This window comes from Streptomyces sp. NPDC054796, from assembly GCF_053611545.1.
Genome location: NZ_JBSHAO010000019.1, coordinates 68425 through 122796 on the forward strand (window position 1 = coordinate 68425; position 54372 = coordinate 122796).

General features: G+C 72.4%; 54 protein-coding genes and 1 pseudogene (1 of these 55 only partly in view). 31 read left to right on the top strand and 24 right to left on the bottom strand.

Annotated elements, in window-relative coordinates; genetic code table 11:
• Positions 1–267: 267 nt before the first annotated feature.
• The 3 genes from ACWGJ2_RS18020 (at position 268) to ACWGJ2_RS18030 (ending at position 3162) form a co-directional block, all read left to right on the top strand.
• Complete coding sequence (locus tag ACWGJ2_RS18020; protein ID WP_453347078.1) at positions 268–438, top strand: hypothetical protein; 171 nt, start codon at positions 268–270, stop codon at positions 436–438.
• 101 nt (positions 439–539) lie between these two features.
• A complete protein-coding gene (locus tag ACWGJ2_RS18025) occupies positions 540–1958 on the top strand; it encodes an aldehyde dehydrogenase family protein (RefSeq protein ID WP_453347079.1) in 1419 nt (472 codons plus the stop codon).
• A gap of 121 nt (positions 1959–2079) precedes the next feature.
• The gene (locus ACWGJ2_RS18030) at positions 2080–3162 is read left to right on the top strand and encodes a Zn-dependent alcohol dehydrogenase (RefSeq protein ID WP_453347080.1); all 1083 of its coding nucleotides are present in this window, start codon (positions 2080–2082) and stop codon (positions 3160–3162) included.
• Positions 3163–3206: 44 nt separating this feature from the next.
• On the opposite strand, the gene ACWGJ2_RS18035 is transcribed toward ACWGJ2_RS18030, so the two are convergent.
• From ACWGJ2_RS18035 to ACWGJ2_RS18045, 3 genes are all read right to left on the bottom strand, one after another.
• The gene (locus tag ACWGJ2_RS18035) at positions 3207–3830 is read right to left on the bottom strand and encodes a TetR/AcrR family transcriptional regulator (protein WP_453347081.1); all 624 of its coding nucleotides are present in this window, start codon (positions 3828–3830) and stop codon (positions 3207–3209) included.
• An 86-nt stretch (positions 3831–3916) separates the two neighbouring features.
• Positions 3917–4666: an alpha/beta fold hydrolase gene (locus ACWGJ2_RS18040; RefSeq protein ID WP_453347082.1), complete on the bottom strand. Its 750-nt coding sequence runs from the start codon at positions 4664–4666 to the stop codon at positions 3917–3919.
• A gap of 65 nt (positions 4667–4731) precedes the next feature.
• Positions 4732–5655, bottom strand: coding sequence for a helix-turn-helix domain-containing protein (locus ACWGJ2_RS18045; RefSeq protein WP_453347083.1), 924 nt, complete (start codon positions 5653–5655; stop codon positions 4732–4734).
• A 165-nt stretch (positions 5656–5820) separates the two neighbouring features.
• Here ACWGJ2_RS18045 and ACWGJ2_RS18050 point away from each other — a divergent pair, with 165 nt between their 5' ends.
• Complete coding sequence (locus ACWGJ2_RS18050) at positions 5821–6543, top strand: TetR family transcriptional regulator (protein ID WP_453347084.1); 723 nt, start codon at positions 5821–5823, stop codon at positions 6541–6543.
• 99 nt (positions 6544–6642) lie between these two features.
• Here ACWGJ2_RS18050 and ACWGJ2_RS18055 read toward each other — a convergent pair whose 3' ends face one another.
• From ACWGJ2_RS18055 to ACWGJ2_RS18070, 4 genes and pseudogenes are all read right to left on the bottom strand, one after another.
• On the bottom strand, positions 6643–7107 hold the full coding sequence (locus tag ACWGJ2_RS18055) for a MaoC family dehydratase (RefSeq protein ID WP_453347085.1): 465 nt from the start codon (positions 7105–7107) through the stop codon (positions 6643–6645).
• A gap of 153 nt (positions 7108–7260) precedes the next feature.
• Entirely contained in the window at positions 7261–8718 is a 1458-nt protein-coding gene (locus ACWGJ2_RS18060; RefSeq protein WP_453347086.1) for an amidase, read from the bottom strand.
• Between the two features lie 136 nt (positions 8719–8854).
• A pseudogene (locus ACWGJ2_RS18065) lies at positions 8855–9271 on the bottom strand (hypothetical protein); the annotation flags it as partial.
• Positions 9272–9782: 511 nt separating this feature from the next.
• Positions 9783–10796 carry a hypothetical protein gene (locus ACWGJ2_RS18070; protein WP_453347143.1) on the bottom strand — a complete coding sequence of 338 codons (1014 nt, stop codon included), beginning with the start codon at positions 10794–10796 and terminating at the stop codon, positions 9783–9785.
• Positions 10797–10915: 119 nt separating this feature from the next.
• Here ACWGJ2_RS18070 and ACWGJ2_RS18075 point away from each other — a divergent pair, with 119 nt between their 5' ends.
• The gene (locus tag ACWGJ2_RS18075) at positions 10916–11626 is read left to right on the top strand and encodes a TetR/AcrR family transcriptional regulator (RefSeq protein WP_453347087.1); all 711 of its coding nucleotides are present in this window, start codon (positions 10916–10918) and stop codon (positions 11624–11626) included.
• Between the two features lie 24 nt (positions 11627–11650).
• Here the strand turns inward: ACWGJ2_RS18075 and ACWGJ2_RS18080 are convergent, their stop codons facing one another.
• The gene (locus ACWGJ2_RS18080; RefSeq protein ID WP_453347144.1) at positions 11651–12904 is read right to left on the bottom strand and encodes an MFS transporter; all 1254 of its coding nucleotides are present in this window, start codon (positions 12902–12904) and stop codon (positions 11651–11653) included.
• A gap of 377 nt (positions 12905–13281) precedes the next feature.
• On the opposite strand from ACWGJ2_RS18080, the gene ACWGJ2_RS18085 reads away from it, so the two are divergent.
• The 11 genes from ACWGJ2_RS18085 (at position 13282) to ACWGJ2_RS18135 (ending at position 24048) form a co-directional block, all read left to right on the top strand.
• Positions 13282–14136, top strand: a complete 855-nt coding sequence (locus tag ACWGJ2_RS18085; protein ID WP_453347088.1) for an SDR family oxidoreductase — start codon at positions 13282–13284, stop codon at positions 14134–14136.
• The gene (locus ACWGJ2_RS18090; RefSeq protein ID WP_453347089.1) at positions 14133–15806 is read left to right on the top strand and encodes a class I adenylate-forming enzyme family protein; all 1674 of its coding nucleotides are present in this window, start codon (positions 14133–14135) and stop codon (positions 15804–15806) included. The genes ACWGJ2_RS18085 and ACWGJ2_RS18090 overlap by 4 nt, the downstream gene beginning before the upstream one ends.
• A 140-nt stretch (positions 15807–15946) precedes the next feature.
• Complete coding sequence (locus ACWGJ2_RS18095; RefSeq protein ID WP_453347090.1) at positions 15947–16561, top strand: TetR/AcrR family transcriptional regulator; 615 nt, start codon at positions 15947–15949, stop codon at positions 16559–16561.
• Positions 16562–16640: 79 nt separating this feature from the next.
• Positions 16641–17639: an NADPH:quinone oxidoreductase family protein gene (locus ACWGJ2_RS18100; protein ID WP_453347091.1), complete on the top strand. Its 999-nt coding sequence runs from the start codon at positions 16641–16643 to the stop codon at positions 17637–17639.
• A 427-nt stretch (positions 17640–18066) separates the two neighbouring features.
• Entirely contained in the window at positions 18067–19080 is a 1014-nt protein-coding gene (locus ACWGJ2_RS18105) for a DUF1996 domain-containing protein (RefSeq protein WP_453347145.1), read from the top strand.
• 167 nt (positions 19081–19247) lie between these two features.
• Positions 19248–20945: a discoidin domain-containing protein gene (locus ACWGJ2_RS18110; protein WP_453347146.1), complete on the top strand. Its 1698-nt coding sequence runs from the start codon at positions 19248–19250 to the stop codon at positions 20943–20945.
• Positions 20946–21087: 142 nt separating this feature from the next.
• Entirely contained in the window at positions 21088–22329 is a 1242-nt protein-coding gene (locus ACWGJ2_RS18115) for a helix-turn-helix domain-containing protein (protein ID WP_453347092.1), read from the top strand.
• 99 nt (positions 22330–22428) lie between these two features.
• On the top strand, positions 22429–22665 hold the full coding sequence (locus ACWGJ2_RS18120; protein WP_453347093.1) for a hypothetical protein: 237 nt from the start codon (positions 22429–22431) through the stop codon (positions 22663–22665).
• A gap of 187 nt (positions 22666–22852) precedes the next feature.
• Positions 22853–23221, top strand: a complete 369-nt coding sequence (locus ACWGJ2_RS18125; RefSeq protein ID WP_453347094.1) for a hypothetical protein — start codon at positions 22853–22855, stop codon at positions 23219–23221.
• A complete protein-coding gene (locus tag ACWGJ2_RS18130; protein WP_453347095.1) occupies positions 23218–23505 on the top strand; it encodes a hypothetical protein in 288 nt (95 codons plus the stop codon). Before ACWGJ2_RS18125 ends, ACWGJ2_RS18130 begins: the two co-directional genes overlap by 4 nt.
• 30 nt (positions 23506–23535) lie before the next feature.
• On the top strand, positions 23536–24048 hold the full coding sequence (locus ACWGJ2_RS18135) for a hypothetical protein (RefSeq protein WP_453347096.1): 513 nt from the start codon (positions 23536–23538) through the stop codon (positions 24046–24048).
• Positions 24049–24111: 63 nt separating this feature from the next.
• Here ACWGJ2_RS18135 and ACWGJ2_RS18140 read toward each other — a convergent pair whose 3' ends face one another.
• Together ACWGJ2_RS18140 and ACWGJ2_RS18145 are read right to left on the bottom strand one after the other, a co-directional pair.
• Entirely contained in the window at positions 24112–25173 is a 1062-nt protein-coding gene (locus tag ACWGJ2_RS18140) for a LacI family DNA-binding transcriptional regulator (RefSeq protein WP_453347097.1), read from the bottom strand.
• A 53-nt stretch (positions 25174–25226) separates the two neighbouring features.
• On the bottom strand, positions 25227–25682 hold the full coding sequence (locus ACWGJ2_RS18145) for a DUF6010 family protein (RefSeq protein WP_453347098.1): 456 nt from the start codon (positions 25680–25682) through the stop codon (positions 25227–25229).
• Between the two features lie 314 nt (positions 25683–25996).
• On the opposite strand from ACWGJ2_RS18145, the gene ACWGJ2_RS18150 reads away from it, so the two are divergent.
• A complete protein-coding gene (locus ACWGJ2_RS18150) occupies positions 25997–26752 on the top strand; it encodes an FG-GAP repeat domain-containing protein (protein ID WP_453347099.1) in 756 nt (251 codons plus the stop codon).
• A gap of 126 nt (positions 26753–26878) precedes the next feature.
• On the opposite strand, the gene ACWGJ2_RS18155 is transcribed toward ACWGJ2_RS18150, so the two are convergent.
• The 3 genes from ACWGJ2_RS18155 to ACWGJ2_RS18165 form a co-directional block, all read right to left on the bottom strand.
• Positions 26879–28093 carry an acyl-CoA dehydrogenase family protein gene (locus ACWGJ2_RS18155; RefSeq protein WP_453347100.1) on the bottom strand — a complete coding sequence of 405 codons (1215 nt, stop codon included), beginning with the start codon at positions 28091–28093 and terminating at the stop codon, positions 26879–26881.
• Between the two features lie 6 nt (positions 28094–28099).
• Positions 28100–29122 (bottom strand): phosphotransferase family protein, encoded by a 1023-nt coding sequence (locus ACWGJ2_RS18160; protein WP_453347101.1) that lies wholly within the window; start codon positions 29120–29122, stop codon positions 28100–28102.
• 244 nt (positions 29123–29366) lie between these two features.
• Positions 29367–30602: a Shedu anti-phage system protein SduA domain-containing protein gene (locus ACWGJ2_RS18165; RefSeq protein WP_453347102.1), complete on the bottom strand. Its 1236-nt coding sequence runs from the start codon at positions 30600–30602 to the stop codon at positions 29367–29369.
• 152 nt (positions 30603–30754) lie between these two features.
• Here ACWGJ2_RS18165 and ACWGJ2_RS18170 point away from each other — a divergent pair, with 152 nt between their 5' ends.
• Positions 30755–31648, top strand: coding sequence for a hypothetical protein (locus ACWGJ2_RS18170; protein ID WP_453347103.1), 894 nt, complete (start codon positions 30755–30757; stop codon positions 31646–31648).
• A 123-nt stretch (positions 31649–31771) separates the two neighbouring features.
• Here the strand turns inward: ACWGJ2_RS18170 and ACWGJ2_RS18175 are convergent, their stop codons facing one another.
• The 4 genes from ACWGJ2_RS18175 to ACWGJ2_RS18190 all read right to left on the bottom strand — a co-directional run bounded on the left by ACWGJ2_RS18175 (position 31772) and on the right by ACWGJ2_RS18190 (position 33724).
• Positions 31772–32248 (bottom strand): gluconokinase, encoded by a 477-nt coding sequence (locus tag ACWGJ2_RS18175; protein WP_453347147.1) that lies wholly within the window; start codon positions 32246–32248, stop codon positions 31772–31774.
• Between the two features lie 83 nt (positions 32249–32331).
• The gene (locus ACWGJ2_RS18180) at positions 32332–32691 is read right to left on the bottom strand and encodes a DUF202 domain-containing protein (protein WP_453347104.1); all 360 of its coding nucleotides are present in this window, start codon (positions 32689–32691) and stop codon (positions 32332–32334) included.
• Positions 32688–33086: a YidH family protein gene (locus ACWGJ2_RS18185; protein ID WP_453347105.1), complete on the bottom strand. Its 399-nt coding sequence runs from the start codon at positions 33084–33086 to the stop codon at positions 32688–32690. The genes ACWGJ2_RS18180 and ACWGJ2_RS18185 overlap by 4 nt, the downstream gene beginning before the upstream one ends.
• Before the next feature lie 92 nt (positions 33087–33178).
• Positions 33179–33724, bottom strand: coding sequence for an NUDIX domain-containing protein (locus tag ACWGJ2_RS18190; protein WP_453347148.1), 546 nt, complete (start codon positions 33722–33724; stop codon positions 33179–33181).
• Between the two features lie 116 nt (positions 33725–33840).
• On the opposite strand from ACWGJ2_RS18190, the gene ACWGJ2_RS18195 reads away from it, so the two are divergent.
• Positions 33841–35496 (top strand): FAD-binding dehydrogenase, encoded by a 1656-nt coding sequence (locus tag ACWGJ2_RS18195; RefSeq protein WP_453347106.1) that lies wholly within the window; start codon positions 33841–33843, stop codon positions 35494–35496.
• Positions 35497–35508: 12 nt separating this feature from the next.
• Here the strand turns inward: ACWGJ2_RS18195 and ACWGJ2_RS18200 are convergent, their stop codons facing one another.
• Positions 35509–36498: a GlxA family transcriptional regulator gene (locus ACWGJ2_RS18200; RefSeq protein ID WP_453347107.1), complete on the bottom strand. Its 990-nt coding sequence runs from the start codon at positions 36496–36498 to the stop codon at positions 35509–35511.
• 131 nt (positions 36499–36629) lie between these two features.
• Between ACWGJ2_RS18200 and ACWGJ2_RS18205 the strand changes: the two genes are divergently transcribed.
• From ACWGJ2_RS18205 to ACWGJ2_RS18245, 9 genes are all read left to right on the top strand, one after another.
• Entirely contained in the window at positions 36630–37568 is a 939-nt protein-coding gene (locus ACWGJ2_RS18205; RefSeq protein ID WP_453347108.1) for an alpha/beta hydrolase, read from the top strand.
• Positions 37569–38002: 434 nt separating this feature from the next.
• A complete protein-coding gene (locus ACWGJ2_RS18210; protein WP_453347109.1) occupies positions 38003–38332 on the top strand; it encodes a hypothetical protein in 330 nt (109 codons plus the stop codon).
• Positions 38329–39438, top strand: a complete 1110-nt coding sequence (locus tag ACWGJ2_RS18215) for a DUF2330 domain-containing protein (protein ID WP_453347110.1) — start codon at positions 38329–38331, stop codon at positions 39436–39438. Before ACWGJ2_RS18210 ends, ACWGJ2_RS18215 begins: the two co-directional genes overlap by 4 nt.
• Before the next feature lie 198 nt (positions 39439–39636).
• A complete protein-coding gene (gene urtA / locus ACWGJ2_RS18220; RefSeq protein ID WP_453347111.1) occupies positions 39637–40947 on the top strand; it encodes an urea ABC transporter substrate-binding protein in 1311 nt (436 codons plus the stop codon).
• 92 nt (positions 40948–41039) lie between these two features.
• Positions 41040–41927, top strand: a complete 888-nt coding sequence (gene urtB / locus ACWGJ2_RS18225) for an urea ABC transporter permease subunit UrtB (protein WP_453347112.1) — start codon at positions 41040–41042, stop codon at positions 41925–41927.
• Complete coding sequence (gene urtC, locus ACWGJ2_RS18230; RefSeq protein ID WP_453347113.1) at positions 41924–43102, top strand: urea ABC transporter permease subunit UrtC; 1179 nt, start codon at positions 41924–41926, stop codon at positions 43100–43102. The genes urtB and urtC overlap by 4 nt, the downstream gene beginning before the upstream one ends.
• Before the next feature lie 2 nt (positions 43103–43104).
• Entirely contained in the window at positions 43105–43935 is an 831-nt protein-coding gene (gene urtD, locus ACWGJ2_RS18235; protein ID WP_453347149.1) for an urea ABC transporter ATP-binding protein UrtD, read from the top strand.
• Positions 43936–43938: 3 nt separating this feature from the next.
• Complete coding sequence (gene urtE, locus ACWGJ2_RS18240) at positions 43939–44634, top strand: urea ABC transporter ATP-binding subunit UrtE (protein WP_453347114.1); 696 nt, start codon at positions 43939–43941, stop codon at positions 44632–44634.
• Positions 44635–45039: 405 nt separating this feature from the next.
• Positions 45040–45315, top strand: coding sequence for a DUF2087 domain-containing protein (locus tag ACWGJ2_RS18245; RefSeq protein ID WP_453347115.1), 276 nt, complete (start codon positions 45040–45042; stop codon positions 45313–45315).
• An 87-nt stretch (positions 45316–45402) separates the two neighbouring features.
• On the opposite strand, the gene ACWGJ2_RS18250 is transcribed toward ACWGJ2_RS18245, so the two are convergent.
• From ACWGJ2_RS18250 to ACWGJ2_RS18260, 3 genes are all read right to left on the bottom strand, one after another.
• Entirely contained in the window at positions 45403–46476 is a 1074-nt protein-coding gene (locus ACWGJ2_RS18250; RefSeq protein WP_453347116.1) for a sulfotransferase, read from the bottom strand.
• Positions 46477–46548: 72 nt separating this feature from the next.
• Positions 46549–47238 carry a mycothiol-dependent nitroreductase Rv2466c family protein gene (locus ACWGJ2_RS18255; protein ID WP_453347117.1) on the bottom strand — a complete coding sequence of 230 codons (690 nt, stop codon included), beginning with the start codon at positions 47236–47238 and terminating at the stop codon, positions 46549–46551.
• A gap of 38 nt (positions 47239–47276) precedes the next feature.
• On the bottom strand, positions 47277–47795 hold the full coding sequence (locus ACWGJ2_RS18260) for a DUF1203 domain-containing protein (RefSeq protein WP_453347118.1): 519 nt from the start codon (positions 47793–47795) through the stop codon (positions 47277–47279).
• A gap of 344 nt (positions 47796–48139) precedes the next feature.
• Between ACWGJ2_RS18260 and ACWGJ2_RS18265 the strand changes: the two genes are divergently transcribed.
• Positions 48140–49000, top strand: coding sequence for a putative RNA methyltransferase (locus ACWGJ2_RS18265; RefSeq protein ID WP_453347119.1), 861 nt, complete (start codon positions 48140–48142; stop codon positions 48998–49000).
• Between the two features lie 64 nt (positions 49001–49064).
• Here ACWGJ2_RS18265 and ACWGJ2_RS18270 read toward each other — a convergent pair whose 3' ends face one another.
• Positions 49065–49889 carry an SDR family NAD(P)-dependent oxidoreductase gene (locus ACWGJ2_RS18270; protein ID WP_453347120.1) on the bottom strand — a complete coding sequence of 275 codons (825 nt, stop codon included), beginning with the start codon at positions 49887–49889 and terminating at the stop codon, positions 49065–49067.
• A 116-nt stretch (positions 49890–50005) separates the two neighbouring features.
• Here ACWGJ2_RS18270 and ACWGJ2_RS18275 point away from each other — a divergent pair, with 116 nt between their 5' ends.
• On the top strand, positions 50006–50443 hold the full coding sequence (locus ACWGJ2_RS18275) for a MarR family winged helix-turn-helix transcriptional regulator (protein WP_453347121.1): 438 nt from the start codon (positions 50006–50008) through the stop codon (positions 50441–50443).
• Positions 50444–50467: 24 nt separating this feature from the next.
• On the opposite strand, the gene ACWGJ2_RS18280 is transcribed toward ACWGJ2_RS18275, so the two are convergent.
• Complete coding sequence (locus ACWGJ2_RS18280; RefSeq protein ID WP_453347122.1) at positions 50468–51466, bottom strand: MerR family transcriptional regulator; 999 nt, start codon at positions 51464–51466, stop codon at positions 50468–50470.
• A gap of 33 nt (positions 51467–51499) precedes the next feature.
• Complete coding sequence (locus tag ACWGJ2_RS18285) at positions 51500–53446, bottom strand: GAF domain-containing protein (RefSeq protein ID WP_453347150.1); 1947 nt, start codon at positions 53444–53446, stop codon at positions 51500–51502.
• A gap of 317 nt (positions 53447–53763) precedes the next feature.
• Here ACWGJ2_RS18285 and ACWGJ2_RS18290 point away from each other — a divergent pair, with 317 nt between their 5' ends.
• Positions 53764–54372: the 5' portion of a response regulator gene (locus ACWGJ2_RS18290; RefSeq protein ID WP_453347123.1), read on the top strand. It continues 246 nt past the right edge of the window; the window shows 609 of its 855 coding nt (coding positions 1–609); the start codon lies at positions 53764–53766; its stop codon lies beyond the right edge, outside the window.

Sequence of the window (54372 nt, forward strand, 5' to 3'; positions counted from 1 at the left end):
CCCGGCGCCTCCCGAGGGGCGGGCGGGCACGCGCGGGAGCTTCGCGAGCCTGCCCCCACCTGCTACGGCGCGCCGGCGAGCCTGCCCATCACTTCGTACACCTGCTGCGGGGCCAACGGGGCGACGGAAAGCGGCTCTTGCGCTGTTTCCGTGCGCACTCCCTGAAGCAGGAAGGCAACCTGGCGGCGCCAGGCGTCGGGCGCGGTGTCAGCGGCCGCGCGAGCGAGCGAAGCGTTGGTGCCGAGGAAGAGCGGGAGGTCCTCGCCGGTGAAGTCCGGGCGGACCTTCAAGTCGGCCGACGGTCCGCGATCCCCGGTCGCCGACCCGGACGACCTCGCGGAGCACTACTGGGGCATGTACACCAAGCGCGACCGCGTCGAGCGGTTCCACCCCGAATCGATGACGCCGCAGACCACCGCACAGCACCTGCGGCACTGAGCGCGACGCCAGGCGCCCAGGGTCACGCGCCCGCCCCGTACGTGATCCAGCGCACGTGGTGGTGGGCTGACACTTCAAACTAGCGGCGCTAGTTTGGGTTCATGCAGGCACACGACGGGATGTACATCGACGGCGCGTGGCGACCCGCCGCCGGACCGGAGACCATCGAGGTCATCAACCCCGCGAACGGGACGGTCATCGCCACCGTTCCCGCGGGCGGCAGTGCGGACGTGGACGCGGCCGTACGTGCCGCGCGCGGGGCGTTCCCCGGGTGGGCGGCCACGGCGCCCGCCGAGCGGGCCGCGCTCATCGGCGCGCTGCACGACCAACTGGAGGCGCGCCGCGAGGAGATCGCCGCCACCGTCACGGCCGAACTCGGCTCGCCCCTCTCCTTCTCGCAGGCCGTGCACGCGAGCGTGCCCGTCGCGGTGAGCGGCAGTTACGCCAAGCTCGCGGCCGAGTACCCCTTCGAGGAGAAGGTCGGCAACTCCCGTGTCCTCCACGAACCCGTGGGCGTCGTCGGCGCGATCACGCCGTGGAACTATCCGCTGCACCAGATCGTCGCCAAGGCGGCCCCGGCCCTGGCCGCGGGCTGCACCATGGTGCTCAAGCCCGCAGAGGACACCCCGCTGGTCGCCCAGCTCTTCGCGGAGGCGGTGCACGAAGCGGGCTTCCCCGCAGGGGTGTTCAACCTCGTCACGGGGCTCGGCCCGGTCGCGGGGCAGGCGCTCGCCGAGCACGAGGACGTGGACCTGGTCTCCTTCACCGGGTCGACGGCGGTGGGGAAGCGGATCGGGGCCGTCGCGGGCGGTGCCGTCAAGCGGGTGGCCCTGGAGCTGGGCGGCAAGTCGGCCAACGTCATCCTGCCCGGCGCCGATCTCACCAAGGCCGTGAAGGTCGGCGTCGCCAACGTCATGGCCAACTCGGGCCAGACGTGCAGCGCGTGGACCCGGATGCTGGTGGACGCCGAGCGCTACGACGAGGCCGTACGGATCGCCGCCGCGGCCGTCGCCAAGTACGTGCCGGGCGACCCGCTCGACGAGACCACCCGCCTCGGCCCCGTCGTCAACGCCAAGCAGCGCGAGCGCGTCACCGGTTACATCGCGCAGGGCGAGAAGGAGGGCGCCAGGCTCGTCGCGGGCGGCGCGAGCGCGCCCGAGGGGTACGAGGACGGCTGCTATGTGCGGCCCACCGTCTTCGCCGACGTCACCCCCGACATGGTGATCGCGCAGGAGGAGATCTTCGGCCCCGTCCTCTCCATCCTCAAGTACGAGGACACGGAGGAGGCCGTCCGCATCGCCAACGACACCGTCTACGGGCTCGCGGGCGCCGTCTGGGACGAGGACGAGGAGCGGGCCGTGGCCTTCGCGCGCCGTCTCGACACCGGTCAGGTGGACATCAACGGCGGCAGGTTCAACCCCGTCGCGCCGTTCGGCGGCTACAAGCAGTCGGGCGTAGGGCGCGAGCTGGGGAGGCACGGTCTGGGGGAGTACCTCCAGACCAAGTCGCTCCAGTTCTGAGCCCGGAGTTCTGAGCCTGGAGTTCCGGACCCGGAAGCTCCGGGTCCGGAGTGCCCCGCACGCCCACCACCGCAACCGCCACCCTCACCCGCCACCTGCCACCGCCACCGAGGAGCCCGTCATGGTCCGCGCCGCCGTACTGTCCGCCGTCGGAGCGCCGCTCGACATCACCGAGATCGACCTGCCCGAACCGGGCCCGGGCCAGGTGCGGGTCAAGCTCGCCGCGGCGGGCGTCTGCCACTCCGACCTCTCGCTCTCCAACGGCACCCTGCGCCAGCCCGTCCCCGCCGTGCTCGGGCACGAGGGCGCGGGGACCGTCGTCTCCGTCGGCGAGGGCGTCACGGGCCACGCGCCCGGCGACCGCGTCGTCCTCAACTGGGCGCCCTCGTGCGGCGAGTGCCACTTCTGCGCCACGCTGGCCGAGCCCTGGCTGTGTGTGAACGCGCAGGCGGCGACGACCGTGCCCTATGCCCGTACGCCCGCCGGCGACCCCCTCTACCCCGGCCTGAGCACGGCCGCCTTCGCCGAGGAGACGGTCGTCCCGGCGCACGCGCTGCTGCCGCTGCCCGAGGGGGTGCCGCTGACGGACGCGGCGCTGCTGGGCTGCGCCGTGCTGACGGGGTACGGGGCCGTGCACCACAGCGCCCGGGTGCGCGCGGGCGAGTCCGTGGCCGTCTTCGGGGTCGGTGGGGTCGGGCTCGCGACGCTCCAGGCGGCGCGGCTGGCGGGCGCGGGGACCGTCGTCGCCGTGGACGTCTCGCCGGAGAAGGAGGAGCTGGCCCGCTCGGCCGGGGCCACCGAGTACGTCGTCGCGTCCGAGACCACGGCCAAGGAGATCCGCAAGCTCACCGGCGGCCTCGGCGCCGACGTGGCCGTCGAGTGCGTGGGCCGCGCCGAGACCATCCGTACCGCGTGGAACTCCACGCGTCGCGGCGGCCGTACGACCGTCGTCGGCATCGGGCGCAAGGACGACACGATGACGCTGTCCGCGCTGGAGATCTTCCACTTCGCGCGCACCCTCACCGGCTGCGTCTACGGCGACTCCGACCCGGCGCGCGACCTGCCCGTACTGGCCCGCCACGTGCGCGAGGGCGGGCTCGACCTCGGCGCCCTGGTGACGGACAGGATCGGTCTGGCGGACATCCCCGCCGCCTTCGACGCGATGCGCGCCGGACGCGGCGGCCGCGCCCTGGTGGTCTTCTGACCGGGGGCGCTCCTGCGACGTCTCCTCGCTGAGCCGTGAGCCGTTCATCTGCTGAAGCGCTGCGCCAGCCCGTCCACCAGGGCCCGGAGCCCCGTCTCGAACGCGCCGTCGTCGATGCGCTGCTGGTGCTCGGCGAGGAGGTGGGCCTCGTCGAGGTGGGGGTAGTCGCGCGCGTAGACGTCGGCGTCGTCGACGAAGCCGCGCGCGAAGGAGCCGAGGGCCGAGCCCGCCACGAAGTAGCGCATCGTGGCGCCGATGTGGGTGGCCTGCACCTTGGGCCAGCCCGCCGCCGTCATCGCGCCGAAGACCGCGTCCGCCATCCGCAACTGGCTCGGCCTGCGCCCCGGGCCCTGCGCGAGGAACGGGACGATGTTGGGGTGCGCGGTGAGTGCCGCGCGGTACGAGCGGGCCCAGCCCAGCAGCGCGGCCCGCCACTCCGTGCCGTCCTCGAACATCGACAGATCGACCTGTGAGCACACCTCGTCGGCCACCGCGTCCAGGATCTCGTCCTTGGTACGGAAGTGGTTGTAGAGGGAGGGGCCGCTGACGCCGAGTTCGGCGGCGAGGCGCCGCGTGGAGACCGCCCCGAGCCCCTCCGCGTCGACGAGCGCGAGCGCGCACGCGACGATCCGTTCGCGGCTGAGCAGGGGTTTACGTGGGCGGGCCATGCGCCTCATCGTAGAGCCGCGACGCGAAAAACTAGCACCGCTCACCATCCGCCCGTCGCGCCGCCTGCCCGTGTCCGGCGGACTTCCTAGGCCGACGCCTGCGCTCCGCCTGTGGTCCGGACTGCTGCGGACGCGATCTCTGTCAGCAGACCGGAGACGGCGCCAGGCTCGCTGATCATGAGATCGTGTCCGCTGTCGATCTCCCAGAACCGGCCTTCGGCGCGTGCCTTGGCCATCAGCTCCTCGTCGTGGATGCCGAGACCCAGACTTGTGGCGGAGACGATCCGGTACTGCGGTATCGTCTCCACCGCCGGCCCGTTGTTCAGGACGAGGGGCTGCTCAAGGGTTTTCCACGGCTGAGGGGTGAGGCGTGGCAGCATCCACGCGATGTCCTCGGGGTCCGTGACCCCGAAGAACCTCACCAGGTCCTCGCTGGGAAAGAGCACGAGCTCGACACCCTCGACCACCCGGCTGTTCTCCCTCTCCTTGAGGAGGTGGGGGAACGCCTCGGTCTGCGAGCGGCCGTCGGGGGCGTCGAGGAACACGAGCTTCCCGACCCGGTCGCTGACGCGGTCGGCGGCCCCCCGTATCACCGTGCCGCCGTAGCTGTGACCGACGAGAACCACGTCTCTCAGGTCCTCGTAGAAGAGGAGGTTGGCCACTTCGGTGATGTGCGTGTCCAGATCGACACCGGGACTCACGAGGTGTGACCGTTCGCCCAGTCCGGTCAGGGTCGGGGAGTACACGGTGTGGCCCGCGGCCTCCAGCAGACGGGCGACCTTCTGATAGGACCAGCCGCCATGTCCGGCGCCGTGGACGAGTACGTAAGTGGCCATGATCTCTTCTCCTGTGCCGTGGCGCATGCGTGTGGTGGGGGTGGGGGTGGGGGTGAGGGCGGGGGCTATTTCTTGTCCGCGCGGGGCCGCTGCTGTGCCGCGCCGGAGGAGAGGCCAGGCCGCCTGGTGGCCGTGCTGGTGGTCTCGTCGGTGGCCTGGGCGAGCAGAGCGAGCGCGGCCCGCGAGGGCGAGTCCGCTTCCGTGGTGGCGACCACCACGCTGGACCCCTGCCCGCTGCTCAACGTCTGGAGGATGACGGTCAGGGACCCGACCAGAGGATGGCGCATCTCGTTCGCGCCGACGGTGCAGGGCTTGACCCGGTGTTCGGCCCACATCGCGGCGAACTCGGCGCTCTTCGCGGACAGTTCGCCCAGGAGCGCGTACAGTGCCACGTCCTCCGGATGCCGGGCCGCCACCAGACGCAGATTCGCGACCACCGCCCTGGCCCTGCCCGGCCAGTCCGCGTACAGGTCACGGACATGGGGGTCGAGGAACAGCAGTCTGGCCATGTTGGGACGCCGTGCCGGCAGGTCAGGGGCATCGGGGTCCAGATGCCCGGCGAACAGCGCATGGCCCAGGCGGTTCCACGCCAGCGCGTCGCTGCGCCGTCCCAGCACGATCGCGGGCACCTCGCCCAGCGCGTCCAGCAACTGGCGCGTCGCCTCCGTCACCCGTTCCGGCGCGGGCCGCCGTGCCCGGACGCGCTGCCTGTCCACCCGGCCCAGGTCGTGCAGGTGCTGCCGCCCGGGCTCGTCCAGCCGCAGAGCCCCGGCGATCGCGTCCAGCACCTCGGGCGAAGCGCTCAGCGACTGTCCCTGTTCGAGCCGGGTGTAGTAGGAGGTGCTCACCCCTGCCAGCATCGCCAGCTCCTCGCGCCGTAGCCCTGGCACGCGCCGCCGCTCCCCGTAGGTGGGGACCCCGGCGTCCTCCGGGCGCAACTGGGAGCGCCGGGCCCGCAGAAAGCTCCCGAGCTGCCTTTTTCCGTCCATGGCCTCGAGTATGGGCGGCCTCGCGACACCCAGCCTGACCCAGCCGTGGGTAGGCAGCGCCGGGTCAGGCCGCAGGCCCGTACGCGTCGAACGAAATGACGTCTAAGCAGGTGCTCAGCGGCCGATGTATGGTGTTCGCCCGGCAGAGGGAAGGGCGAGCGAGAGATGGCATCGGAGACGGAGTCACAGGTCGCGACGGGCGAGAACAGCGGTGGCGACGACAGCGGTGACGGCGGCGACGGCGCGAGCACGACGCCCGACGACTCCTTCGGCGGCGTCACCCCCGACGCCGCGCGACGGCTGCTGCTCGGCGCGGTGGAGGCGTTCGCCGAACGCGGTTTCCACGCCACCACGACCCGCGACATCGCGGGCCGCGCCGGAATGAGCCCGGCCGCGCTCTACATCCACTACAAGACCAAGGAAGAGCTGCTCTACCAGATCAGCCGCGTCGGCCACGAGCGGTCGGTCCGCATCCTGACGGAGGCCGCGCGGACGGACGGCGAGGGCGGGGACAGTGCCGGGGACGGCGAGGACGCGCCCGTGCGGCTGGTCCGCGCCGTGCGCTCCTTCGTGCGCTGGCACGCCGAGCACCACACGACGGCGCGCGTGGTGCAGTACGAACTGTCGGCGCTCAACGAGGAGCACTACGCCGAGATCGTCGGCCTGCGCAGGCGCAGCGAGGAACTGCTGCGCGGCATCCTGGAGGACGGCGAGGCGTCGGGCGAATTCGCGATCGCGGACATCCGGGGGACGACGCTCGCGGTGATGTCGCTGTGCATCGACGTAGCGCGCTGGTTCAGCCCCCAGGGCCGCCGCACGCCCGAGGAGATCGGCGCGCTCTACGCGGACCTCGTCCTGCGCATGGTCACCGCGCCCGCCCCGCGCTGACGGGCACGGGGCGGGACCGGAAGCGGACGTGCGGCATGCGGGTGCGCCCCACGTGGGCGTGCCGCATGTGGGCGTGCCCCACGCGGACGTGCCGCACGCTCACCAGAAGTAGCGGCTCAGCGTCTCCGCGACGCAGACCGGCTTGTCGCCGCCCTCCCGCTCGATCGTGACCTTGGCCGCGACCTGCACGGCGCCGCCGCCGACGTCGGTGATCTCCGAGAGTTCGGCGCGGGCGCGTAGCCGGGAGCCGACGGGCACGGGGGCGGGGAAGCGGACCTTGTTCACGCCGTAGTTGACGCCCATCTTCATGCCCTCGACGCGCATGATCTGCGGGACGAGCGCGGGCAGCAGGGACAGCGTCAGATAGCCGTGCGCGATGGTCGTGCCGAAGGGGCCGTCCTTGGCGCGCTCGGGGTCGACGTGGATCCACTGATGGTCACCCGTCGCGTCCGCGAACAGATCGACGCGCTTCTGGTCGATCGTAAGCCAGTCGCTGGTGCCCAACTCCTCGCCGACCGCGGCGGCCAGCTCGTCCGTCGAGGTGAAGACCCGGGGCTCCGCCATTCCTGCAACCTCCAAAGCGAGAGAGCGATAGACCTCGCGCCACCGGCCGCCCGCACGGGCGCAGCCACTAAGCGCTTGCTCAGCATGCTGCGGCGCCCCTCCCGTGTCAACGCCCGAAGGCCCTCCCGCCGTGGTCGGCGCCCGTCGCCGCCCTCACCACATCGACGGCTTGCGCTCCGCCCACGGCCGGGCCGCCTCCAACTGCGTCGAGAGGGCGAGCAGCGGCGCGTCCTCCCCGTAGCGGCCCGCCAGCATCACGCCCACGGGCAGCCCGTCGTCCGTCCAGTGCAGCGGCAGCGACACGGCGGGCTGGCCCGTCGAGTTGTAGAGCGCGGTGAAAGGCGTGTAGTGCGTCAGCCCCGCGAACTCGGCCTTCGGGTCGTCGTCCACGCGCAGCCCGCCCACGGGCGCGGGCAGCTTCGCGAGGGTGGGGGAGAGGATCACGTCGTAGCCGGTGCCCGGCACCATCAGCGCGTCGGCGATGAGCTGGCCCGTCGCACGCAGCGCGTACAGGCCCTGCGCGAACTCCGGGCCCGAGACCTGCCCGCCCAGTTCCCGCAGATGGCGGGTGAGCGGCATCAGCGACTCCTCGCTGCCCGCGGGCAGCGGGCGCATCGCGGCCATCACCGACCACACGTGGGTGAAGGCACCGGCGAGCCGTTCGTCGGCCGGGATGTCGATCTCGTCGACCTCGTGTCCCAGGGTGCGCAGCAGCGCAGCCGTCTCCCGCGCCGCGGCCTCGCACTCGGGGTGCGAGGTGACGCCCGGCACGGCGGGCCGCTTCAGATGGGCGACGCGTAGTCGTGCGGGCGCGCGGTCCGCGTCGGCCCACGCCCGGTACGTCTCGCCGGGCGGCAGCGCGGGCGCCGCGTACGGGTCGCCCGGCATGGGCCCCGCGAGGACGTCGAGCAGCGCGGCGGCGTCCGCGACGGTGCGGGCCAGCGGGCCCGCCGTGGCCAGCCCTGTCACGTCGTGCAGCACCGGCCCCGAACTCACCAGCCCACGGCTGGGCTTGATGCCGAACAGGCCGCAGACGGAGGCGGGTATCCGGATGGAGCCGCCGCCGTCGCTGGCCTGCGCGACGGGCGCGAGGCCCGCAGCGACCGCCGCCGCCGCGCCCCCGCTGGAGCCGCCCGCCGAGCGCTCCGTGTCCCACGGGGAGCGCGCGGGCGGCGCGACCAGGTTCTCGGTGTAGCAGGGCAGGCCGAACTCGGGTGTGTTGGTCTTGCCCGTCATCGGGCTGCCGCCCTCGCGCAGCCTGCGCACGATGTGGTCGTCGGTCTCGGGCACGTGGCCGGTGAAGGCCGCGGAACCGTAGGTGCAGGTCACCCCGGCCACGTGGTTGAGGTCCTTGACCGGCACCGGCACCCCGTGGAGCGGCCCGAGGGCGTGCCGCTCCTCGCCCGCCTTGCGCGCGGCCAGCGCCGCGGTCTCCGCCTCGGCCGCCTGGGCACGCGCGAGTTCGGGGGTGACGGTGATGAAAGCGCCGAGCCCGGCACCGAGCCGGTCGACGCGGTCCAGATAGTGCTCGGTCAGCTCTACGGGCGAGACCGTGCCCGTACGGACCGCTTCGGCCTGCTCGGTCGCCGTCAGATCATGCAGCTCGGTCAACGCCGTTCCCCTCCTCGCGCAAGCCACTTGGCTCGGCTGGTCGGTAGTACGGCGCATACTCGCACTAGCCTCGGGAGGTCACCATGGCGCCTCGGCCTAGTCGGGGGGTGAGCCGGCCGTCGAAGCGGGCGCGTGCGTCCATGGAGGAGATCATGCGGCGCAGCACGTCAGCGAGGCGCGGGCTCGGGGGAGCTGAGGGGTCACAGGGGAGAAGTGATCGTCCGCCCCAGGTGAGGCGGTGCCACTCGTCGAGAGAGGTGGGCTTTCTGATCCCGTCGTGCTTCTCCCGTCTGCGCCTGGCGGCGACCTCCGACTCGTAGGCCAGCCACACCGACCGCGCTTCCTCCAGCTCTTCCAGCGCGGCTATCAGCAGCGCCGGATCGGGCTCACGGTCGTCCGGGCTGAACCCGTTGCTGGCACACAGGTGGTGCCATGTCGCGCGGTGCCCGTAGGGCGCGAAGCGCTCCAGACACTTGCGGAGCGCCTGGCGGCGCTGCGAGGGATCCCTTCCTGGATCCCGGACCTGCTGTGCGAGGGCTCTGAAGCCAGCCAATCATCCCACCTCCGACGGAGAGGACCCGGACTCGTCGGGGATATGACGTACCGGCCGCCTCATCGGATCCCGGATACGAAATCTTTTTTCGTCCGACTCCCTGTGAGGCTCACCCCGGAACTCGCCCGGTCTCTCTCCACAGTGCTCTACCTGCGCGGATCGGGTGAGGTACCCCGAGTCGGCGGGGGCAATCTCGAATTCACGGGAATCCCCGGGATTCTCATCACTTACTTACCTTCGGGCCCCGGCTTTAACTCCCGTCTTAACTTCGGTCTTTACGCCGGTCTTATCTTCGGCACCTTCCCCACCGGAGTCTCACAGCAATTGCGTGGCCTTCACCCAGTGAAGAAGTGCGGTGTCCGGCGCCGCGCGGACGGCCCGGCTCCGATGGTAGGGGCGTGCCGTGCGTGGCCGCAGGACATTGGCGTGACGGACGTGACTCGCCTCTCCGGCACGTTACGGAAGTGACGCGCCCTCGGCCCTTCGCCCCGGGCACGTCATGCCCGGCCCGTCACCTCCGGTACCGCTGCGCCACCGCCGCGAAGGCGGCCTTGGGTTCCCAGTCCATGTCGGGGTAGGTCCGGCCCCGGCGCCCTTCGAGGAGTTTGACGATGCCCAGACCTGCCCGGTCCAGGTCGTCTCTGGGGTCGCCGTCCGGGCGGTGCGGGTAGCCGGGCAGGGCGAACAGGAACACGAACGCGCTGTCCACGCCCTTGGTCTCGAAGATCTCCAGCAGCTCGCTCAGATACGCGGCCTGGCCCGCCTCGTCGCGCTCGTACACGCCGTTCAGCCGCACGGGGGCCCTGGTCGCCGGGTCGTGCTCGACCACTTCCAGCACCCGCCCGCCCCGGTCGCCCGCGCCCCGGTAGGCGGCGGTGCCGAACCCCGTGACGGCGAGCCGCTTGGGACCCTGGGCGAGGGTGCGCACCGCCTCCCGGAACCGGTCGGCGACCTCGGCGGAGCGGAGCAGTTCGAACGTCACGATGTCGAAGGGGGTCCAGTCGACCTGCTCGAACTGGATGGCCGCGTACGTCAGCTCGCCCTGGAAGTGCTCGCGCACCGTGGCCGCGGCGTCGCGGAGGAACGCGTTGACGCGCGCACCCAGCTCGCGCATCGCCTCGGCCCGCCGCTCGGGTGGCCGTCCCATCAGATGCCCGACCCGCTCCTCGGGGTTCTGCCCTGGCAGGAACCCGTGGTTCATCACGCTCAGCTCGACCCCCGCGACGAACACGACCGTGGCCCCACGCCGCCGGAGCCGTTCGGCCCGCTCGGCGCAGTCGCGGAAGAGCGCGAGGATCTGCTCCGGGCGCAGCTCCAGCGGATAGGGCGAGAACCAGACCTCCAGGCCGAGCGTGGCGGCTGCGTCGGCGGCCGACTCCAGCCGGCCCGGGTCGCCGCCGATGATCTGGACCGCGTCGCAGTGCAGGTCGTCGCGGATGATGGCGAGTTCGCGCCGGACGACGGCGGGGTCGAAGTGCTCGCGGGATGTCCGGCCGTCCACGACGAATCCGGTGTCGTAGGTCATTCCTCGTGCTCGCACGGTGGCGTCCTCCCCGTCGGTCCTTCCCGGCGGGTCGAGGCTGACAGGGAAAGTGCGTGCACGCAAGTTTGCGAGCGCGCAACTTCGTGTGGGACGGTGGCACCGTGACGACAACACCACCAGGGCTGCGGGAGCGTAAGAAACGGGCCACGCGTGAGGCGCTGCGCGAGGCGGCCCTGCGCCTGGCCGTGGAGCACGGGCCCGACCAGGTGCGGGTCGAGGACATCGCCGAGGCGGCCGGGGTCTCGCCGCGCACCTACAACAACTACTTCGCCAGCCGCGAGCAGGCCATTGTCTCCGCCGTCACGGCGGACCGGGAGGCGCGGATCGCGGCGGCGGTCGCGGCACGGGCCGCCGAGGTGCGCCTGGCCGACGCCGTCACCGATGCGGTCGTCGAGCAGTACACGGACTCCGGTGGGCGTGAACGCGAGGCACTGCTGCTGATCATCACCCGGACCGCGCTGCGCGACGCGTTCCTCGACGCCACCGCCGACATCGAGCCCCCGCTCACGGCGGTGATCGCCGAGCGACTGCCCGAACGCGCGGGTGACGCCGGGGCGCACACGGCCCGCGTGCTCGCGGCGAGCGTGGCCGCGGCGGTCCGCATCGCGTTGGAGGACTGGCTCCGGCCCGCCGGAAACCCCGCCGGGAATCCTGGCGGGGGTGCGGAGGCCGCCGGGAGTTCCGGTGCCGGAGGGCTGGTCGTGCCCTCCGGCTCGCTGCCCGACCGGCTCCGCGCGGCGCTGGCCCCGCTCGCGCCCGCGCTCGACGCCGCCGAGCACGCGTGCCAGACGTCGCGGCAGGGACGGGACTGAGGCACCCCCTGGTACCGGCACCGGCTAGGTCAGATCGCGCTCCCGTGTCTCGGGCAGCAGCAGCACGCACACCAGCGAGACGACGGCCATCGCGGACACGTACCAGCCCACGGCGCCCGAGCCGAAGGAGGACTGGAGGCGCGTCGCCACCAGCGGAGCGACCGCGCCGCCCAGCACGCCGCCGAGGTTGTACGCGAGGGAGGCGCCGGAGTAGCGCACCCGGGTGCCGAACAGCTCGGGCAAATACGCGCCCATCGGCCCGTAGACCACGCCCATGCAGAAGAGCGCCCCGCCCAGCGCCAGCGCGATCAGTACCGGCTGCTCCGTGTCCAGCAGCGGGAAGAGGACGAGGCCCCACACCACGGAGAGTCCGCAGCCCGCGAGGACGAGGCGGCGTCTGCCGCCGGAGTCCGAGCGGGTCGCGGCCAGCCAGGTGCCCGCCGCCAGGAAGAGGCAGGCCACCATGGACAGGCCCAGCATGGTGCTGCGCGGGACGCCGAGGCCCTTGGTCGCGTAGTTCAGGCAGTAGGTGGTGGCAGTGTAGAAGAGCCCGTACGCGACGATCATCCCGCCCGCGCCCAGCGCGAGTTCGCGCGGATGGCGGCGGAAGACCTCCAGCGCCGGGGCCTTGCTCGCCTCCTGCGCGTCCATCACCTTCTGGAAGACGGGCGTCTCGCTGATCCGCAGCCGTACGAACAGGCCGACGGCGACCAGCGCGAACGACAGCAGGAAGGGCACCCGCCAGCCCCAGGCGCGGAACGCGTCGTCGTCCAGCCCGGCCGACAGCGCCCAGAAGATGCCCGTCGCGGCGAGGAAGCCCACCGAGGGGCCGAGCTGCGGGAAGGCGGCGAAGAGGCCGCGGCGCTTGGCGGGCGCGTGCTCGACGGCCAGCAGCGCGGCCCCGCCCCACTCGCCGCCGAGCCCGATGCCCTGGAGGAAGCGCAGCAGCACGAGGAGCAGCGGCGCCCAGATGCCGAGGGTGCTGTAGCCGGGCAGCAGTCCGACGAAGGCGGTGGACAGGCCCATCAGCAGCAGCGAGGCGACCAGCACGGACTTGCGGCCCACCCGGTCCCCGAAGTGCCCGAAGACCAGCGAGCCCAGCGGCCTGGCGACGAACGCGACCGCGTAGGTGGAGAACGCGGCGAGGGTGGCGTTGAGCGGGCTGAGGTTCGGGAAGAACGCGGAGTCGAGCACGAGCGCGGCGGCGGTGCCGTACGCGTAGAAGTCGTAGAACTCGATCGCGGTCCCGATGAAGCTCGCCACGGCCACGCGCCGCATGTTCTCCGGCTTCTCCGCGTTCTCCGGCGTCTCCCGCGCCGCGCCGTCCGCCTCCGAGGGCGCCTTCTTCGCTGGTCCAGCATGGTTTTTCACGAACGCACCCTGGTCGTGCGCGTGGTCGGCAGTCAATAGCCGGGACGGCCCGTCTCGGTCTCCGAGACGCTTCGCGGGACACCTGGCGGGACACCTCGCGGCGGGGACGGAGCTCCCGGCTCCCACCGGCCGACGGTCCCGGCTGTGCGGGGGACCGCCGCGCGGCCGGTCCCGCTGGGCGTGCGCACAGAGCCGTCCTCAGCCCCTTCCCCCATGACATACCGACTGGTTAGTCTGCCCGCGCGGGGTCAGAGTCGACGAAGCGAAGCGAAGGGGAACCGGGCATGGAGTCTTTGCGCGACAGCGGGGTGGTCGTCACCGGCGCCGGAGGGGGAATCGGCGCGGCACTCGCCCGTCGCTTCGCCGCCGAGGGCGCCAGGGTCGTCGTGAACGACCTGGACGAGGCCAAGGCCAAGGCAGTGGCCGAGGAGATCGGCGGCATCCCCGTGCCCGGCGACGCCTCCAGCGTCGTCCCCGAGGCCCGCGAGGCGCTCGGCGGCACCGTCGACACCTTCTGCGCCAACGCGGGCATCGGCGTAGGCGGCGGCCCCGAGGCGCCCGACGCGATCTGGGACGCCGCCTGGGACGTCAACGTGATGGCCCACGTCAGGGCCGCCCGCGAGCTGATCCCCGGCTGGGTGGAGCGCGGCAGCGGCCGGTTCATCTCCACCGTCTCGGCGGCCGGACTCCTCACGATGGTCGGCGCCGCGCCCTACAGCGTGACGAAGCACGCGGCGCTCTCCTTCGCCGAGTGGCTGTCGCTGACGTACCGGCACAAGGGCGTCGACGTGCACGCCGTGTGCCCCCAGGGCGTACGCACCGACATGCTGCGCGAGACGGGGCCCGCCGGGGAACTGGTCCTCGTGCCCACCGCCATCGAGCCGGACGACGTGGCCGACGCCGTGTTCGCGGCCATGGCCGAGGGCCGTTTCCTCGTGCTGCCGCACCCCGAGACCGCCGACTACTACGCCGCGCGCGCCGCACAGCCCGACCAGTGGCTCGGCGGCATGAACCGCCTCCAGCAGAAGCTGGAACGCCGCCTGGCCGAGACCGAGGCAGGGTCGGGAGCCGCAGCCGACGAGGCGACCGGCGCCGCCGCCGGAACCGGAGCGGGCGCGGGCGAGGGGAGCGCGCGATGACCACGTACGAGGACATGCCCTGGCTGAGCCAGCTCAACGAGGCACAGCGCGCACCCGTCGCGCCGCCCGAGACGATCCTGCACGCCTTCCGCTCCGCCGTCGCCGCCGCGCCCGAGCACACCTTCCTCGCCTACTTCGACGGCAGGCTCTCCTACGAGGAGGCCGACGCACTCTCCGACGGCATCGCGGCCCACCTCGCGGCGCGCGGCCTCGGGCACGGCGACCGCGTCGCCCTCGTCCTCCAGAACAGCCCGCAGTTCGCGCTGGCGCTCCTGGGCGCATGGAAGGCGGGCGGCACCGTCGTGCCCGTCAACCCGATGTACAAGGACCGCGAGGTCGCCCACGTCCTGCGCGACGCCGAGGTGACCGCGCTCGTCTGCTCCGACCGCGCCTGGGAGGCGTATCTGCGCGCGACGGCCTCCGACTCGCCCGTCCGCATCGCGCTCACCACCTGCGAACGCGACCTCCAGACCCGCGACGACCCCCGCGTCCTCGGCTTCGAGCGCGCCCCGCGCGCCGACGACGCCGACGACCTCCTCGCCGTCGCGCGCAGCGGCGCCCCGGCCCCCGGGGGACGGGAGCTGACCGGCGCCGACACCGCGCTCATCAGCTACACCTCGGGCACGAGCGGCGCCCCCAAGGGCGCCATGAACCTGCACTCCAACATCGCCTACAACGCCGAGCGCCAGCGCGTCGGCGGCGGCCTGGAGGAGGGCGCCTGCATCTTCGCGCTCGCGCCGCTCTTCCACATCACCGGCATGGTGTGCCAGCTCGCGCCCGTCATCGCCAACCGGGGCACCCTCGCGCTCGCCTACCGCTTCGACGCGGGCGTCGTCCTCGACGCGTTCCTGGAGCACCGGCCCGCCTTCACCGTCGGCCCCTCGACCGCCTTCATGGCGCTCGCCGCGCACCCCGGGGTGAGCAGGGACCACTTCGCCTCCTTCTCGTTCATCTCCTCCGGCGGTGCTCCGCTGCCCCCGGCGCTGGTCGAGAAGTTCCGCGCCGCCTTCGGCCCGTACATCCGCAACGGCTACGGCCTCACCGAGTGCACCGCGCCCTGCGCCTCCGTACCGCCGGACAAGGAGGCGCCGGTCGACCCGGCCTCCGGCACCCTGGCCGTCGGCGTCCCCGGACCCGACACGGTGGTCCGCGTGCTCGACGAGAACGGGCAGCCGGTGCCCTTCGGCGAGCTGGGCGAGATCGCCGTGCGCGGCCCGCAGGTCGTCCCCGGCTACTGGCGACGCGCCGAGGAGTCGGCCGCTGCGCTGCCCGAGGGCGAGCTGCTCACCGGGGACATCGGCTTCATGGACGCCGACGGCTGGCTCTACGTCGTGGACCGCAAGAAGGACATGATCAACGCCTCCGGCTTCAAGGTGTGGCCGCGCGAGGTCGAGGACGTGCTCTACGCGCACCCCGCCGTCCGCGAGGCCGCCGTCGTCGGCGTGGCCGACAGCTACCGTGGCGAGAGTGTGAAGGCGTACGTCAGCCTCCGCGCCGAGGCACGGGCCGAGCCGTCGGAGCTGGCAGAGGAGCTGGTCGAGCACTGCAAGGCGCAGCTCGCCGCGTACAAGTACCCGCGCGAGATCGAGATACTGCCCGAGCTGCCGAAGACCACCAGTGGGAAGATCCTGCGTCGGGAGCTGCGTTCCCGCCAGGGGAGCGACGCGTAGGAGCACGCGGTGCCGCCCCGGGTACCCGCACGGCTGGGCCGGGAGCGGCACGCGCACCGCACCCGGCGCGGACGGACACGCGCAGACGCACGCACCCGCGCACGGCGCGCGAGAGCACGGACGAGAGGCAGGTGACGGCCATGGCCACGGCGAAGGCCAAGGCGGCGGAGAAGGGCGGGCCCACAGGTGCGCCGGTCCCGCGGCGACTGATGGCGGCTGCCACCCGGCTCTTCGCCGAGCGCGGCTACGACAGGACCTCCGTGCAGGAGATCGTCGAGGCGGCGGGCGTCACCAAGGGCGCCCTCTACCACTACTTCGGTTCCAAGGACGATCTGCTGCACGAGATCTACGGCCGGCTGCTGCGTCTCCAGCAGGAGCGGCTCGACGCGTACGCGGGATCCGAGGCGCCCATCGAGGAGCGGGTACGCGGGGCGGCGGCCGATGTCGTCGTCACCACCATCGACAACCTCGACGACGCGATGATCTTCTTCCGCTCCATGCATCAGCTCAGCCCGGACAAGCAGAAGCTGGTACGCGCGGAACGCCGCCGTTACCACGAGCGCTTCCGGGCCCTGATCGAAGAGGGGCAGAAGAGCGGGGTGTTCAGCACGGCCACACCGGCCGACCTCGTGGTGGACTACCACTTCGGCTCCGTCCACCACCTCAGCAGCTGGTACCGCCCCGACGGTCGGCTCACCCCGCAGGAGGTCGCCGACCACCTCGCCGACCTGCTGATGCGGGCGCTGCGCCCGTAACGGCACCCGGCAGCCGCACAGTGCAAGCCGTACGACACGAACAAGCCCGGTCCACCGGTCCAGGGCGGAGGGAGCCCCCGTGAAGGCATGGCGCGTCCACACGAACGGCGAGCCGCGCGAGGTGATGCGGCTGGAAGAGGCCCCCGAGCCCGATCCTGGCAAGGGCGAACTGCTGGTGCGGGTGCGCGCCGCGAACGTCAACTTCCCCGACGCGCTGCTGTGCCGCGGCGAGTACCAGGTACGGCCGCCCTTCCCGTTCACGCCCGGCGTCGAACTGTGCGGCGAGGTGCTGGCCGTCGGCGAGGGCACCGAGGGCGCGCCCGCCGTCGGCGAGCGCGTCATCGCCCAGCCGGTGCTGCCCACGGGCGCCTTCGCCGAACGCACCGTGGTCAGCGCCGAGAGCGCCCGCCCGGCTCCCGAGTCGCTGGACGACGCGGAGGCGGCGGCCCTGCACATCGGCTACCAGACGGGCTGGTTCGGACTGCACCGCCGCGCGGGACTGCGCTCCGGCGAGACGCTGCTCGTGCACGCGGCGGCAGGGGGCGTGGGCAGCGCCGCAGTACAGCTCGGGAAGGCGGCGGGCGCGCGCGTCATCGGCGTCGTCGGCGGCGCGGAGAAGGCGCGCATCGCGCGGGAGCTGGGCTGCGACGTGGTCGTGGACCGGCGCGAGGACGACATCGTGGCCGCCGTCAAGGAAGCCACGGGCGGCCGGGGCGCTGACGTGATCTACGACCCGGTCGGCGGCGACGCCTACACCAAGTCCGCCAAGTGCGTGGCCTTCGAGGGGCGCATCGTGGTCGTGGGCTTCGCGAGCGGCGCGATCCCGACCCCGGGCCTGAACCACGCCCTCGTCAAGAACTACTCGATCCTCGGTCTCCACTGGGGCCTCTACAACACGAAGGACCCCGACGCGGTCCGCGCCTGCCACGAGGAGCTGACGAAGCTCGCGTCCGAGGGCGCGATCAAGCCCCTCATCAGCGAGCGCGTGCCGCTCGACGGCGCGGCCGACGCGGTCCAGCGGGTCTTCGACGGGGTCACCACGGGCCGGGTGGTGGTCGTCCCGACGACGGCCGCCTGAGCGGTCACGGAACGTAGCGCGGGACGCGTGGGCCCTCTGACGGGGGCCGACGCGTCCCGCGCGGTCGTTCCGGGGCGTTGCGCCCGCGTCCCGTCATCGTGCGGTGAACGCCGCGCGCCCGCCCGGAGCCGTCGCGTCGTCGACTCTTGACATGTTCTCGGCACCGGCGCAACACTGAGGTCGCTTTGGAGAGCGCTCTCCCGCTCTGGAACGGTTTGCCGACGTCCCCGGCCGCCGCTCGCGGGGAGCGCGCGTCGCGGCACGGCCCGTTCCCTCGCGTACGGCTCGTCCCCCGCCCCCGTACGGCCCATCCCTCCGCGCGGCCCGCGCCCCCTGTGGGCCGATGCGCCCGCACAGCGGCATGGAGGTCCACATGCTCCGAAGATCCACCGTTCTCTCCGGCTTACTGGTGGCCACGTCCCTCGCGATGGTCGCGCTCGGCGTCACCACCATCAGCGCCACGGCCTCGCCCGAGACGCGCGGGGCCGCCGCGCACAGCGGCCATCACGCCACCTCCGGCACCTCCGGCGCCCTCCGCGCGTCGGGCGACGACCCCGACGGCGACGGCTACATCCCGGCGAACCCGCCCGTCACCGGCGTCGAGCCTTCGACGAAGGTCCCGCCGCACGCGTACTTCCACGAGTTCCAGGCCAACTGCTCGGTGACGCACACCGCGCCCGACGACCCGATCGTCTACCCCGGGCAGCCCGGCAGGTCCCACGACCACACCTTCATGGGCAACACGACGACCGACGCGTACAGCACCACGGCCTCGCTCGCGGCCGGCGGCACCGAGTGCAAGGCGCCCGGCGACAGGTCCGCGTACTGGATGCCGACGCTGTACGACGGCGACACTCCTGTCCGGCCCGTCGGGCCGCAGGTCATCTACTACAAGTCCGGCGTGCTCGACTACACGAGCGTGCGCCCGTTCCCCAAAGGGCTGCGGTTCGTGGTCGGCAGCCCGTCCCAGTCGGCCGACGAGTTCCTGGACGCCTCCGTGGAGGGCTGGGAGTGCGGCGACTCGTTCAAGAACAAGGACTTCCCGGCGCACTGCCCCGAGGGCAGTCAGCTCAACGTCCGCTACCAGGCGCCCAGTTGCTGGGACGGCAAGTATCTGGACACTCCCGACCACAAGAGCCACATGGCGTACCCGGTGGTCAGGGACAACGCCGACGTCTGCCCGGCGAGCCACCCCGTGGCCGTGCCCATGGTCGAGTTCAAGATGGCGTTCCCCGTGGACGGCGACATGTCGGGGGTGCGGCTGTCGAGCGGCCGTGGCTACTCGTTCCACTACGACTTCTTCAATGCCTGGGACGAGCCGACGCTGGCGGCGCTGGTGAACCACTGCGTCGTGGGCGGCCTCCAGTGCGACGCGCGCGGCTACGACCAGGCACACCCCGAAAAGGGCGCGGCGCTGAACGCGGACTACGAGCTGCCGTAACCGTCCCGGACCGTCATCTCAGTGCCCCGCCGCCACCGCATCCGCAGGTTGCGACGGAGAGCGCTCTCCCACCCCTCTCACTCCCACCCCAGGAGATCCCCGTGTCCGCTTCCCCCCTCTCCGGCCCCGCCATCCGTGGCCCGTGGCGGCGCGGTGCCGTCGCCGCGCTGGTCGCGCTGCTCGGGGCCGCCGTCGCCGGGCTGCCCGCGCCCGAGGCGTATGCCGTCGGCAGCGTCGTGAAGGTGACCGGCTCGCAGGGCGACTGGCAGCTCCAGGTCGACGGAGCTCCGTACCAGGTCAAGGGCCTCACCTGGGGCCCACCCATGGCCGAAGCGGCGACGTACATGCCCGACGTGCGGTCCATGGGCGCCAACACGGTCAGGACATGGGGCACCGACGCCAGCAGCAAGCCGCTGCTCGACGCGGCGGCGGCCAACGGGGTCAAGGTCGTCGCCGGGTTCTGGCTCCAGCCAGGCGGCGGGCCCGGCAGCGGCGGGTGCGTCGACTACCGCACCGACACCGCGTACAAGAACGCGATGCTGGAGGAGTTCCCCAAATGGGTCTCCGCGTACAAGGACCACCCGGGCGTGCTGATGTGGAACGTCGGCAACGAGTCAGTGCTCGGCCTCCAGAACTGCTTCTCGGGCGCCGAGCTGGAGGCGCAGCGCGACGCCTACACGGGCTTCGTCAACGACGTCGCCAAGAAGATCCACTCCATCGACCCCAACCACCCCGTCACCTCCACCGACGCGTGGACGGGCGCCTGGCCCTACTACCAGAAGAACGCCCCCGACCTCGACCTCTACTCCGTCAACGCCTACCAGGCGGGCTGCGGGGTCCGCGCGGACTGGGAGGCGGGCGGCTACACCAAGCCGTACCTGCTGACCGAGGGCGGCCCCCCGGGCGAGTGGGAGGTGCCCGACGACGCCAACGGCGTGCCGCGCGAGCCCGCCGACACGGCAAAGGCGGAGGGCTACACGAAGGCGTGGGAGTGCGTCACCGGGCACAGGGGCGTCGCTCTGGGCGCCACTCTCTTCCACTACGGGACGGAGCACGACTTCGGCGGCGTCTGGTTCAACCTCCTTCCCGGCGGCCAGAAGCGGCTGTCCTACTACGCGGTGAAGAAGGCGTACGGCGGCGGCGCGGGCGCCAACACCCCGCCCGTCATGGCGAACATGATGGTGGACGGTGCCGGAGGTGTCCCGGCCGGGCGCGACTTCACCGTACGGGCCCCCGCGAAGGACCCCGACGGGGACGCCGTCTCGTACAAGGTGCTGCTCGGCGGCAAGTACGTCGACGGCTCAGGGGCGCTGACCGAGGCCAGGTTCACCCACGAGGGGAACGGCACCCTCAAGGTGACGGCGCCGGACCGGCTCGGCGTCTGGAAGGTGTACGTGAAGGCCGAGGACGGCAAGGGCAACGTGGGCATCGAGACCGCCTCGGTCAGGGTCGTCCCGCCGCCCGTCGACGGCACCAACGTGGCCAGGGGGAAGACCACGACGGCCTCCTCGTTCCAGCCCGACTACGGCGACTGCCCCTGCAACCCCGGCAAGGCGACGGACGGCGACTTCGTCACCCGCTGGGCCAGTGACTGGAGCGACCCGCAGTGGCTCCAGGTCGACCTCGGCGCCGCCACCGCGATCCGGCACGTGCAGCTCGCCTGGGAGGCGTCGTACGCGAAGGCGTACACGCTCCAGGTCTCCGACAACGGCCAGGACTGGCGCACCGTCCACACCACCACGGACGGCAACGGCGGCATCGACAGCCTCGACGTCAACGCCACGGGCCGCTACGTGCGGGTGCACGGCACCGCGCGGGGCACGGGGTGGGGGTACTCGCTCCACGAGTTCGGCGTCTACGCCTGAACGGGCGCGGGGCCCGGCGTGACGAGGGCCCCCACCTGGTGATGAGGGCCCTCACCGGGTGATGAGGGCCCTCGGCCACTGCCCCGGCAGCGGCCGGGGGCGTACCGTCACGAGTGTCTAGGTCGAGAACGGGAGGCCCGGTATGCCCCAGCACGACGACGCTCCATCAGACCTCAGCACCGGCGAACGTATCCGTCACCTCCGCGAGTCGCGCGGCATGAGCCGTGCGGTCCTCGCCGGACTGTGTGGCCGCGGCCCTGACTGGCTCAAGAAGATCGAGGCGGGCGAGCGCGACCTCGACTCCTACACTCTGCTCCTGCGCGTGGCCGCCGCGCTTCAGCTCGCCGACCTGTCCGCCCTCACCGGAGGGGACTCCGACATCGTGCAGCCCGTACCGCTCGGCAGGCTCAACCACCCGGCCATGCCGGAAATCTGGGCGGCCGTGATGAACCGCGGCATCACCCCGGAGGCAGCCGAGCCGGTCGACGTGTCCCTGCTCCAGGGCCGCGTCGACCAGACATGGCGGCTGTGGCACACCTCCAAGCAGAACAGGACCGAAGTCGGCGCCCTGCTCCCGGAGCTGATCAGGAAGACGGAGTCCGCAGCCCGCACTCTGGACGGGCCGGAGCGCCGGGCCGCGCTGGTAGCGCTGTCCGACACGTACCGGCTCACCGGGCAGGCCACCGCGTACGTGGCTCCGGCGGAGTTGGCGTGGGTCGTGGCTGACCGGGCGCTGGCCGCAGCCCAGCAGGCCGACGCCCCTGCCGCCATAGCCGCTGCGGCGTGGAACATGGGCAACATCCTGCGCGAGACCGCGTACCCGGAGGAGGCCCTGCGTACGGCGATCGATGCCACGGACCTCATCCGCCCGCACCTGGACGGGGCCCCGGACGACTGGCGCGGCATCTACGGCGCGCTCCAGTTGCACGCCGCTGTCACCTGCGCGCGCGAGGGGCGCGAGGGCGATGCCTGGCGGTACTGGGATGCCGGGCACCAGACCGCGAAGTCCCTGCCCGCCAGCTATGTGCACCCCTCGACGGTGTTCGGCCGGGCGAACGTGGACTTCCACGAGGTCAGCGTCGCCACCGACTTGAAGAAGTCCCACAAGGCCCTGGGCCTGGCCGACGACATCGACCCTGACGTCATGCCCTCCATCGAACGGCGCGCCCGGCTGTGGGTCGAGGTCGCGCGCGGGCACCTCCAGCGGGGGGACACGACGGCCGCGCTGCACGTCATGCAGCGTGCGCACACGATCGGCGCGGAGACCGTCGCGTACACGCCCTCCGCCCGCACCGCTACGGCCGAACTGTGGCGGAAGGCGCCGCGCGCCCTGCGGGAGGAGGCGGGAGACCTCGCTGTGAAGGTCGGGATCGCCGCCCCGTAGAAGGGGGACAGCGGGGGACAGGGGGACAGATTGTCCCCCTGTTCGTGCGTGGCCGCCTCTACGGTCGCAAGCTCCTGACCGCGCAGTGAAGGAGCTGGCATGGGCGGTATCCGGGGCTGGCATGCCTCACCCCAGGATGGGGCCGTAGCGACCACCGATACGGCGACCGGGGAGATCCGTATCCCCCTGTCTCTCTACAAGATCGATGGCCATCAGGGCGACGCCCCTTTGGTGCTGTCGCGTGTCGAGGCCGATCTACTGCACGCGGCGCTCTCCCGTCTCCTGGCCTCGCGCACCGACCTTCCGCAGCAGCGTGGGGTGGTGGCTCCCGGATGAGTACGACGGCTGAGACAGTCAACGGTCACCCGGGGCTGACGATGACGATCTATACGGTGGACTCGCGGACGCTGGAGCGTGGTCCGGCGACTCTCGTCGTAGCCGATCCGATCCCGGATCCGCTGCCTATGAGCAGCGTCTTCCCGCCGTGCGAGTGTTCGCGATGCACCCGGAAGGGCCCTCGACGGTGAGCCCTCGCATCCCGCCCGCGCGGATGAGCTGGGAGATCCGGCCCGCTGGGCGCGACTGGGACGCGGTGCGCATGCCCGGCCCGCTCGGCAGGGCCGTCCTCGCGCAGCTCGGAGACTCAGCAGCCGTCTTCTGTGAGGACGACGGACGCCTCGTTTTCCTGATCCCCTGCGGTGGCAGGGGCTGGTTCGAGCCGGGCACCGAGTATCTGAGCACGGGTGCATGGCTGTTCATGCCCGGCCCGCAGTGCACCCACGGGCCGGGCATGCGCTGGCTCGCCGGACACGACCGGGCCCGCACCTCGGTGGAGGCGTTGCGGGCCGCGCTGGAGGCCGTACGCCAGCAGACACCGGAGGTGAACCGGTGACCCCGGACGAGCCCGCCCACGAGTGCGACGTGGCCGAGGACCGGCACGAGGGAGACGTACGCGAACACGTCACCGCGGGGTCGAGCCCGTACTACCGGCCGTTGTGGCTGTGTGCCCGGCACCGGCGCTATGTGGGGTTCGCCCTGGACCGCGTCGTCGTGACGGGTGAGGAGTTGGCCCGCGCCATCGCCGTCCTCTCCGGCGCCGGGAAACGCCCCACCGACACCGAGTCCGAGCCGGACGCCGAACCACCACCCGCCCTGCGGGTGGTGCCCGCACCGTGACCCTCACCCGCAACTGACCGGAGCAACCCTGTGCCTCGTGACCACACCGTCCTCATCCCCGCCGACCCCGAGGATGTCTTCTACGACCCCCACGGCTGGGCCACCACCTCGGGCTTCCCTGTCGCCGTCCTCGACGGCCACGCACCCCACTTCGTGATGCGCCGCATCCAGGACCGGGCCGTGCGCCTCATGTACGAGTTGCCCCACGGCCCCGTCTTCCTCACCAGCTATCCGCGCCCCATGCCGTCCGGGCAGGTCATCGAGATCATGGAAGGCAACCTCGCCACCCTCCTGACCGCACACGCCTGCCACCCCCTCCGCCTCCGCGACAAGGGTGAGCGCATCACCGTCGACGGCGCCACCCGCGACTGCCTGAGTACCCTCCTCGCCCCTCGGCGCTGGTGGCACGCCCGGCACTCACGTATCGGCAAGGCACTGGAACACGAGGGCCGCACCGTCATCCTCACCGCACCGCTCGTCAGCGGGCGCACACTCCAGCTCACCACCGTCGCACCCAGCCCGACGCCCACCCCCACCCCATAAGACGCCCGCCCCCGGGGAAACCGTCGGCAGCGGTCCGGGGGCGGGCCCGGTGCGTCAGGTACGTCAGGCCGACTGCCGGACGACCAGTTCGGGGTCGAAGATGACGGAGGTCACCGGCAGTTCGGGGTGCTCGATGCGCTCGACCAGGAGCCGCGCCATCTCCGCGCCCATGGCCTCGACGGGCTGCCGCACCGTGGTCAGCGGCGGGCGGCAGGCGAGCGCGGCGCTGCTGTCGTCGAAGCCGAGCACGGCCACGTCCTCCGGCACCCGTCGGCCGTGGTGGCGCAGTGCCAGGCAGGCGCCCTGCGCCATCAGGTCGTTGGCGGCGAACACCCCGTCCAGCTGGGGGTGTTCGCCGAGCAGCCGCTCCATGGCGGCTTCGCCGCTCTCCTGGGTGAAGTCGCCCTCGGCCACCGGCACATACGCGTGCCCGCGTCGCGCCATCGCCTCACGGAACCCGGTGAGCCGGTCCTGCGCGGCGGGCACGTCGAGCGGGCCGCAGACCGTGGCCACCTCGTGGCAGCCGCGCGCCAGCAGGTGTTCGGCCGCGAGCCGCGCGCCGTCCTGGTGTGCGAGGTCGACGTAGCTGATGGGCACGGGCGTGGAGGGGCGCGCGAAGAGCACGGCGGGCAGCCCGGCCGAGGTGACGAGCGCGGGCAGCGGGTCCCCCGCGTGGGTGGAGACGATCAGGGCGCCGTCCGCGTTGCCCTGCCGCAGGTACGAGACGACCTGATCGCGGGTCTCTCCGGCCTCGGCGACCATCAGCAGGGGGTACATGCCGCGCGGGCGCAGATGGCTGACGACCCCGGCGACGACCCGGCCGAAGAAGGGGTCGGCGAACACGTTGCGCGCGAGGGCCGCCGCGTCCTCGTCGCCGCCCGCGCCGGAGACCACCAGCGCGATTGACTCGGAGCGCCGTGTGACCAGGGAGCGCGCGGCCTTGTTGGGCGCGTAGCCGGTGGTGGCGACGGCCTCCCTGACCACTTCCTGGATGCGGGGAGCGACGTTGCGGGTGCCGTTGATGACGCGCGAGACGGTGGCCCGGGAGACTCCTGCCACCCGGGCCACGTCTTCGAGCGTGGGCGAACCAGCCGAACCGGAGACCGTCCGTGGGGCTTCGCGCATGAGCATGTTTATAACACGCCCGTCGGAGAGCGCTCTCCGGGCTCAGTACCGGCTCAGTGCCCCTGCTCCTGGAGCGCGGGCACCTGCGCGGCCCGCGCGGAACCCCGCGGGCCGCGCCGGCCGCGCAGGCGCCGCAGCATCTCGCGGGGTGTCAGGCCCCCGCCCAGGCACCACAGCGCGATGACCGGGTCGCAGATCGCGCAGCCCAGCGAGGAGTCGTGGAAGAAGGGGAGGATGGGGCTGCCCTTGAGGTGGTGGACGATGTCCCACGCGGTGTGCAGCAGCCAGGCGATGCCGATGAACGTCCACGACTCCAGGCCGCGGTAGGCGACGTAGGCGACGACGGCCGCGAACGCCGGCTCCCAGCCTCCCATGCCGCCACCGCTCAGATAGGCGGCCCCGGCTCCGGCCACCATGATCGCGTTGAAGCGGCGCCGGTGCGGTTCGCGTACGAGGGACATCAGCAGGGCGTACAGGACACCGATGACGATCGGCATGAGGTATTGCATGCGGGTGCCTTTTCCTGGGCGTGACGGTGCGACGGCGCACCCCGGAGTGCGGAAGCGCCGGGCGTTTCGCGGGAACGTCCACACGCTAGAACCGCGTCCGACGGCTCCCCAGTGGCATTACCGACAGGCTCCAACGGGTTCCCGCCGCGCGGCCCCGGCCCCTTACGTCACCCCGTACGTCACCCCGCACGTCATCCCTCACGTCACCCCGTAGATCCCCCGTTTGTCACGGGCTCGTCACACGGCGAACCACCTGTGAACTCGCGGTGCGGGTGCCGCATCACACCTCGCACCAGCAACGAAAGGAACTCGCAATGCCTCGCATTCGCTCGCGCCTCGTCACCGTGCCGCTCACCGCCGTCGCCGCGGCGCTGACCCTGACCGCCGCCGTCCAGGCGGGCGCGGCCGAGCCGTCGGCCGAGGGTGGCACGGGCAGCACGAGCAAGGCCGGTGCCGCCGCCTCGGCCCCGTGCCTGGAGAACGCGACGACGCTGATCGGCGACATCGACGGCGACGGCCTCCCGGACAGGATCAGCAACCCCGGGAACGACGGCACCAAGATGACGGTCCAGTTCGGCATCAAGGGCGGCTCGTTCGACGAGAAGTTCACCGTCGCCGAGCTGGTGGGCGCGAACAAGGGGGAGGAGACGACCGCCGCCGTCGCCGACTTCCAGAACGACGGCATCCTGGACCTGGTCGTCAACGTCATCGAGCCGTCCGGCGGCGACGACCCCGCCACGGCGCGCATCGCGGAGTACCGTCCCGGCCCGCTGGACCGGACAGACCTGTCCTCCGACGACACGGTGAAGGCCGGTCTCGGCGAGCGCGGCGAGATCTGGGGCCTCGCGGTCGCCGACTACAACGGCGACAAGCTCCCGGACCTCGCCATCCACAACAACACAGGTGACGGCACGGCGGAGCGTGAGGTGCGCCTCGGGCAGCCCGGCACCGGCATCGAGGACATCAACTACGACGACAACGCCAAGTACGGCGAGACCAACGCCACCTGGGGCGAGCCCCCGGCCATGCCCACCGACGGCTGGAGCAAGTTCTACAAGGCGTGCGCCTGAGCCTGCTCCTGATCACCGCTGAGCGCCGCCCACGGTCCGAGGGGGACTGTGGGCGGCGCCCAGCCATGTCAGCTGTGCTCCGTCAGCCGTGCCCGTTCTCGGCCTCTGCCAGGCGAACCGCCCCCGTCAGGCGAACCGCTTCAGCTCGCGCCGCGCCAGCGAGCGCTGGTGCACCTCGTCGGGGCCGTCGGCCAGGCGCAGCGTCCGCGCCGCCGCCCACAGCTCAGCGAGCGGGAAGTCCTGGCTCACGCCGCCCGCGCCGTGGAGCTGCACCGCGCGGTCCAGGATGTCCACGACCGCGCGCGGCGTCGCGATCTTGATGGACTGGATCTCCGTGTGCGCTCCCCGGTTGCCGACGGTGTCCATCAGCCAGGCCGTCTTGAGCACCAGCAGCCGCAACTGCTCGACCTGCACCCGCGCGTCCGCGATCCACTCGTGCACCACGCCCTGCGCGGCCAGCGGCTTCCCGAAGGCCGTACGCTCCTGCGCGCGCCTGCACATCAGCTCGATGGCGCGCTCCGCCATGCCGATCAGCCGCATGCAGTGGTGGATGCGGCCCGGGCCGAGGCGGGCCTGTGCGATGGCGAAGCCGCCGCCCTCCTCACCGATCAGGTTCGAGGCGGGCACCCGCGCGCCGTCGAAGATCACCTCGGCGTGCCCGCCGTGGTAGTGGTCCTCGTAGCCGTAGACCGTCATCGCGCGCCGCACCTCGACGCCCGGGGTGTCGCGGGGGACGAGCACCATCGACTGCTGGCGGCGGATGTCCTCGCCGTCCGGGTCGGTCTTGCCCATCACGATGAAGATCTTGCAGTCCGGGTTCATGGCCCCGGAGATGTACCACTTGCGCCCGGTGATGACGTACTCGTCGCCCTCGCGACGGATGCGGGTCTCGATGTTCGTCGCGTCCGACGAGGCCACCTCGGGCTCGGTCATCGCGAAGGCCGAGCGGATCTCGCCGCTCAGCAGCGGCTCCAGCCAGGCCCGGCGCTGCTCGGGGCTGCCGAACTCCGTCAGCACCTCCATGTTCCCGGTGTCGGGCGCCGCGCAGTTGAGCGCGGTGGGGGCCAGCCGAGGGCTGCGTCCGGTGATCTCGGCGAGCGGCGCGTACTGGAGGTTGGTGAGCCCGGCGCCGTAGGTGCGGTCGGGCAGGAAGAGGTTCCACAGCCCCTTCTCGCGCGCCGCAGCCTTCAGCTCCTCCACGACGGGCGGCGTCTCCCACGGCGAGTCCACCGCGGCACGCTGCTCGTCGGCCACCGCCTCCGCCGGGTAGACGTGCTCGTCCATGAACGCGAGCAACTGCTTGCGCAGCTCCTCCGTACGGGCGTCGAATGCGAAGTCCATGTGCCGTCAGCCCTTCCGTAGAGTGGTGAGTCCGTTGTCGATGAAGACGGGGACGAGATCGCCGATCCGGTCGAAGCCGGGGCCGACGGTCTGGCCCAGCGTGAAGCGGTAGTGGATGCCTTCGAGGATCACCGCGAGCTTGAAGTAGGCGAACGCCGTGTACCAGTTGACGCGGGACACGTCGCGCCCCGACAGCGTCGCGTAGCGCTCGATCAGCTCGGCGGGCTCGGGGTGTCCCGGCGCGCCCGCCGTCGTGCTGACGGGGGAGTCGGGCATGTCCTGGCGTTCGCTGTACATCACCAGCAGCCCGAGGTCGGTGAGCGGGTCGCCGAGCGTGGACATCTCCCAGTCGAGCACGGCGGCGATGCGGTCGTCCGCGCTCGCCAGCACGTTGTCCAGCCGGAAGTCGCCGTGCACGATCGTGGGCTCGGGCGACTCGGGCCGCTCCTCGCCGAGCGCCGCGTGCAGCTCGTCGATGCCCGCCAGTTCCCTGTTGCGCGACGCTTCCAACTGCTTGCCCCAGCGCCGCAACTGGCGCTCAAGGAAGCCCTCGGGGCGCCCGAAGTCCGCGAGCCCGACGGCGGCCGGGTCCACGGAGTGCAGTGCGACGAGCGTGTCGGGCAGCGAGAGCACGAGCCGCCGGGTGCGCTCGGGCCCGAGCGGCGCGAGCTGTTCTGCGGTGCGGTACGGGGTGCCGTCCACGTGCTCCATCACGTAGAAGGGCGCGCCGACGACCTCCGCGTCCTCGCACAGCAGCAGCGTCTCCGGGACGGGCACGTCGGTGCCGTGCAGGGCGCTGATGACGCGGTACTCGCGGGCCATGTCGTGCGCCGTGGCCAGCACATGGCCGAGCGGCGGGCGCCGTACGACCCAGCGCGAGGTCCCGTCGGTGACGCGGTACGTGAGGTTCGAACGGCCGCCCTGGACGACCTCGGCCGTCAGCGGCCCGTTCACCAGCCCGGGGCGCTCCCGCTCAAGATGCTCTCCGAGCCGGCCCAGGTCGAGACCGGGCGGGTTCTCCTTGCTCATCGTGCGCGCTCCTCGGGGGTGAGGGGGTGGACGCCCGGCCATCGGGCGATGGCGGGAACTGCTGGTTCTGGTGTTGTTGCCGTACGGGCCGCGAGGACGGTTCGTGACGACGGGCCGCGAGGACCGTACCCGATCATGCCGACTAGTCGGTATGGGCGTCTAGGGGTCGGGGCACGGGGATGCGCCGAATCCCTGTGTCGTGCGACACCGCGCGCCCGCGCGCGAGAGGGCCCGCCACAGTCCGTCACGGCAGCGGCGCTCCTTCCCCGAGGGCGCGCTCCGCGCTGTCGATCAGCTCCTTGTACGTCAGCACCTCGACCCGGCTCAGATGCGCCGTGTGCGTCCGCAGCGCCTCGTTGATCACCTCCTCCGGCACCTCGGGCTGGCCCAGCGGATGCCCGATCAGCACCACCGCGCTCGCCCGGCGCGTATCGATCCCGAACTCCTCCCTGATGCGCTCCCGGTTCTCGTCAAGACCGACGAGGTAGTTGATGGCCTGGCCCACCGCGTCGTGCACCTGATGCGTGGGCACCCACGCGCCGCGCTGCCGCTTGACGAGGCGGCTGACGCCCGCCGCCTGCTTCAGCTCCACCACGTGCAGGGCGCCGTCGGCCCGCAGGAGGGGGATGTCCAGCTCGTCGCCAGGCACCAGCCTGCGGTGCTCCGACTCCGCGACGAAGCGGCCCCCGAAGATCCAGTGCTGGCCCGACAGGGCGCGCTGAAGCGCGTGCTCCGTCGCAGTGGGGTCCTCGGCGGTCCTACGGAGCGCGGCGAGCCCTTCGGCGCGCCGCTGGAGTTCCGCCGCGCGCAGCAGCGTCCGGCCGTCCTCGTCGGCCGCGAGGACGGCCAGTGCCTCGGGGGAGGAGACGATCCGGTGCGCTGCCCCGCGCGGGTCCACGATCTCGACGCGGTTGCTCAGCACCCGCTCCCCCCACTTGGCGAGTTCGGCGGCGCCACGCGGGATGTGATACCGCGCGGGGTCCTCTTCCGGGGCCCGCGTCAGCTCCGCGTCCGCGCTCAGCTTGGCGATCTCCGTCAGCAGCTCCTCGGGCGTGATGCCGGGCCGCTCGCCGAGGATCTTGCGCCCCTCCGAGCACCACAGTTCGCCGGTCCGGGTGAGCGTACGGGCGATGTACTGGAGGCCCAGCTCGTCGCGCGGCTCCTTCGGGAAGTACGAGAGCCGGTACTTCTCCTCGTAGTCCGGGCGCAGCAGACGGCCCTCCGTGTAGTGCACCGCGTCCTGGAGCGAGCGGACCGTCTCCCACTCCTCGTGCCGCGCCGCGCACCGTCGTGCCTCGGCGAGGAGTCCGGTGAGCTTCTTGCCGCCGGGGCGGTAGCCGTTCGCCCGCACGGCTATGTGGCGGAGGACAGCGCCGACCGCGGCGATGACCTCCGGGGCCGTGGTGGCCCGCTCGATGTCCTGGAGGTGGAACTCCAGGGCCTTGTCGGATCTCGGCGTCGGCGTCGGCGTCGGTGTCATGTGTGGAGTCTGCCGGGCGGGTACGACAACGGGCTCAAGGGCCTGTGGACGAGCGGAAAACCGGATGCCGCGCGGGCCCGCGCGATGGTGGACTGGACGTCATGGCCCGCGCCGTCTCCTCACCGCCACCCACGCCACCCACACCACCACCCGTGCCTCCCACACCCTTCCGCTGGTCGCAGGCAGGGGAGCGTCCGCAGCGCACCGGGGCGCTGACCTACGGGGCCCAGCCCCCTGACCTCTGGTACCTCCCCGCGCTCACCGACTGCGCCGCGAAGGTCCTCACCCGCACCTCGGCGGCCGACCTGTGCTTCGTCGGACGCTCGCTGGACAGCATGTACGACCTGCTCACGGGCGCCTTCGACGGCACCTCGCGCAAGGCCGACAACCGGCACGGCGGTCTGCGGCGGCTCCCCGTGTCCTGTAGCGGGCTCGGCCCCGACGACGCCGTGCCCGCGCACGTGCGCCGCAGGCTGCGCGAACACCTCGCCGCCGTCGGGCTGTCCCCGGCGGCGCTGGCACGCCGCGAGCGCCCCGTGGCGCTCGTGGACGTGGTCCACAGCGGCGGCACCTTCGACATCCTGCACGGCGAACTCGCCCGCTGGATCGCGGAGACCCGCGAGCCCTGGAACGTCATCCGCCGCAAGCTGCGCTACGCCGGGGTCACCGAGCGGGGCAGGACGAGCCCGCACCACTGGCGCTGGCAGCAGAGCCAGGCGTCGCGCCCGTGGGTCCGCACGCTGCCCTCGGGGCATGTGGTGAACGTGTCCGTCGACCGCTACGTCTGGAACTGGCTCGGCGTCGGGCAGCCGAAGGTGGCCCGCTCCTTCCCGCCGGCGCGCTGGTTCGACGCGGACGCCGACGCGCCGCCGCGGCACGCCGGTCTCCCGGACGCGCTGACGGAGTCCGCCGCGCTCGTCGCCGCGGGCCGTGGCCGTGCGGTGCGGGCCGCGCTGGTGCGGGCCATGGCGGAGGAGCCGGGGTTCGCGGTGCGTGAGGTGCGGGCGCTCGCGCTGGAGCTGCGCCGGGGGCGCCGCCGCGCCTGACGGGGGCGCGCTGGCGGCGGGGACCAGCAGGGGGATCAGCGCAGGTCAGCGGGGACCAGCAGGCGAGGACGGGATCAGCGGGGCCGGCAGCGCTCAGCGCGGGTCAGCGGGGCCCGGCGCCGGTCAGTGGGGTACGGCCGCCACCGCGCGGTCCGTGTTCTCCTCGGGCGTGCCCGAGATGTCGATCGCGGCGCCGTGCTCGTCGGGCTCCAGCCGTTCCAGGGCCTCGAACTGCGAGCGCAGCAGCGAACGGGGCATGAAGTGTCCCTTCCGCTTCTCCATGCGCGCCGCGATCAGCTCCTCAGAGCCGTCCAGGTGGAGGAAGAAGACGTCCGGGGACGCCTGGCGCAGCCGGTCGCGGTAGCGGCGTCGCAGGGCCGAGGAGCTGACCACGCCGCCGCCCTCCCGCTCGCGCGCGGTGAGCCAGGCGGCGATGGCGTCCAGCCAGGGGCGGCGGTCCTCGTCGTTCAGCGGGGTGCCCGCCGACATCTTGGCGACGTTCGCCGGGGGGTGGAAGTCGTCGGCGTCCGCGTACGGCACGCCCAGCCGTTCCGCGAGCTTCGTGCCGATGGTGGTCTTGCCCGAGCTGGCCACACCCATGACCACGACCAGCGGCGTCCGGACCTCGGTCCCGGCCCCGGACCCGGCTCCGTCGGCCCCCGTGCTCTTCCCGTCGTCCACGCTCACCTCAGCAGCACCAATCCGACGATCACCATCAACAGCGTACAGACCGCTGCCCCCTGCATCAGGCGGCCGTTCAGCACGGCGGGGCGGGACGCGGCCATGTTCGCTATGCGGCGGTGCGCGACCGCGAGGAAGGCGAGCCACGCCAGCACGCCCACGGCCACGACGATCACCACGGGCGCGCCGCTGCCCTTCATCATCGCGCTGCGCACGGCGAGCCCGACGGACACGGCGAACGTCAGCGTCGTACGCCGCCAGGCCAGCCGCGTCCGCTCCGGCTGCGCGCCGGGGTCGCGGTCAGGCTCCGGTTCCGGCTCCGGCGCGGGCCCGGGCTCCGGTGGGGGCGGCGCGGGGCTCACTGCCCGGCCCACCCCAGGGCGACGATGGCGATCACCAGCAGGGACGCCAGCGCCGTCGCGGTGGCCAGCACCGCGGGGAACCGGGACGCGGGCAGGTCCTCGCCGCGCCGCATCGCGCGCTCGCAGCGCACCCAGTGGTTGACGGCGCGGACCGCGCAGAGCGCTGCCCCGGCGAGGAGGGCGACCGCGATCGTCGTCCGCACGCCCCAGCGCAGCCCCGTCAGGAACTGGTCCACCGCGATGCCGCCCGCCACCAGCGCCAGGGAGGTGCGTATCCAGGCGAGGAAGGTGCGTTCGTTGGCGAGCGAGAAGCGGTAGTCGGGGGTCGAGCCCTCCGCCCTGATGCGCTGCGGCGCGAACCACAGGCGGAGGGTCGCGAAGAGCCGTTCGATCATGTGTCGAGCTTAATGCCTGTTCATCGGACCACGCGTTCGCATCCGCGACGCCCCTGCCCCAGGGGAACGCCTCTTGTCACGCCCCGCACCCGTCACCGCGCGTCCCGTGACCTCCCGCCCGCCCCGCGCAGCGCCCGCAACCGCCGATGGCACTCCAGCCCGTCCGGGATGACCTCCCACTCCGGGATGCGCCGCTCCACCTCGTCCTCCGGGAGGAAGTCCCACCAGTCGACCTCCTCGGGCTGCGGCCGTACGGGCAGTGCGCACACCACCTCGTAGACGCGCACGAACCAGGAGTGCTCCGGGGTGTCGAAGAGGAACGTCAGCCGCCGCTCCGGCATCGGCAGCCCGCTCACCCCCAGCTCCTCCTCGGCCTCCCGCAGCGCCGCCTCGTCGTAGGTCTCGCCCGCGCCGACGACGCCGCCGACCACCAGGTCGTACGTCGAGGGGAACACCAGCTTCACCGGGGTCCTGCGGTGCACGAAGATCCGCCCGCGCGGATCGCGGACCTGCACCGACGAGCAGCGGTGCCGCAGCCGTCGCGCCATCGCCTCCCCGCGCGGGGCCTGGCCGATGACCCGGTCCTGTTCGTCCACGATGTCCAGGAGTTCGTCCGCCGAGCGGCCCTGTTCCGTCATGCCGTCCATCTCAGCACCGTCGCGGGGGTGCCATGCGCACCGGGCCTGCGGTTACTCTCCGGTCACCAGGTCGGTCCTTCCGGCGCGGACAGCACGACAGGTGGCAGGTGGGCAGCATGGCGTACGACGCCGACGTGATCGTCATCGGAGCGGGGCTGGCGGGGCTCGCGGCCACGGCCGAACTCGCCGACGCGGGCCGCAAGGTGATCCTCCTCGACCAGGAGCCCGAGCAGTCCCTCGGCGGCCAGGCGCACTGGTCGTTCGGCGGCCTGTTCTTCGTCGACTCGCCCGAGCAGCGCCGCATGCGCATCCGCGACAGCCGCGAACTGGCCTGGCAGGACTGGCTGGGCACGGCGGCCTTCGACCGCGACGAGGACCACTGGCCGCGCCGCTGGGCCGAGGCGTACGTGGACTTCGCCTCCGGTGAGAAGCGGGCCTGGCTGCGGCAGCAGGGCCTGCGGCTGTTCCCCGTGGTCGGCTGGGCCGAGCGCGGCGGCTACGACGCGACGGGGCACGGCAACTCCGTGCCCCGCTTCCACATCACATGGGGCACGGGCCCCGGTGTCGTGGAGCCCTTCGAGCGGCGCGTACGGGCCGGGGCCGCCAGCGGGCGCGTCGACCTGCGCTTCCGGCACCGCGTCACGGGGCTCTCGCGCAGCGCGGGCTCCGTGGACACCGTCACAGGGGAGATCCTCGCGCCGAGCGAGGCGGAACGGGGAACGGAGTCCAGCCGCGAGGTCGCCGGGTCGTTCGAGCTGCGCGCCCAGGCGGTCATCGTGACGTCGGGCGGCATCGGCGGCAACCACGACCTCGTACGCGCCAACTGGCCCGAGCGGCTGGGCACCCCGCCCCGGCGCATGCTCTCGGGGGTGCCCGCGCACGTCGACGGGCTGATGCTCGGCATCACGGAGGACACGGGCGGACGCATCATCAACCGCGACCGCATGTGGCACTACACCGAGGGCATCGAGAACTGGAACCCGATCTGGAACCGGCACGGCATCCGCATCCTGCCGGGCCCCTCCTCCCTGTGGCTCGACGCGACGGGCAAGCGGCTGCCCGTACCGCTGTTCCCCGGCTTCGACACGCTCGGCACACTGGACCACATCATGCACTCGGGGCACGACTACACGTGGTTCGTGCTGAGCCAGAAGATCATCGAGAAGGAGTTCACGCTCTCCGGCTCCGAGCAGAACCCTGACCTCACGGGGCGCAGCGTGCGCGACCTGCTGGCGCGGGTCGGGTCGGGGGCGCCGGGGCCCGTGCAGGCGTTCATGGACCACGGCGCGGACTTCATCATCGAGCGCGACCTGAGCACGCTGGTGCGCCGCATGAACGAGCTGACGGGCGACAAGCTCATCGACGAGACCGCGCTGCGGCGGGAGATCGCGGCGCGCGACCGCGAGATCAAGAACCCCTTCACGAAGGACTCGCAGGTCACCGCGATCCACGGTGCGCGCAAGTACCTGGGCGACAAGCTGATACGGGTCGCCTCACCGCACCGCCTCCTGGACCCGAGGTGTGGCCCGCTGATCGCCGTACGGCTCAACATCCTGACCCGCAAGACCCTCGGCGGCCTGGAGACGGACCTCTCGTCCCGCGTCCTGACGGAGGGCGGCGAACCGCTGCCCGGCGTCTACGCGGCGGGCGAGGCGGCGGGCTTCGGCGGCGGCGGCGTCCACGGCTACCGCTCCCTTGAGGGCACCTTCCTGGGCGGCTGCCTCTTCTCGGGCCGCACGGCGGGCAGGGCGGCGGCGAAGGCGGTGGGGTGACGGGCACTCCGGCTACGGGGTGTGCGCGGCGGGGGAGGCGCGGAAGGCCCTGCGGTAGGCGGAGGGGGTGGTGCCCAGGGCATCGCGCATGTGCTGCCGCAGGTTCGTTCCGCTTCCCAGACCGGTCCTGGCGGCGATGTCGTCCACGGGCAGCTCGGTCGACTCCAGCAGATGGCGCGCGTACTTCAGACGCGCTGAGGTGAGCCACTCGGCGGGGGAGAGCCCGGTCTCCTGCCGGAACCGCCTGGTGAACGTCCGAACGCTCATGTGGCAGTGCGCCGCGAGGTCCTTGAGGGACAGCCGGCGGTCCAGGTGCTCCGTCATCAGTTCCCGCGCCCCGGCCGTCGAGGTCCCCGCGTCCTCCCGTACCGGGTGCTCGATGTACTGCGCCTGTCCGCCGTCCCGCATGGGCGCGACGACGTTGTACCGCGCCACGCGGTTGGCCACGGAGCTGCCGTGGTCCTCCCTGACCAGATGCAGGCACAGGTCGATGGCCGCCGCGCCGCCGGCCGAGGTCAGGATCCCGCGATCGGCGACATACAGCGGGTCGGTGTCGAGATCGACGGCGGGGAAGAGCCGCCTGAACTGCCGCGCGTATCGCCAGTGGGTCGCGGCCCGGCGGCCCTCCAGCAGACCGGCCGCCGCCAGGACGAACGAGCCGGTGCACAGGGACACCAGCCGGGCGCGCTGCCGGGCCGCACGCAACGCCGCCGCGACACGGGGGTCCACCGCGCCGTCCTCGATCACGTCCGGGCAGCGGGTCCCCGCGACGATCACCGTGTCGGCGTGCTCCAGCAGGGACAGGTCGCCCTGGGGCGTGACGCCGTACCCGCTCACCGTCGGGACGAAGGAGCCGTCAGGGGTGAGGGTGCGTACCTCGTAGGCCGCGTGGCCCGCGCGCGTCTCGACCGAGGCCAGCATCTGGGCCGGGATGCTGAGATCGAAGGCCACCACGGGCGCGAGGGCGAGAACGGCCACATGGTGAGGCGTCGCGACGGTCATGGCCCAATAGTTGCAGATAGTGGCCCTCGGGCCACTTCTGCGCCGCCCGTGATCGGCGGAGACTGAGGTCAGTTCCGCACACGAGCACCGGGAAAACCCCCGGTCAGCACCCCGGAAGGTGGCCGTCAGCCATGCCCGTCCCCGCCGTCGATCCCGAGATCCAGACCCTGCTCGACACCGCCGACACCGGCGTCTTCCCCGTCCACGGCCTGGACGAGGTCCTCGCCGACCCGCAGCGCTACGCACTCCTGCGCGCCCTCCCCGACACCCCCGTCGACGACCAGGTCAAGGTGCGGGACCTGTTCATACCCGGCCCCGGCGGGCAACTGCGGCTGCGCGTCTACCGGCCCGACACCTCCGAAGACCTGCCGATGATCCTCTACGTGCACGGCGGCGCCTACACCTACGGCTCCCCCGAGGCCGAAGAGGGACGTGCTCTGCGCTACGCCCGCGAAGCCAGGGCCGTCGTCGCCTCCGTCGACTACCGCCTCGCCCCCGAGCACCCCTTCCCGGCCGCTTCCGACGACGCCTACGCCGCACTGACCTGGATCGCCGCCAACGCCGCCGAACTCGGCGGCGACGCCGCACGCATCGCGGTGGCCGGTGGCAGCGCGGGCGGGAACATCGCGGCCTCCACCGTGCTGCGTGCCCGCGACCAGGCAGGACCGCACGTGCTCTTCCAGTCGCTGACCTACCCGGGCGTGGACGGCGGCCTGACCACGGGCTCGGCACGGGAGCTCACCGACACCCCGGTCCTCAACCGGGCCGCGCTGGAACTGGCCGTGCGGTACTACGCGGAGGACAGCCACGCCGACCCGTACGCCTTCCCGATCCGCGCCGCCGACCTCGGCGGACTGCCGCCCACCTACATCGCCGTCGCGGAGATCGACCCGCTCCGCGACGAGGGCCGCGACTACGCCGCACGCCTGTCCGCCGCCGGTGTCACCACCGAACTCGTGCAGGTCCCCGGCGCCGTCCACGGCTTCGACCTCCTCTTCCCCCAGGCCCGCGTCAGCGAACGCAGCCTCACCGACCAGGTACGGGCCTTGCGCGAGGCCCTCCACTCCTGAGGGGCACGCCGTGAGGGGGCGGGGTATGTGGTCCCGCTTGCTCAGGCATAACCCGGCACCTCCGCGGTCTCGTTGGTCGCTGGTCACTCTTCACGCAAGTCACCCAGCGTGACCGGGCGTTCACAGGTCTGTCCAGTCGAGGGCCGGTACGCTCGCGGGCGTACCGGTACGGGAGCGTTCGGCGACGAGGGGCGTACGGGTGGCCAAGCGCACGGACGTCGCGGTGCTGTTCGTGCACGGCATCGGTGACCAGGGGCGGGGCGACACCCTGGAGTCGTTCTCCGGCCCGCTGCTCGGAACGCTGAGGCAACTGGTGGACGGGTCCGGGGTGTTGGTCGCCGATGCGCGGCCGGACCCTGGAGGCAGGATCGGGGTGGCGCTCCGTCAGGGAGACGTCCCCGCAACGTGGTTGCTCAGCGAAGCCTGGTGGGCCAATGTGTCTCCACCTCGCGGCGGGCGCGGCCTGGCGGCGCTGGGACCGCGCGGAGTCGGCGGCATGGCTCGACCACGGGGCGGGGCAGGTGCGGCGTGCGCGGGCGCTGTTCTTCGTGGTGGCCGCCTGTCCACTCGCTCTGCTGGCCGGGCTCCAGCTCCTGGTGACGGGTGACCGGGCGCTGGCCGGGTTCTTCGGGGTGCTGGTAGCGGTCGTGTGGGGCTGGGGGGCGCCCGGCGCGCTGTGGCGGACGGTGTGGCGGACGGTGCGCGGGTCACGGCGGCGCGACGGAACCGGCGCGTCCCCGCCGTCGTCTACGGCAGGGACATGATCAAGGCGGGCATACGGGGGAGTCGCGCTGTGGGCGCAGTGGTGGGGCGTCGGCGGGCGCTGTGGGTCGTGGTGCTGGTGGTCGCGGCGCAGTTGGGGTTCGTGGCGTGGCCCGCGTACGCGTGCGGGTGCGGCGGGATGGTGCCCTCGGCGCAGTCGCGTATCGCGGTGGACCGCGAGGTGTCCGCCGTGCGGTGGGACGGGCGCACCGAGCAGATCGTCATGAGCCTCACCGTCAGCGGCGACGCACCCGAGGCGGCCTGGATCATGCCCGTGCCGAGCAGGGCGGACGTGAAGCTCGGTGACAGGAAGCTCTTCGACGAGCTGGAGGCGCTGGCCGAGCCCGTACCCAGGGAACGCACGTACTTCTGGCCGAGGGACGGCGACTGGCCCTTCGACTCCTCCGACATGGCCGGAGCGCCGCCGCCCTCCGCCACCGCGCCGCCCGTCGACGTCGTGGGGCGCGAGCGGCTGGGACCCTTCGACGTGGCACGGCTGACCGCGACCGACCCGGACGCGCTCAGCGGGTGGCTGAAGAAGAACGGTTTCGCGCTGCCGGAGCGGCTGAGCACCGAACTGGAGCCGTACGTCGAGCGCGAGTGGGAGTACGTCGCGGTGCGGCTCGCCCCCGAGGAGGGCGAAGCCCTCGGCGGCACCCTCGACCCGCTGCACCTCACCTTCGCCTCCGACACCCTCGTCTACCCCATGCGGCTGTCCCGCGCGGCCACGCAGCCGCAGTCGCTGGGCCTGTACGTGCTGGCCCCGCACCGCATGGAGCCCCGGAGCGCGATCGGGGGCGAGCGGCCCGAGGTGACGTACGCGAAGCGGCTGACGGCGGGGGAGCAGCCGGGCGCTGTGCGGAAGCTGGCGGGCGGGGAGACGTATGTGACCGCCGTCGAGCAGTTCTTCCCGCGCCCCCAGCGGATCAGCGCCGACCATGTGCTGGCGCGGGCCGCGTCGGACGATGAGTTCCAGCGGGTGCGCTACAAGGGCACGCTGCTGCGCTGGGGCGGGATGCCCGCGTGGCTGGTCACGGTGGGCGGGGCGCTGGTGGTGCCGGCGGCCGGGACGACGCTGCTGGTACGGCGCGAGCGCGCGCGATCGTAGACAGCACGGGTGGCGGACGGGGCAGCCGCGCCGGGCCCGTTCCGCAGGGCACGAAGGCGGTGCGGGGCGCGGTGCGGGCGCGGTGTGCGCGGGCGGAAACATGCCACCGACAAGGCCGCCGCGGCTCTTAATGGTCGCGAAACGCCAGGGAAACAGCCCCCTTTGAAGCTGTGTCGAGCCCATGCCAAGGAGGACTCGATGCCCAGAGCCCGCGGCCCCGGCCGCCGGACCCCCGGCCGCCGCCCGACGCGTACGGTGCTCGCCGCGTTCACCCTGACCGTCGCCCTCGTCGCCTCCCTCACCGCCTGCGGCGCGAAGGTCGGTGACCCGCGAGCCGCAGGGCCGGACGGGCAGCGGGCGCGGGCCGGAAGCGGCGCCCTCGTGGACGTCGGCGAGGACCGGGTCAAGGTCGGCCTGCTCAACTCCCTCTCCGGCACCATGGCCATCAGCGAGGTCACCGTCCGCGACGCGCTCCGGCTCGCCGTGGACGAGATCAACGCCGACGGCGGCGTCCTCGGGCGCGAGATCGTGCCGGTCAGCGAGGACGGGGCCTCGGACTGGCCGACGTTCGCGGAGAAGTCGCAGAAGCTGATCAAGAAGGACCGCGTCGCCGCCGTCTTCGGCTGCTGGACCTCCGCGAGCCGCAAGGCCGTGAAGCCGGTCTTCGAGCGCAACCGCTCGCTGCTCTTCTACCCGGTGCAGTACGAGGGCATGGAGCAGTCCCCGTACATCTTCTACTCCGGCGCCACCACCAACCAGCAGATCGTCCCCGCGCTGGACTATCTGCGCGAGCAGGGCAAGAAGTCCCTGTACCTGGTCGGCAGCGACTACGTCTTCCCGCGCACCGCCAACAAGGTCATCCGCGCCTACGCGAAGGCGCACGGCATGAAGATCCTCGGCGAGGACTACGCGCCCCTGGGCTCGACGGAGTTCAGCACCATCGCCAACAAGGTCAAGGCGGCCAAGGCCGACGCCGTCTTCAACACCCTGAACGGCGACAGCAACGTGGCCTTCTTCAAGGAGTACAAGTCGGCGCGCCTGACCCCCGCGAAGATGCCCGTCGTCTCCGTCTCGCTCGCCGAGGAGGAGGTCAAGGGGATCGGCCCGCAGTACCTGGAGGGCCAGCTCACCTCCTGGAACTACTACCAGACCACCAAGGGCGCGCAGAACGACGGCTTCGTGAAGGCGTACAAGGCGCGCTACGGGAAGGACAAGCCCACCTCCGACCCCATGGAGGCCGCCTACACCTCCGTACACCTGTGGAAGGCCATGGTGGAGAAAGCGGGTTCCTTCGACGTCGAGAAGGTGCGGAAGGCGGCCGACGGGGTGACGTACGAGGCGCCCGAGGGGCGGGTCGAGATCGACGGCGACACCCAGCACCTCTACAAGACCGCGCGCGTGGGCCGTATCGGATCCGACGGGCTGATCCGCGAGGTCTGGAACTCGGACGGGCCGATCAGGCCCGACCCGTATCTGAAGCGCGACGCCTGGGCCAACGGCCTCTCCTGACGGCACCTCCCGACGGCCGCTCCCGACGGGCCGTCACCCGTCCCGCCCCGGGCGACCGCCTCCCCGCCACCCTCCCCGTACGGAGCCGCTCCGTGACCGTTCTCCTCACTCAGTCCTTCACCGGCGTCAGCATCGGCGCCGTCCTCCTCCTCATCGCCCTCGGCCTCTCGCTGACCTTCGGGCAGATGGGCGTCATCAACATGGCGCACGGCGAGTTCATCATGGCCGGTGCCTACACCACGTACGTGCTCCAGCAGGCCATGGGTGGCGCCGGGCTGCCGCTGCTGCTCGCGCTGCCCGCCGCGTTCGTCGTCGCCGGGACCATGGGCGCGCTGCTGGAGGCGCTGCTGATCCGCAGGCTCTACGCCCGTCCTCTCGACACCCTCCTGGTCACCTGGGGCGTCTCGCTGCTGCTCCAGCAGCTGGCCCGCGACCTCTTCGGCGCCCCCAACGTCTCGACCACGGCGCCCGAGTGGTTCACCGGCGCGACGACGGTGGCCGGTGACCTGTCGCTGCCCAACAGCCGCCTGTTCATCCTCGCCCTCGCGCTCACCGCCATCGCCGTGCTCACCCTCACCCTGCGCCGCACGTCGCTGGGGCGGCGCATCCGGGCCGTCGTGCAGCACAGGGAACTGGCGGAGGCGTCCGGGATCCCGACGGCACGGGTGGACCGGACCACCTTCTTCATCGGCTCCGGGCTCGCGGGCGTCGCGGGCGTGGCGCTGACGCTCGTCGGGCCGATCGGGCCCGCGATGGGGACCAACATCATCATCGACGCGTTCCTCGTCGTGGTCGTCGGCGGCCTCGGCCAGCTCAAGGGCAGCGTCATCACCGCCTTCGTCCTCGGCCTCTTCCAGGCCGCCTTCGAATACTCCACCACCGTCAGCATCGCCAAGGTGCTGGTGCTGGTCGTCGTGGTCGCCTTCCTCCAGTGGCGGCCCCAGGGCCTCTACACCCTTCGCAGCCGGAGCCTCGCATGACGCCTCGCCCCACGCCTCGCACGACGTCGTCCCGCCCTACGCCTCGCCCGTACGACCGACGACTCTTCCGCCTGCGCGCACCCCTCGGCTTCGCGCTCGGCGCCGTGGCCCTGTTCGCGGTGGCGCCGCTCGCGCTGTCCGAGTTCCGGCTCGGGCTGCTGGCCAAGTACCTGTGCGTCGCCATCGTCGCGCTCGGCATCAGCCTGGCCTGGGGCAGAGGCGGCATGCTCACCCTCGGCCAGGGACTCTTCTTCGGCCTCGGCGGCTACGCCATGGCCATGCATCTGAAGCTCGCCGACGCGGGCCCGGGCAACCTGCCCGACTTCATGAGCCTCTACGGCACCGGCACCGAACTGCCCTGGTGGTGGGAGCCGTTCCGCAGCCCCGTCCTCGCCGTCGCCGCCGTGTTCGTGGTGCCGATGGCGGCAGCGGCGCTGATCGGGCTGCTCGTCTTCCGCCGACGGGTGCGGGGCGCGTACTTCGCGATCCTCAGCCAGGCGCTCACCGCCGCGTTCGCGCTGTGGCTGATCGGCCAGCAGCTCTCGACGGGCGGCACCAACGGCCTCACCGACATCCAGGGCTTCTTCGGCTACGACCTGAGCGACCCCGCCAACATGCGGATGGTCTACTTCCTCACCGCCGCCGTGCTGCTCGCCCTGATGGCACTGGTCCGTCAGCTCTTCCTCTCCCGCTACGGCGAACTCCTCGTCGCCGTCCGCGACTCGGAGGAGCGGGTGCGTTTCCTCGGCTACGACCCGGCCAACGTCAAGCTCGTCGCCTACGTCGCGGCGGCCGGGATGGCGGGGCTGGCCGGGGCGCTGTTCGTGCCCGCCGTCGGCATCATCTCCCCGGCCCTGATCGGGATCGTGCCCTCCATCGAGTTCGTCATCGGCGCCGCGATCGGCGGCCGGGCCAGCATGCTGGGGGCGGTGATCGGCGCTGTCGCCGTGGCGTGGGCCAGGAGTGCGCTGTCCGAGGAGTTCCCGGCGGCGTGGACGTACGCGCAGGCGCTGCTGTTCATCACCGTCGTCGCGTTCCTGCCCGGCGGGCTCGTGTCGCTGGGCGCGGTGCTGCGGCGGCGCGTACGGGGAGGGCGCCCGCGCGGCCCGGAGGAGCCGCCCCCGGCACCCGCATCCGCATCCGTCCAGCGCCCCGGCAAGGAGGCAGCGGTATGACCATGACCACGACCGGAACCGGAAGCGAGCCGTCGGGCAGGGAACAGTCCGGCAGCCTGGAGGTGCGGGGCCTGCGGGTCACGTTCGACGGGTTCACGGCGGTCGACGGGGTCGATCTGACCGTCGGCGCCGGAGACCTCCGCTTCCTCATCGGGCCCAACGGAGCGGGCAAGACCACCCTCGTCGACGCGGTGACGGGCCTGGCCAGGGCCACGGGCTCGGTCCGCTTCGACGGCCGCGAACTCCTCGGCAGCAGCGTCCAGAAGATCGCCCGCGCGGGCATCGGGCGCACCTTCCAGACGGCGGCGGTCTTCGAGGAGCTGACCGTCCTCCAGAACCTCGACATCGCGGCGGGCGCGGGACGCGGCATCGCCACCCTGCTGCGACAGCGCGCGACTGTACCCGAGAGCGTCGAACGGGCCCTGGAGACCACGGGCCTGACAGCCCACCGCGACAAGCCCGCCGGGACCCTCGCGCACGGCCAGAAGCAGTGGCTGGAGATCGGCATGCTGCTGGTGCAGGACGTGCGGCTCCTGCTGCTCGACGAGCCCGTCGCGGGCATGAGCCACGACGAGCGCGAGGCGACGGGGCGACTGCTGGAGGAGGTCGCGGAGGAGCACACCGTCGTGGTCATCGAGCACGACATGGACTTCCTGCGCTCCTTCGCGCGCAGTGTGACCGTGCTGCACGCGGGGGCCGTGCTGAGCGAGGGGACGGTGGCCGAGGTACGGGCCGACCCCCGCGTCCAGGAGGTCTACCTCGGACACGAGGCGCCCGCTTCGTCGTCCACGCAGTCCGAGGGTGCGTCGGCGCCCGTGGCCCAGGAGGTCTGACCGGTGCTGGAGATCGACAACCTGACGGCCGGATACGACCGCACCACGGTCCTGCACGGCGTCTCGCTCACCGTCCCCGACGAGGGCGTCGTCACCGTCCTCGGCCACAACGGCGCGGGCAAGTCCACGCTGCTGCGCGCCGCGACGGGCCTGCTACGTCCGCGCGGCGGCACCGTCCGCCTCGACGGCGAGGACATCACCCGGCTGCCCGCGCACCGCCGGGTGCGGCGCGGCATGGCGTACGTACCGCAGGGCCAGCAGAGCTTCCCGCACCTCACGGTGCGCGAGAACCTCCGGCTCGTGGCCGACGGGCAGCCCTCCGGGGCACGCGAGGCGACGGCCGACGCCCTCGACCTGTTCCCCGCGCTGCGCGCCCTGATGGCCCGCCGCGCAGGGCTCCTCTCCGGCGGCCAGCGCCAGCAACTCGCCCTGGCCCGCGCCCTGATCACCCGCCCCCGCCTGCTCCTGCTCGACGAGCCGACGGAGGGCATCCAGCCCTCCGTCGTCGCCGAGATCCAGCAGACCGTCCTCACCCTGACCGAACGCGGCGGCCTCTCGGTCCTGCTCGTCGAACAGCACATCGACTTCGCCCTGCGCGCCGCCGACCACTACTACGTCCTGGAGGCGGGCCGCATCACCTCGCAGGGCGCGGGCGACGGGGAGGCGGAGTCGGCGGTACGGGAGGCACTGGCGGTGTGACGCCGCGCGAGGCGGGCCGGAGGCGGGGGTGGCGGGGCGTGCGGGAGCTCGCCCCGCCTACCGCGCTGGTACACGGGCGCGGCCCGCCCCCGTACCGCCAGGGTCCCGGCGCAAGTCCACCCCACACCGGGTGCCCGGACCGCGCGGCCTCCGTAGCGTTCGTCCACACGGACCGGGCAGCGGTACACGCACGTCGTCAATGTCAACGGCTACGAGGGCCCGCCCGAGGTGCGGAACTTCGAGATCGCCGAGGGCACCCCCGTGCGGTACAAGGCGTGCCAGCACCGCGCCACGGGCGACTTCGATTGCAGCGGCTGGTACTACGACAAGGCGTGAGTCCCGCGTCGACGGGGGCACGGTGAAAACACGTTGCGAGGCCTCGCGCGCGTGCGCGAGGCTCGGCGCATGTCCCAGAACGTGCCCGGCGGCGCCACAGGGGTGGCCGCCCTCTTCTCGCACGGCCGGCTGACCGCGATCCCGCGGAAGGCGGCCCGCCGCGAGCAGTTGCTCGTGCACCTCGCGCGGACGCTCTTCGAGCGGGACCGCGCGTACAGCGAGCCGGAGGTCAACGAGGCGCTGCGGACGGTGCACGAGGACTGCTCGGCGCTGCGCCGCTATCTGGTCGAGGCGGGCCTGCTGGCCCGGACCAGAGACGGGGGAAGCTACCGCCGGGCAGGGTGAAGCGGCCCCGGCCCGGCGTGTCCTGGCGGCCCCCGCCCACGAACGATCGTGGGCCAGCAGCACCCGGCCCTCGCCCTTCGTGTTCGGTTACTGCCTTGCCAACGCCCGTTCGCCGGGCGCGCAGACCTCGCGCAGTGCGGCCAGTTCGCCGGGCGACAGGTTCCGGGCGGCGGAGCCGCGTCTGCCGCCGCCGTCGAGCAGGGCGCTGCCCTCGTCCAGCCACTCCGGGAGCGGCTTCACGCCGATGAAGGCGGCCAGCCGGGTGAGTTCGCCGTGCGGGTCGTCGAGCAGGTCCTCGTACGCGAGCGTGGTGCGTACGGACTCGGGCAGCGCCGCCAGATCCCGTACCCCTTCCTCGATGAGCCGCGACCACAGCTCGCCGAACCGCTCGACGGGCACGGGCCGGTCCATCAGCACCCCCGGTTCGAAGCGCTCGGCCAGCAGTGCGGCCAACTCGGGCGGCAGAAGCGCGATGTGTTCCTCCGTCAGCTCGCCGGGCGACTCCAGGCCGCACAGCTCCGCCATCTCGTACAGCGACCGGATCAGGCGGTATCCGGAGTGGCGGCTCATCGACAGGGCGCAGTCGGGCCCGTCGCGGTACAGGTGCACGAAGCGGGCGTGGGGGAAGAGGGAGCGCAGTACGGGCACATGGCCGAGGGAGTAGCCGGAGCGCTCGACGGTCGCGCCGGTGCGGCCTGTCAGCTCGGCCAGGGCCGCGAACAGCGCCTCCCAGTGCGCGGCGGGCTCCCGTACGGGCCAGCTCTCGACGGTGGGCGTGAGCGTGTCCAGCAGCCCGTCGGGGTCGTCGCTCAGATGGGGGAGCGTCATCAGGAGGATCGCGGGGATGCCCGTGGTCTCGGCGCTGTAGCGGGTCGAGGGGAGGCGCGGGTACAGGAACTCGGGCAGGGGTACGCCGCTGCGGATCATCCTGTCGAAGACGGGCGTCGGGCCCGCGACGTGCGACCAGAACTCGGCGCCGTCGAGCGGCTCTTCGCTCAGGACGCGGGGCGCCATGACGGAGGCGAACAGCTCGTTCAGGCTCAGGACGCCGGGGTGCAGATTGACGATCCGGGACAGGGTCGTCGAGCCGCTGCGGCCGGTGCCGACGATGAAGGTCAGGTTCTGCTGTCTGTGTTTCTGCTGTCTCTGCTGTGTGGACACGCCCGCTTACTGCCCGCGACGAGGTGCCCGTACGCGCGCGTGCGCGGGAGCCTGCTGCGGGTGCCCTCCCGCTCACCCTCGCCCCGTGAAGTCCGGCTCGGCCGGTGCCCGCTTGAACTCGTAGAAGCCCGCGACTCCAGCCATCAGCAGCACCCCGTCCCACAGCCGTCCGGCCGCCTCGCCGTGCGGCGCGGGGGAGATGCACGGGCCGAAGAAGGCCGTCGGCGCCCCGCCGCCGTCACCGCCGCCTTCGGCGGAGCGCACGGCGATCACGGGGGTGCCGACGTCCTCCCCTACGAGGCCGGTGCCCGCCTCGTGCGAGGCGCGCACGGCGCCGTCGTACATCGTCGAACCGCCCGCCTCCGCCAGCCGCTCCGGCAACCCCGCAGCGGCCAGCGAGGAGGGGAACAGGGTGCGCCAGTCCCAGTCCCCGCCCAGGTGGAGGCGGGTGCCGAGCGCGGTGTAGAAGCGGCCGAGCGCCTCGTGCCCGAACTCCTTCTCCACGGCGGCGCAGACCCTTACGGGCATCCACAGATAGCCGTCCGGGTCGCCTTCGGGATCCTCGTCCAGGTGCTCATTGAGCACCGACAGGCTCATCACCCGCCACCGCACCGAGACGGGCCGTACCGTGGCCACCTCCAGGAGCCAGCGCGAGGTGATCCAGGTGTACGGGCACGCGGGATCGAACCAGAAGTCCGCGACGTACGCGCCCTCGCGCGGTTCCGCGGGGTGGCCGGCCGGTTCGTGCTGTCGCTGCGGCATGGGCCGAGACTAGACGACCGGTTCGACCGGCCCGGCGGCTATGACTCCTCGGCGGAGGGCCGTCGCACCTCGAAGTGGAAGCACCCGTATTCCACTGCCCGGACATGCGCGAGCACCACGTCCGGGTCGGCGAACGCCTCGTCGAAGGCCGCGTCGAAGCCTGCCGTGGCGCCGGCCGGGATCTCCAGAAGGCGGCCACCCGCGATACGGCCCCGGGCGCTGTAGCGGCGCACGGTGCGCAGGGCGCCAGGACGGGCGAAGGGGTAGCCCTCGCCGGGGGTGAACCCGCCGCAGTCGTCGGCGTGGATGAAGACGGGACCCTGTTCGTCGTACGCGCCCGGATCCGCACCCTTCGAGGCGGCCCAGCGACGCAGCGGTGCGTACGAGACGAGGGCGATCCGCTCGCCGGACGTGATGGGGCGGAGGCAGCAGCGCAGCGGGGATCCCGCATCGTCGCCGGTCGCGATGTACGGGGCGCAGGGCCGGTCCGCGTCATCGGCAACTCGCAGTTGCGCCAGCGCGGCGGTGTCGACGGGGAGCACGGTGTACTTGGCCATGCGCCCATGCTGGACCGGCGCCCGTGTGTGCGCTGGCAGGAAACGGACGTCGCGTTGGCGCGTGCCCGCGCGGAAGGCCGCCCGGGAAGGCCGCACCCGCTGGGCGGCACGAGGCGCTTCCGGCGGACCTCGTAGACTCATGGTGTGAGATTCACGAGCAACCCGCACTACTGCTTCCTGTGAGCGGCAGACACTGAGGGCGATGCCGGACGGCGTCGCCCTCCTTGGTGTGCCTGCCGCGTGAACCACACTCCCGCCGCTGCCCGCTCCTCCTCGCGGCGGCGGCATTCCGAACGCGCGCGCAGGCACGGTCTCTTTCCTCTCACCGCTGCCAGGAGTGCCTCGTGTCCGTGTTGCTTCCCCCTGCCTTTGAACTCTTCCTCGGCCTGCTGCGCTGCCCGACGTGCCGCGCACCCCGACTGCACCCCGACCGTGGCGCACTGCGCTGTCCGGTGGGTCACACCTTCGACATCGCCCGTCACGGCTACGTCAGCCTCCTGACGGGCACCCGTCCCACCAGCGGCGACGACGCGGCCATGGTCCGGGCCCGGGAGCGGTTTCTGTCCACCGGCGGGTACGGGCCCGTCCGCCATGCCGTGGCCCGTCTGGCGGCGGCAGGCGCCGTGCCCGGGAACGGCACGGTGGTGGACGTCGGTTGCGGTACGGGCTACTACCTGGCCGGTGTGCTCGACCAACTGCCCGGCGCCCGTGGCCTGGGGCTGGACTCATCGGTGCGCGCGCTGCGCTCGGCGGCGCGGCTCCACGCACGAGCCGTCGCGGCGGCCTGGGACGTCTTCAGGCCCTTTCCGCTGGCCGACGGGGTGGCCGACGTCGTGCTGGACGTCTTCGCGCCGCGCAATCCGGCCGAGTTCCGCCGGATACTGCGGCCGACCGGGCGGCTGATCGTGGTGCGTCCTACGGGGCGGCACCTGGCTGAGCTGCGCGGCCGACTGCGCGCCATGGTCACGATCGACCCGGCCAAGGAAGAACGCCTGCACCAGGGGCTGGACCCCTTCTTCGAGGCGGCCGTCACCGAACGGATCGAGTACGTCACCTCCCTCACCGGGCAGGCGGCCGCCGACCTGGTGGGGATGACGCCGAGCGCACGCCACCTGAGCCGTGCCGACCTGGACGACGACGGCGTCCTGCCCGACCGGGTCACCGTCACCGTCTCCGTACTGGCCACCGCGTATCGGCCTCGGTGACCATGTGTGGTGCGGGGCGTGTCTCTCGCGCGCGGACGTGTCCCCGCCCACTTCATGGGTGCCCCTAGGAGCCCTGCGGTGCGGCGTGGCGGTCGGCTACGCGGTGGTGGCCGGCTCGGCGGTTGTAGGTGCCGCTGATGCGGGCGGTCAGCGACCGGGGCAGCAGCCGGGGCACGAAGGTGAGGACGCGGTCGGAGGCACGGCCGGGGAACGAGCTCGACCGGCCCCGCGCGAAATCGTCGAGAGCCTTGGCGGCGACGCGGTCCGGGGCGACGGCCTTCGGGTTCATGACGGCCGTCGTCCCGTCGAAGAATCCGGTGTCCGTGGCGCCGGGGTGGGCCGCCATGACCCGGACACCGGTACCGCGCAGCTCTTCGACGAGTGCCTCGGTGAAGGAGAGCACGAAAGCCTTCGTGGCGCTGTAGCTGGCCTGGTACGGCATGGGCTGGAAAGCCGCGGTCGAGGAGACGTTGATGATGCCGCCGCGACCGCGCTCGAGCATGCTCCGCCCGATGTGGTGCACCAACTCCATCAGGGCGCTCACATTCAGGTCGACCGATCGCGCGTTGGGCTCGTACGGGCGGCTCAGGAAGGGCCCGACCGCGCCCATGCCCGCGTTGTTGACCAGCAGGTCCACGCTCAGCTCCCGCTCCTGGAGCGCGTCGGCGACCGCCTGCGGCGCCTGCCGGTCCGTCAGGTCCGCGGCGATCACGTCGGTCCGGACGCCGTACGCCGATCGCAACTGCTCGGCGAGCTTGTCGAGCGCGTCGGCGGAGCGTGCCACGAGGACGAGGTGGGCTCCGCGTGCGGCCAGCTCGCGGGCGAAGGCTTCCCCCAGCCCCTTCGACGCGCCGGTGACCAGGGCTGTCTGCCCGGTGTAGTCGTGCATGAGTGATTCCCTTCCGGTCCATTCCGAGGGCGCCCGTCGCCGGGCACCTCGGATTTTGCTTCGAGGCTCGAACCATACTCCTTCGAGCATCGAAGTAAAGATGTATCCTCGGTGCCATGGCGCGGAGCATCCTCGAAGCGGCAGTGCTCGCCAATCACACGGCGGTGATGCAGGCGAACGACCGACTGACGGCGGCATTGGCCGAACACTCCCTGACCCATGCCACCGCCCAGGCGCTCTGGGCGATCGATCCCGACGAGGCGCCGCCGCCGATGAAGACGATCGCGCGGCGCGTGTTCTGCAACGCGCCCAACCTCAGCTTCGTCATGAAGCAGCTCACCGAACGCGGGCTGGTCGAGAGGACCGTCGATCCCCACGACCGGCGCTCACGCGTCGTCAACCTCACCGACGACGGCCGCCGGGTCCGCGAAGCGGTCATCGAGGCGGCGCTGGGGACGAGCCCGCTCGCCCGGCTGGAGCCCGACGAGCTGCGCGAACTCGCCGCCCTCCTGAACAAGGCACTCCAGTCCACGAGCGAGCCCGACGGGGCGTGACGTGATCCGGTCGAAGACGGATCGCTAGCGTCGCGTCGCGTGGTTCCCGGCCAGCGCCTCGGCGAGCCAGGGGTGGACGGGGAGGAGGTGCGGCACCTCCTGCCAGCCGTTGACGGTCCACACCAGCCGCCAGTACCGCTCCACGCGCGGGTCGTGGGCGCGCGCGAACCGCTGGGCCAGCCACTCCCGGAACTCCGCGTCGGGGGTGCGGCCCAGGGCGTCGGCGAACCGGGGCACGAGGTCGTCGACGACGGGGGCGGCCTCGTCGTCGAGCGGATCGACGCCCGCCGCCCGGGCCCCGGCGATCCGCTCGCGGGCGTACTCCATGAGCGCGGCCCCTGCGGCGGTGTCGATGTCCGGCGCGCGCCCGGTGGCCTGCTCGACGGCGGCCCGGCGTATGCGCGCACGGAAGTCCGGGTCGCCGACCAGCTCGGCGAGTTCCACCCAGGCGGCGACCTGCTCGGTCGACGGGTCCTCGGGGAGGTCCGGAGCGGCGGCGCGCACCATGGCCTCGGCGGCCCGGCCGCCCTCCGCGCCCTCCGCGTCACCGTCCGTGCCGGGCGGGTTCTCCGTGCCGGGTGCGGTCTCCGGGCCGAACGTGTCCGCCACGAAGTCGTCGATCAGGCGACGGCGTTCGTCGGCAGACAGCTGGGTGAGTCGGTGCATGAGCTGGGTCTCCTCGGGGTCGGACCCGGATCCGGCGACGACCCGCAGCACGCTCCGGCGCAGCCGCAGCGTCCTGATCTGCGTGTCGAGGGCGGCGGCGTGCGCCTCGGCGACGTCCGCCATCGACAGCTCGCGGTCCAGCACCCGTCGCACCGTGGCGAGGCCGATGCCCAGTTCGCGCAGGGTGCGGACGAGTTCCAGACGGAGCAGCGCCGCATGGTCGTAGAGCCGGTATCCGGCGGGATTTCGGCCGGCCGGTACGACCACGCCCGCGTCGGACCAGAACCGGATCGTCCGCACGGACAAGCCGGTCCGCCGGGAGAGTTCACCGATCGCGTAGAGGGTCGTACCGTCCATGTCCCCACCCTGCTGTCTCCAGCCGCTGGAGACTCAAGTCAGGGCGCCCGCCCCTTTCTCCTCGCCGTTCCCCGGTGACAGCAGCGGCACGCGCCACACGATCCGGGTGCCGGGCCGTGGGCCCGTCCCGCCGCCGCGGACCGTGGCGTGGGCGAGAACCGGAACCGTGTCCAGGCTTCCGTCCAGGCCCCCGTCCGGGCTTCCGTCCGGGCCGCCGTCCGCGATCTCGTCCACGGGCTTGTCCACCGCACCGTCCATGTGCTCGCCCGGCAGCCGCGCGGGAGTGATCTCCAGCGTGCCGCCGAGGAGTTCGGCGCGTGAGCGCATGTTGGCCAGGCCGCCCGTGCGCGGCACGCTCTCGCCCACGCCCACACCGTCGTCGGTGACGGTGAGGACGATGTGCGCGTCGACCGTCAGCGTCACATCGGCGCGACGGGCGTGCGCGTGCCGGGCCACGTTGCTCAGGGCCTCCACCAGCACCGCCAGCACCTGGTCCGCCGTCTCCTCGGGGATGTCCGTGTCGACCCGCCCCTCCATCCGCAGCGACGGGGTGAAGCCCAGCGCCTCGGCCGAGGTGGCGACGGCCTTCGTCATCAGCCGCCGCAGACCGGCACCGCCACCGGACAGCGCGCTGCCGCCGCTCTCGCCGCCCGCGCCGCCGGCCGCCTCCTCGCCGGAGGAGCGCAGCGCGAAGATGGTGGAACGGATGATCTTGATGGTCTCGTCGAGGTCGTCCACCGCGCGCCCGACCCGCTCGGACGCCTCCGGGTGGTCGATCAGCCTGCCCGCGCTCTGGAGCGTCATCCCGGTGGCGAACAGCCGCTGGATCGCGAGGTCGTGCAGATCGCGCGCGATGCGGTCTCTGTCGTGCAGCAGCGCCAACTGCTCCGACTCCGCCCTGTGCCGGGCCAGTTCCAGCGCGAGCGCCGCCTGCCCCGCGAAGTCCGAGAGCAGCCCGACCTCCGTCACGTCGAAGGGGCTGCGCTCCGCGAGGCGGCTCAGGCGCAGCGCGCCCTGCACCCGCTCCCTGGCCAGCAGCGGCACGGCGACGGTCGGCCCGTACGCGTCCTCCAGGCCGGGGAAGGCGTGGGCGCGCGGGTCGGAGCGCAGATCGGCGCTGACCGCGGGTCTGCCGGTGCGCGCGGCGAGCCCCGCGAGGGTGTTCTCGTACTCGACGGCCTGCCCTGACAGTTCGGCGGCCAGCTCGCCCACGGCGACGTCCACGCGCAGCACGTTGGCGCCCAGGTCGGGCACCAGGACGCACGCCGAGTCCGCCTGGGCGACCTCCAGTGCGCGCCGCGCGATGAGGCTCAGCACGTCGGTGGCGTCGGCGCCGCTCAGCAGGGAGCGGGTGATCTCGCCGAGCGCGGCGCCCCACTCCTCGCGGCGGCGGCTCTCCGCGTAGAGCCTGGCGTTGTCGATGGCGACCCCGGCCGCGACGGACAGCGTGGTGAGGACGGCCTCGTCGTCCGCGTCGAAGCGGGAGCCGCCGCGCTTCTCCGTCAGATACAGGTTCCCGAACACCTCGTCCCTGACCCTGATCGGCACCCCGAGGAAGGTCCGCATCGGCGGGTGGTTCGCGGGGAAGCCGTAGCTGGCCGGGTGCTCGGCGAGGTCGTTGAGCCGCAGGGGCTCCGGGTGGCGGATCAGCTCGCCGAGGATGCCGTGGCCCTGGGGGAGGGGGCCGATGCGCGCGGCCAGCTCGTCCGAGATGCCCACGGGGAGGAAGCGGGAGAGCCGCCGCCCGTCGCCGATCACGCCCACGGCGCCGTACTCCGCGTCGGTCAGGACGATCGCGGCACGCACGATCCGCTCCAGCACCTGCGCCAGGTCGAGTTCGCGGCCGACGCTGAGCACGGCCTCCAGCAGGCTGTGCATCCGGTCCTGTGTCTTACGGGCGGCGTCCAGCCGCGACTGCAACTCGTCCAGTAACTGGTCCAGCCGGAGCTGCGGGAGCCAGCTCTCGCGCCCGGTCCCCAGCGTGTACTCCGGGGCGTGGTCCGGGGTGCGATCCGGAGTGTGCTCCGGGGCCCGGTCCCGTGCCTGACCTCGCGCCTGGTCCTCGGAATCCGCCATACGACCTCCGGGGGACGTGTCGCGCCGCCAGCGCGGCGCCCGGAACAGCAGATTACTCGCACTCGCGGGGGCCGAACGGCCCCTTACCGACGGCCTTTCAGGGCATAAGGCTGTGGGGGCAGGCAGCGGGTTCCGGGACGACGGCGACGACAGCGAGGGCGGACGGAAGCGGATCCGGTGCGGGGGCAGCGGAAAGCGGGTCCGGGAATCTGAGGAGGGACATGCCGCACAGCGACGTGGGGAACGGCGGTGAAGCCCAGGAGGGCCGCGGCGCCGGGGGGAACGCAGCGGGACGCGGCCCGTACCAGCAACAACACCAGCAACAACATCAGCACCAGCAACTGCATCAGAATCAGCATCAGCTCCCGATCCGGGTCTTCCTGCTCGACGACCACGAGGTGGTGCGCCGCGGTCTGCGCGACATGCTCAGCGCCGAACCCGACCTCGAAGTGGTCGGCGACGCCTCCGACGCGCGCCAGGCACTCGTCCGCGCCCCCGCGCTGCGCCCGCACGTGGCCGTGCTCGACATCCGGCTGGGCGGCATGGACGAGGGAAGCGACCAGGAGGGCATCGAGGTCTGCCGGGAACTGCGGGCCCGCATGCCGGACCTCGCCTGTCTGATGCTCACCTCCTTCGACGACGATGAGGCGCTCTTCGACGCGATCATGGCGGGCGCCGCAGGTTATGTGCTCAAGCAGATCAAGGGCTCCGACCTGGTGTCGGCCATACGCACCGTCGCGAGCGGCAAGTCCATGCTCGACCCTGGTGCCACGGCCCGCGTGATGGAACGGCTGCGTGCCCCGCACAGCCGTCCGGGGCCGCCCGGACTG

What these genes read in the sequence shown, in the direction of transcription:
- ACWGJ2_RS18050 (WP_453347084.1), top strand. Translation starts at nt 5,821, where the DNA reads ATGGCATCGGAGACGGAGTCACAGGTCGCGACGGGCGAGAACAGCGGT.
- ACWGJ2_RS18045 (WP_453347083.1), bottom strand. Translation starts at nt 5,655, where the DNA reads ATGGACGGAAAAAGGCAGCTCGGGAGCTTTCTGCGGGCCCGGCGCTCC.
- ACWGJ2_RS18160 (WP_453347101.1), bottom strand. Translation starts at nt 29,122, where the DNA reads ATGAGCAAGGAGAACCCGCCCGGTCTCGACCTGGGCCGGCTCGGAGAG.
- ACWGJ2_RS18280 (WP_453347122.1), bottom strand. Translation starts at nt 51,466, where the DNA reads ATGGACGGTACGACCCTCTACGCGATCGGTGAACTCTCCCGGCGGACC.
- ACWGJ2_RS18055 (WP_453347085.1), bottom strand. Translation starts at nt 7,107, where the DNA reads ATGGCGGAGCCCCGGGTCTTCACCTCGACGGACGAGCTGGCCGCCGCG.
- urtA (WP_453347111.1), top strand. Translation starts at nt 39,637, where the DNA reads ATGCCCAGAGCCCGCGGCCCCGGCCGCCGGACCCCCGGCCGCCGCCCG.
- ACWGJ2_RS18040 (WP_453347082.1), bottom strand. Translation starts at nt 4,666, where the DNA reads ATGGCCACTTACGTACTCGTCCACGGCGCCGGACATGGCGGCTGGTCC.
- ACWGJ2_RS18275 (WP_453347121.1), top strand. Translation starts at nt 50,006, where the DNA reads ATGGCGCGGAGCATCCTCGAAGCGGCAGTGCTCGCCAATCACACGGCG.
- ACWGJ2_RS18095 (WP_453347090.1), top strand. Translation starts at nt 15,947, where the DNA reads ATGGCCACGGCGAAGGCCAAGGCGGCGGAGAAGGGCGGGCCCACAGGT.
- ACWGJ2_RS18120 (WP_453347093.1), top strand. Translation starts at nt 22,429, where the DNA reads ATGGGCGGTATCCGGGGCTGGCATGCCTCACCCCAGGATGGGGCCGTA.
- ACWGJ2_RS18195 (WP_453347106.1), top strand. Translation starts at nt 33,841, where the DNA reads ATGGCGTACGACGCCGACGTGATCGTCATCGGAGCGGGGCTGGCGGGG.
- ACWGJ2_RS18150 (WP_453347099.1), top strand. Translation starts at nt 25,997, where the DNA reads ATGCCTCGCATTCGCTCGCGCCTCGTCACCGTGCCGCTCACCGCCGTC.
- ACWGJ2_RS18030 (WP_453347080.1), top strand. Translation starts at nt 2,080, where the DNA reads ATGGTCCGCGCCGCCGTACTGTCCGCCGTCGGAGCGCCGCTCGACATC.
- ACWGJ2_RS18115 (WP_453347092.1), top strand. Translation starts at nt 21,088, where the DNA reads ATGCCCCAGCACGACGACGCTCCATCAGACCTCAGCACCGGCGAACGT.
- ACWGJ2_RS18105 (WP_453347145.1), top strand. Translation starts at nt 18,067, where the DNA reads ATGGTCGCGCTCGGCGTCACCACCATCAGCGCCACGGCCTCGCCCGAG.
- ACWGJ2_RS18270 (WP_453347120.1), bottom strand. Translation starts at nt 49,889, where the DNA reads ATGCACGACTACACCGGGCAGACAGCCCTGGTCACCGGCGCGTCGAAG.
- ACWGJ2_RS18035 (WP_453347081.1), bottom strand. Translation starts at nt 3,830, where the DNA reads ATGGCCCGCCCACGTAAACCCCTGCTCAGCCGCGAACGGATCGTCGCG.
- urtC (WP_453347113.1), top strand. Translation starts at nt 41,924, where the DNA reads ATGACGCCTCGCCCCACGCCTCGCACGACGTCGTCCCGCCCTACGCCT.
- urtD (WP_453347149.1), top strand. Translation starts at nt 43,105, where the DNA reads ATGACCACGACCGGAACCGGAAGCGAGCCGTCGGGCAGGGAACAGTCC.
- ACWGJ2_RS18175 (WP_453347147.1), bottom strand. Translation starts at nt 32,248, where the DNA reads ATGGGTGTGGCCAGCTCGGGCAAGACCACCATCGGCACGAAGCTCGCG.
- ACWGJ2_RS18200 (WP_453347107.1), bottom strand. Translation starts at nt 36,498, where the DNA reads ATGACCGTCGCGACGCCTCACCATGTGGCCGTTCTCGCCCTCGCGCCC.
- ACWGJ2_RS18165 (WP_453347102.1), bottom strand. Translation starts at nt 30,602, where the DNA reads ATGACACCGACGCCGACGCCGACGCCGAGATCCGACAAGGCCCTGGAG.
- ACWGJ2_RS18085 (WP_453347088.1), top strand. Translation starts at nt 13,282, where the DNA reads ATGGAGTCTTTGCGCGACAGCGGGGTGGTCGTCACCGGCGCCGGAGGG.
- ACWGJ2_RS18070 (WP_453347143.1), bottom strand. Translation starts at nt 10,796, where the DNA reads ATGACCTACGACACCGGATTCGTCGTGGACGGCCGGACATCCCGCGAG.
- ACWGJ2_RS18215 (WP_453347110.1), top strand. Translation starts at nt 38,329, where the DNA reads ATGATCAAGGCGGGCATACGGGGGAGTCGCGCTGTGGGCGCAGTGGTG.
- ACWGJ2_RS18025 (WP_453347079.1), top strand. Translation starts at nt 540, where the DNA reads ATGCAGGCACACGACGGGATGTACATCGACGGCGCGTGGCGACCCGCC.
- ACWGJ2_RS18255 (WP_453347117.1), bottom strand. Translation starts at nt 47,238, where the DNA reads ATGCCGCAGCGACAGCACGAACCGGCCGGCCACCCCGCGGAACCGCGC.
- ACWGJ2_RS18245 (WP_453347115.1), top strand. Translation starts at nt 45,040, where the DNA reads ATGTCCCAGAACGTGCCCGGCGGCGCCACAGGGGTGGCCGCCCTCTTC.
- ACWGJ2_RS18185 (WP_453347105.1), bottom strand. Translation starts at nt 33,086, where the DNA reads ATGATCGAACGGCTCTTCGCGACCCTCCGCCTGTGGTTCGCGCCGCAG.
- ACWGJ2_RS18155 (WP_453347100.1), bottom strand. Translation starts at nt 28,093, where the DNA reads ATGGACTTCGCATTCGACGCCCGTACGGAGGAGCTGCGCAAGCAGTTG.
- ACWGJ2_RS18190 (WP_453347148.1), bottom strand. Translation starts at nt 33,724, where the DNA reads ATGACGGAACAGGGCCGCTCGGCGGACGAACTCCTGGACATCGTGGAC.
- ACWGJ2_RS18260 (WP_453347118.1), bottom strand. Translation starts at nt 47,795, where the DNA reads ATGGCCAAGTACACCGTGCTCCCCGTCGACACCGCCGCGCTGGCGCAA.
- ACWGJ2_RS18090 (WP_453347089.1), top strand. Translation starts at nt 14,133, where the DNA reads ATGACCACGTACGAGGACATGCCCTGGCTGAGCCAGCTCAACGAGGCA.
- ACWGJ2_RS18205 (WP_453347108.1), top strand. Translation starts at nt 36,630, where the DNA reads ATGCCCGTCCCCGCCGTCGATCCCGAGATCCAGACCCTGCTCGACACC.
- ACWGJ2_RS18210 (WP_453347109.1), top strand. Translation starts at nt 38,003, where the DNA reads ATGTGTCTCCACCTCGCGGCGGGCGCGGCCTGGCGGCGCTGGGACCGC.
- ACWGJ2_RS18145 (WP_453347098.1), bottom strand. Translation starts at nt 25,682, where the DNA reads ATGCAATACCTCATGCCGATCGTCATCGGTGTCCTGTACGCCCTGCTG.
- ACWGJ2_RS18080 (WP_453347144.1), bottom strand. Translation starts at nt 12,904, where the DNA reads ATGCGGCGCGTGGCCGTGGCGAGCTTCATCGGGACCGCGATCGAGTTC.
- ACWGJ2_RS18140 (WP_453347097.1), bottom strand. Translation starts at nt 25,173, where the DNA reads ATGCGCGAAGCCCCACGGACGGTCTCCGGTTCGGCTGGTTCGCCCACG.